Here is a 57,671-nt window from a genome sequence, read left to right as displayed (position 1 = left end):
CTTCCGGTTCACCGCCGGCTTCGGCAAGACGCTGTCCCGGCTGGTCCGGCACGGCATCGGCGTGCACCACGCCGGCATGCTCCCCAAGTACCGCCGGCTGGTGGAGACCCTCGCCCAGGCCGGCCTACTCAAGGTCATCTGTGGCACCGACACCCTCGGCGTCGGCATCAACGTGCCGATCCGCACCGTGCTGTTCACCGGCCTGTCCAAGTACGACGGGGTACGCACCCGGCTGCTCAAGAACCGGGAGTTCCACCAGATCGCCGGGCGGGCCGGTCGCGCCGGTTACGACACCATCGGCCGGGTCGTGGTGCAGGCCCCCGAGCACGTCATCGACAACGAGAAGGCGCTCGCCAAAGCCGGGGACGACCCGAAGAAGCGGCGCAAGGTGGTCCGCAAGAAGCCACCGGAGGGTTCCATCGGCTGGGGCCAGCCCACCTTCGACCGGCTCGTCGACGCCGAGCCGGAGCCGCTGACGTCGAGCTTCCAGGTCAGCCACTCGATGCTGCTCAACGTCATCGGCCGCCCCGGGGACGCGTTCAGCGCGATGCGGCACCTGCTCACCGACAACCACGAGGACGCCGCCGCGCAGCGCCGGCACATCCGCCGGGCGATCGCCATCTACCGGGCGCTGCGGGCCGGCGGTGTCGTCGAGGAGTTGCCCGAGCCGGACGAGACGGGCCGGCGGATCCGGCTCACCGTCGACCTCCAGCTCGACTTCGCCCTCAACCAGCCGCTCTCCCCGCTCGCCCTGGCCACCATCGAACTGCTCGACGCCGAGTCCCCGTCGTACGCCCTCGACGTGCTGAGCGTGATCGAGTCGATCCTCGACGACCCCCGGCAGATCCTGTCCGCGCAGCAGTTCAAGGCGCGCGGTGAGGCGGTCGCCGCGATGAAGGCCGAAGGCATCGAGTACGAGGCCCGCCTCGAACTGCTCGAGGAGGTGACCCACCCGAAGCCCCTCGCGGAGCTGTTGGAGGCCGCCTACGAGATGTACCGGCAGGGCCACCCGTGGGTCGCCGACCACCAGCTCTCCCCCAAGGCCGTCGTCCGGGACATGTACGAGCGGGCCATGACCTTCACCGAGTACGTGCAGTTCTACGGGCTGACCCGTTCGGAGGGCCTGGTCCTGCGCTACCTGGCCGACGCGTACAAGACGCTGCGGCAGACCGTGCCCGAGGACGCCAAGACCGAGGAGCTGATCGACCTCATCGAGTGGCTGGGCGAGCTGGTCCGCCAGGTCGACTCCAGCCTGATCGACGAGTGGGAACGGCTGCGCAACCCGTCCGACGTGGCCGAGGTCGCCCAGGCGCACGCCGCGCTCACCGACCGGCCTCCGGCGGTCACCCGCAACGCCCGGGCGTTCCGGGTGCTGGTGCGCAACGCGTTGTTCCGTCGGGTCGAGCTGGCCGCGCTTCGCCGCTGGGACCTGCTCGCCGAGTTGGACGCCGAGGACGGCTGGGACTACGACGCGTGGTCCGACGCGTTGGGGCCGTACTTCGAGGCGTACGACTCGATCGGGGTCGGTCCGGACGCCCGGGGGCCGGCGCTGCTGATGATCGAGCAGGGTCGGGAGCGGTGGACCGTGCGGCAGATCTTCGACGACCCGGACGGCGACCACGACTGGGGCATCAGCGCCGAGGTCGACCTGGCGGCCTCGGACGAGGTCGGTGCCGCCGTCGTCCGGATCACCGACGTCGGTCAACTCTGAGGCGGCTGCCCCGACGGCCCCTCGGGGGCGGCCCAGCCGGGACGGCAGCGGCCTACCGCCGAGGTGGTGCCGTCGAGGCGCGGACGACGACCTCGGTCGGCAGGATCAGGGCCTGACGGGTCGGCGCGGGCCGCAGGAGCATGCGTACCGCCTCCGCGCCCTTGCGGGCGTGCGGTTGCCGCACGGTGGTCAGCGCCGGGTCGGCCGCTGCCGCCGCCGGTACGTCGTCGAAGCCGACGACGGAGAGGTCACCGGGGACGTCGATGCCGCGACGGGTGGCTTCGGCGATCGCACCGAGCGCGAGCCGGTCGCTCATCGCCAGGATCGCGGTGGGCGGCTCGGCGTGGTCGAGCAGGGGCACCGCGGCGGCGGCCCCGTCGGCCTCCTCGACCCCGCGCGCCGCGACGACGACGATCCGGCCGTCGCCGTCGGAGAGCGCGGGGCCGAGCGCGTCCCGGTAGCCGTCGAGGCGGGCCCGGTTGGCGACGTACCCGGTGGGCGCGTCGAGCCCGGCGGGCACCACCGTGGTCTCCGCGTGGCGGGCCAGCGCGAAGCTGATCACGCCGATCCGGCGGTGACCGAGGTCGACCAGGTGCGCCGCCGCCGCGCGGGCCGCCGCGCGGTCGTCGATGCCGACGTACGGCTCTCCCGGCGTCACCGGGGCGTCGAGCCCGACGACCGGCAACCGCCGGGCCCGCAGCAGCTCCCGCCGCTCGGGTTCCAGGGGGTCGCAGAAGGCGACGAACCCGTCCACGAGCGCGGTGGGAACGACGTCCGGCAGGCCCGGCTCGGCGCGGGGCACCAGCACCAGTGAGGAGCCGTGTTCACCGCAGACGCGGGCGACGCCGGCCATGGTCAGGCGGGCTGCGGGGTCCTCGAAGAGGTACTGCAGGGGCTCGTGGATGATCAGCCCGATCGCGCCGGTGCGGCCTCGGCGAAAGGTGTTGGCGATCGGATCGGGGCCGGGATAGCCGAGGTCGCGTGCCGCGGCCAGGATGCGGTCGCGCAGCTCGCGGCTGAGCTGGTCGGGCCGGTTGAAGGCGTTGCTCACCGTGGCCTGACTGACGCCGAGCGCTCGCGCGACGTCTCGCATCCGTGGGGGTGGATCGCTGGGCACTGGAGAACCTCCCTGCGTTGTGCCGGTCCTCTGATACGTATAAGTTAGCCACATGAGCGTCGATGTCGCGGACGGCCTGGACGGCCGCACCAGCAGCGACTGGCGCATACCGGCGGTCGCCTTCGCGGTCAACGGCGCACTTTACGGCAGCCTGCTCACCCGCTTCCCCGAGATCGCCGACCGGGTGTCCGCCAGCGAAACCCAGTTCGGTGTGGTGCTCTTCGCGGCGGCGATCGGCGGGCTGCTCGGTTCCCTCGTCGCTCCCCTGCTCGCCCGCGCCGTCGGCGAGCGGTCGGCCACGCTGCTCGCCGGGGCGGGCTACGCGCTGCTGGCCGTGGGCGTGGCGTGGGCACCGCAGTTGATCCTGCTGGGCGGGGCCCTGCTGCTACTCGGCGTCCTCGACGGCGCACACGACGTGGCGATGAACGCCTTCGCGGTCCGGGTGCAGCAGCACCGCGCCACGACCCTGATGGGCCGGATGCACGCCACCTGGTCACTCTCGCTGGCCGGGGCGGGTGTGCTCGGAACGGTCGCCGCCGGGCTCCGGGTGCCGGTGGCCCTGCACGTCGGCCTCGCCGCCACGGTTGCGTTGGCCGCCCAGCTCGCGATCGCCCTCGGCCGCAAGGGGATGGTGGCCGAGGGCACGCCCGCGCCGACCCCGCCGGTGGACGGCCCGCCCGCCTCCGCCCCGACGGGCCGACGCCCGTCCACACCGGCCACGACGGGCGACAGCCCGTCCACACCGGCCACGACGGGCGTCGGCCCGTCCACGCCGGTCCGGACGGGCGTCGGCCCGTCCACGCCGGTCCGGACGGGCGACAGCCCGGCGCGACCGGCGCGTACCCTTCGTCGGCTGCGGTACGTGCTGCCGGTGTTGGGGCTCGCGGCGGTGGCCGCCAGCTATGTGGAGAGCCCGGGGCAGGAGTGGACCGGGCTTCTGCTGAGCCGCGGCTTCGACGCGACACCGCAGGTCGCGGCCGCGGCACCGGTGCTCTTCGGAGCCGGACTGCTGGCCTCGCGCCTGCTACTGGACGCGGCGGTGTCCCGGGTCGGCCAGGCCCGAGTCGCGGCGGTCAGCGGCGCCACGATGATGACGGCCGTGGTGGTGGGTCTGCTGTGCACACTCCTCGCCGCTCCGGTGTGGTGGGCGCTGGTCGCGGTCGCCGTGGCCGGCTTCGGGGCCGGGCCGGCCTTCCCGCTGCTCTTCGGCTCGGCAGACCAGCTCAGCGTGCGGCACGGCATTCCCCCGGCCCGGACGGCATCCATGGTCTCGGCGCTGTCCCGGGTCGGTGCCATCTCGGCGCCGATCGTGGTGGGGCCGCTGACCGACGCGTTCGGAATGGGGATGGTTTTCGCGATCATGGCAGTCGGCGCCGCGCTGGTGCTGGGCGCGCTGCCACGGGCGGTCCGGTGACCCGGCCGCCCGCACGACACGGTCTCCGGGCACGGTGACAGGAGGTTCGGCGATGCGGTATGCGCGGCTCGGCTCGACGGGGCTCACCGTCTCCCGACTCTGCCTGGGTGGGATGAGCTTCGGCGAACCACACCGTGGGGCCGACTCGTGGACGCTGCCCGAGCAGGAGAGCCGGCGGGTGATCCGCAGTGCGCTCGACGCCGGCATCACCTTCTTCGACACCGCCAACGTCTACTCCGACGGCTCCAGTGAGGAGATCCTCGGCCGCGCCCTCGGCGAGTACGCGCGGCGCGACGACGTGGTCATCGCCACCAAGGTCTTCGGCCCGATGGGGCCGGGGCCCAACCAGCGGGGGCTGTCCCGCAAGGCGATCCTCGCCGAGTTGGACAACAGCCTGCGCCGGCTCCGCACCGACTACGTCGACCTGTACCAGATCCACCGCTGGGATCCGACGACGCCGATCGAGGAGACGTTGGAGACCCTGCACGACGTCGTACGGGCCGGGAAGGTCCGTTATCTCGGGGCGTCCTCGATGTACGCGTGGCAGTTCGCCACCGCGTTGCAGGTCGCCGAGCAGCACGGCTGGTCCCGGTTCGTCAGCATGCAGAACTACCACAACCTGATCTACCGCGAGGAGGAGCGGGAGATGCTCCCGCTCTGCCGGGCCCGGGGCATCGGCACTCTGCCGTGGAGTCCGTTGGCTCGGGGCAAGCTGGCCCGCGAATGGACGGCGAGCACCCGGCGCACCGCCGACGACGCGTTCGGGCACAGCCTGTACGCCCGGACCGAGGATTCGGACCGGGCGGTCGCGGCCCGACTCGGCGATGTCGCCCGGACGCGAGGGGCACCTCGGGCGCAGATCGCGCTGGCCTGGCTGCTGCGGCAGCCGGCGGTGACCGCCCCGATCATCGGCGTGACGGACGTGCGGCAGCTCGACGACGCACTGGGCGCCCTCGACATCGAGTTGTCACCCGACGAGGTCGACCAGCTCGAGGAGCGCTACGAGCCGCACGCCGTGGTGGCGCTGGACTGATCACGACGGGCCGCCGTGGCACCTGACGGCGGCTACCCCGAAAAGGGACATCCGCCAACCGCCCCGGCGTCTTTTTGACTTTCGCCGAACACCGCCGCATTGCCGAGCCGACTGATCTCGACGGCGTGATCCGTGTTTCCGATAAATGACGTCTCTGTAGCCCTCGAAAGACATCTTCAAGGTCCATGGGAATTGCGCCAATGCGGGTGTGACCCGGATCACTGTTTAAAGAGAAAATAGCCGATCGGGCGATGTTTCTGCGACCGGGCGCTTGACGCCTATGGCGCCCTGTGGAAATCTCGTGACAGGAAGATACTCAACAATGTCTATGCCGGGGGTGTTATTAGATTTCGCACTGCGAGGCACTGCTTCGTCTCCCTCTAGAGCCTTGGCGGCGCGAATTTCCCGCCTGGCGAGCCACACAGATAATACGCGACCGACAAAGCCGCACCTTATTCGCGCGGCTGATCTGGTGTGCATTCTGGCGACACTTTTCCAGCAACGGAAAGCGCGTTGAATGCTGCCCGAATTCCGAAACATCGGGAGGCTCGAATGACCTCACCTCACTTCGTTGCGAAGGGCGGAATCCGTTGACTGCCAGCATGACGTATCTCGACGCTCTACCACCGGACCGTCACCCGAACCTGGTGGACGACGAATTCGAATTGCCGTATCGACTTTCCCGGCTCGCGCAGTTGTCCAACGACGTGCGGACGCATCTGCTCAAGATGATCCACCTCGCCGGTTCCGGCCATGTGGGGTCGTCGCTCTCCTGCGTGGACCTGGTCAGCACGCTGAAGTTCGACCAGATGGACACCGCCGGCGACGACGTCTTCATCCTCTCCAAGGGTCACGCGGCGCCGGCCTGGTACGCGGCCCTGATGGTCGCCGGGGACCTCGACGTCGCCGAGATCGGCACCCTGCGCCGAATCGACAGCCGGCTCCAGGGGCACCCCGACCGCACCCGGCTCGACCTGGTGGCGGTGAGCACCGGCGCGCTCGGCCAGGGCCTGTCGGTCGGCATCGGGCGAGCCCAGGCACGACGCCTGCGGGGCGAGGGCTCCACCGTGTACTGCCTCGTCGGTGACGGCGAGTTGCAGGAAGGGCAGATGTGGGAGGCCATCATGTACGCCGGGGCCCGCGGCCTGGGCAACGTGGTGCTGCTCGTCGACTACAACCGAAGCCAGAACGACGGGACGCTCGAAGAGATCCTGCCGTCGCATCCCCTGCCGGAGAAGCTGCGGTCGTTCCACTGGCACGTGCAGGAGGTCAACGGCCACTCCCATCTGGCGATCCGGGACGCCGTCGCCAACGCGCGGGAGAACTGGATGCAGCCGTCCGTGATCATCGCGCACACCCGCAAGGGCTATCTCGGCCCCGGGCAGATCCTGCTCAACGGCTCGCACAGCGGCACCATGACCCCCGAGGTGTACGAGGACGCCATCGCATACCTGGGGCGGGTGAGCGTGTGAAGGCGACCCGCGACTGGTTCGGCGACGCGTTGGTGGACGTCGCCGCGGACCACGAGAACGTCCTGGTCGTCAACTGCGACCTCGCCTCGGCGACCAAGACGACGCAGTTCAAGAAGACCTTCCCCGACCGGTTCTTCGAGATCGGCATCGCCGAGGCCAACGCCATCGGCGTCGCGGCGGGCCTGGCCCAGGAGGGGTACCGGCCGTTCGTCGCCAGCTTCGGCCACTTCCTGACCGGCAAGTTCCTGGAGATTTTCCAGTCGGTGGGGCTCAACAACGCCGGTGTCGTCCTGGTCGGCACGCACGCGGGGCTCGCCATCGGCAAGGACGGCCCCACCCAGATGGGCCTTCGCGATCTGGCGGTGATCCGCAGCCTGCCGAACGTGGAGGTGCTGCAACCGGCCGACGGGGTGGAGACGCGCGCCATGCTGGCCTACGCCGTGACCCATGACCGGCCCATCTACCTGCGGCTGTGCCGGCAGCCCCAGCGTGAGGTGCACGACCCTGACTACCGGTTCCGCTCCGGCCACCCGGACGTCGTCAGCCACGGTACGGACGTCGCCGTCGTGACGATGGGCGGAATGGTGCCCGTGGTGCTCGACGCCGTCGAACTGCTCGCCCCGACCGGTCTGCGACCCACCGTGGTGAACGCCTCGTCCCTCCCCCTGGACGTGCCCGCCACCACCGAGCTGCTGCGGCGACACCGGCACGTCCTGGTCTTCGAGGACCACTTCATCCGCGGCGGTCTCATCGACGAGGTCGGCCGGATCGTGCTGGGCCTCGACCGGCATGTCCGGTTCCACGCCTGGGGCGTCGACGACTACGGCCAGGCCGGTTCCCCGGAGGAACTCTACGAACGCTACGAACTCGACGCGCCCGGTGTGGCGAGCCGGATCCGGGCCGCGACCACCCCCTCCCCAGAGATCGGAGACAGCCGGCGATGACGCGAATCGACCCGCCGAAGAACCTCGCCCACGACCTCGCCCAGGCCCCCTACCTCTTCGTCGAGCACGAGCTGGTCCTCGGCGCCGGCTCGCCGTACCGGTGCCACCCCGCAGACCACCGCAGCTTCATCGTGATCGGCGGCCGGGTCCGCGTCGAGTCACGGCACGCCGACGGCAGCGGCCACCGCGAGTACGGCTACCTACAGGGCTGGCACGCGGAGCCGGGTGCGACCTACCGCTTCACCCAGGTCGGCGTCGAGCCGGCCGTGGTGGTGGAGGCCGGATCCACCACCGGTCCCGTCCACGAGTCCTGGGACGTCCCGGTCACCCCGACCACAGCAGCGCACTGCCGCGACGTCGACTCCTACCGCGTCGACAAGCCGTGGGGGCACGAGGTCTGGTACACGAACAACCTCGGCGGCATCCCGTACGCCCTCAAGCAGATCCACATGACCGCCGGGCACCAGTCGTCGTTGCAGTCGCACCAGCAGAAGGTGGAGACGAACTACGTCGTCGACGGTCAGGCGACCGTCCTCAACGGCACGCCGGCCCCCGGCGACACCGACGCCGTCATCGACACCGACGCGCTGCCGCGCGCCGTGCACGGCCGCCGGTCGGGCTGGTCCTCGGCCGCGAACGTGCTGCACCGGGTGATCGCCGAATCGGACTACACCTCCGTCGAGGTCTCCACCCCCGAACTGGACGACGTGATCCGTTGGGCGGACGACACCAACCGCGGCAACGGTCGCATCGAGGTCGAGCACATGGGGGCACGGGTATGAGCACCGTCGACGACATCCAGCTCTACCTGACGGAGAAGCGCGCCATCATCGACCACTTCCCGGTCGACGCCGTCGTGGCCGCGGCGGAGATGCTGTTCCGCACCTACGACGAGGGCGGCACGGTGTACGCGATGGGCAACGGCGGCAACGCCGGCACCCTCGACCACGCCTACTGCGACTTCAAGCACCACCCGTTCGTCTCGGAGGACAAGAGCCGACCGGTGTCGGCGTCGGTGCGGCGGCTCACCTTCGTCAACCTGTGCGGCTCCTCCGCGGAGCTCAGCGGGCTGGTCAACGACCTCGGCCCGGACACCATGTTCTCCGCCTCGCTCGAACCGTTCGCCACCGAGCGCGACCTGGTCATGGCGTACAGCGGAAGTGGCAACTCGCCGAACGTGGTGCGGGCGCTGCAGGCCGCGACGAAGGCCGGGGCGCGCACCTTCGCGATGACCAAGGGCGACGGCGGTCGCTGCCGGGAACTGGCCGACGTGTGCCTCGTCGTGCCGGGCACCTCCCGGTTCCCGGGGCAGACCGGGCGCAACGACAACAACTTCCACTTCGAGGACCTGATGCTCTCGGTCAACCACATGCTGGTCGGCCTGCTCAAGCAACGCGTCGGGCAGGCGGCCCGACCGGTCCAGCCGACCGCGTAGCCGCAGGAGGTGGCCCGATGTTGACGATCAATCCAGTCCGGTCGAGGCCGGTGCTCGCCTCCCTCGAACGGCTCATCGGCCCGCAGCGGACCGACCGGCTCCGGGGGGCCGCCGCGGAGATCCAGGACAGGCTCGACGGCGGCACACTGTGGCACGTCAACTCCACACCCACCGGCGGTGGGGTGGCCGAGATGCTGCGGACACTGCTGCCCCTCTACGGTGAACTGGGCGTGCGAGCCCGGTGGGCGGTGGTCAGCGGAGACGACGCCTTCTTCCGGATCACCAAGCGCCTCGGCGTGGCGCTCTACGGCAGCGACGGCGACGGGGGCCCGCTCGGTGCGGCCGAACGTGCGGCGTACCTCGACGCCCTCAAGCCCGCCGCGGACCGCCTCGTCCAGGCCGTCGACGGTCGCGACGTGGTCATCCTGCACGACCACCAGACCGCCGGGCTGGTCCCGGCGCTGGCGGGCCGGGTCGCGTCGGTGCACTGGCGCTGTCACGTCGGCGTGGACGAGCCCACCGACGCCTCCGAGCGCGGGTGGGACTTCCTGACCGAACTGCTGGACGAGGTCGACTCGCTGATCTTCTCGGTGGCCGACCACGTCCCGGTCCGGCTGCGCGACCGGACCGTACGGATCCAACCGCCGTTCATCTCCCCGTTCGACGCCAAGAACGTCGACCTCCCGGCCGACACCGTCCGCGCCTGCCTGGCGCAGTGCGGTCTCGACCCGGCCGGGGCACCGGCGAGGTCGCCGGTGCCGGTACGGACCGCGGCGGGGGACGTCCGACTCCAGTCCACGCCGACCGTGATCTCCGACGGCGGCCGTCGGCTCGGCGAGCCGCTGATCACCCAGGTCTCGCGGTGGGACCGGCTCAAGGACATGGCCGGTGTGCTCACCGCGGTCACCGACCACGTACCCGTCGGGCACCTCGCCCTGGTCGGCCCGGATCCGGCCGCGATCGCCGACGACGTCGAGCAGGGTTTCTGGTACGCGGACTGCCTCGACCACTGGCGGCGGCTGCCGCCGGCGCAGCGGCGACGGGTGAGCCTGGTCAGCCTGCCGATGGCCGACCCGACGGAGAACGCGGTGCTGGTCAACGCGGTTCAGCGGGCGTCCGACGTGGTCGTGCAGAAGAGCCTCGCCGAGGGCTTCGGCCTCACCGTGGCGGAGGCCATGTGGAAGTCACGGCTGGTGGTGGGCAGTGCCGTGGGCGGTATCCGCGCGCAGATCACCGACGGGGTCGACGGTTTCCTGCTGGCCGACCCGGCGGACCTGCGCGGCCTGGGCCGGATCGTCGCCGCCGCCCTGAGCGACGCGACGGATCGCCAGGAGATCGGGGAACGCGCGCACCGACGGGTGCGCGACGACTTCCTCCCGGACCGGGAGGTGACGACGACGGCGTCGATGCTGGCGCCAGAGAGGATGGCAACGCGATGAGCACCAGCAAGCGAGGGCTCAACCCGGAACAGGTGGCGGCGTACCGCACCGACGGATACGTCATCGGCGACGGACTGCTCAAGCCGGACACCTTTCTCGGCCTGAAGAACCACTTCGAACGCAAGCTCGCCGCTCTGCCCGAGGGGGAGCGACCGGAGGACATGGACGTCCCCCACTTCACCGACCCGGAGCTGTTCCGGTGGTTGCTCGACCCGGACGTGCTCGACGTGGTCGAGAGCGTGGTGGGCCCGGACATCGCCCTGTTCACGTCGCACTTCTTCTGCAAGCCGGCGGGCGACGGCAAGAGCGTTCCGTGGCACACCGACGGCTACTTCTGGCGGGAGATGATCGAACCCGCCGGCCAGGCCATGACGATCTGGCTGGCGATCGACCCGTCCACACTGGAGAACGGCTGCATGAAGGTCATCCCCGGCAGCCACGTCGACGGCACGGGCAGCTACCGGCGCGTCACCGACGACACCAGCGTCTTCGACGAGGAACTGGACCAGAGCCGCGTCGACGCCGGCCGGGCCGTCCCGGTGCAGTTGCAACCCAACCAGTTCAGCATCCACTCCGGGGGCCTCGTGCACAGCAGCGAGGTCAACCGCAGCGCGCTGCGACGGTGTGGGTTCACCATGCGCTACATCAGCACGAGTGTCCGGTTCAACCACGAGGGGGTGGGGCACAAGCACCAGATCTTCCTGGCCCGGGGCGAGGACCGCGCCGGCAACACGTACGGCGACCCGAGCCGGGCGTACCCCGAGCTGGTCCAGACCCGGGGAATGGGTCAACGGTTCGTCGGCGCCGAGCGCTGACCGCCGGATCGACACGACGGTGCAGCTCAGCATCACCACGGCCGGCCGGACGGCGACCATCGCCTGCGGCGCCCTGCTGCTGGACATGGACGGCACGCTCGTCGACTCCCAGGTCTGCGTGGAGCGCAAGTGGCGCGACTGGTGCCACCGGCACGGGCTGGATGCCGACGAGTTGCTGCGCGTCTCCCACGGCCTCCAGTTGGCCGACACCGTCCGGTTGACGGCTCCCCACCTCGACCTTGCGGCGGAGGTGGCGGACCTGATCCGGCGCGAGGAGCAGGACACCGACGGCCTCCGGCCGGTCGCCGGGGCAGCGCGGCTGTTGGCCGCGCTGCCCCCGCGACGGTGGGCGGTGGTGACGTCGGCCTGGCAGCGGATGGCCGAGATCCGGATGCGGCATCTGGGCCTGCCGGTCCCCCAGGTGCTGATCACCGCCGACGACACGGCCCACGGCAAGCCCGCCCCGGACGGCTACCTGCTGGCGGCGGCACGCCTGGGCTGTCCGCCGGCCGACTGCGTCGTGGTCGAGGACAGCCCGGCGGGCATCGAGTCGGGTCGCCGGGCGGGCATGCGGGTCGTCGCGGTGGCCACGACCTTCGCCCCGGACGCGCTGGACACCCTCGACGCCGACTGGGTCGTGGACGACCTGACGGGCGTCGCCGTGCTCGATCCGACCCCCGCCCGCTGATCCCTCCGAGAGACGACTTCCGGCGTCCGGAATCGCTGGGCGATGTCAGGGGTGTCGATTAGAATGTATGTACTAATCGAGTTCTTGACCTGGGAGGACGCCCATGACCGCGCCCACCTCCGCCCCCCTCACTCCTTACGCCACCCTGCTCGGTTTCACCCGCTACGTCGACCGCACCGGCCCCACCAAGGCGACCTTCGTGGGAGGGCTGCGCAAGCAGCGCGCGAGCCGGTCCGGCTTCAACCCGCACGGCCAGTTCGTCAAGGCGCTCAAGGCCGACATCGCCTTCCACACCGGCGGCACCCACCTGACCGGGGTGGTCGACGTGGTCAAGCCCCGGTGGCGCCCGCTCTACCAGGCGCTCGTCCCCGGCGCCACGGCCTGGCTGCACTCGCTCGGCGAGCCGGCCGCCATCGACCTGGCCCAGACCCGCGACGCCCTGGCCATGCTGGGCGACCTCCCCGTCAAGATCAACCCCCATTTCGGGGTACGCCACTCCGACGGCCGCGCCGAAGCCGTCCGCCTGCACTTCGACGAGGCCCCACCGAGCGAGGAGTCGGTGCTCGCCACCCTGCACCTGATGGCCCGCCACATGGACGCGGTGCTCCCACACGCCGAGCCCGTCCTGGTCGACGTCCGTCGCGGCCGGGCCCACCACATGCCCGCCGACGCCAAGCCCGACCAGATCGAACGATGGCTGTCCGGCGAAGCCGCCGCCTTCCGAGCCATCTGGTCCACCGCCGCCTGACAGCCCACCCGCCACCAACCCCGCCCGCACCAACCACCCGCCTCTCCACCCCCCAAGATCCGCGCAACTTCGGTGATACTGCTGTCTCGCGTCGCCGGGAGGCAGCAAGAACACCGAAGGTGCGCGGATCATGGCGTTCCGGCACCCCGTCGGGGTTATCCACAGGGGCTGCGCGCGAGCACCTCCGCCGGTCAAGGTTTCGTCATGCCTGTTCCCCCTCGACGGCCGGCGAGTTTGCAGGGACGCGTGTTTCGCGGTTCCGACGTCGTCACCGAAGGCCTGCTGACTCGGACGGAGTTGCGAAGCGCGGCGTGGCGTCCCCTGTTCCGGGACGTCTACGCGGATGCCCGGCTTGCGGTCACCCATCGCGTTCGCTGCGCCGCCGTGGCGCAGTGGGTCCTCCCAGCGGGTGTGGTGATCGCCGGTCGCAGCGCGGCGGCACTCTACGACGCGGCATCGATCGCCAGTCACGAGCCACTCGACGTGCTCGTGCCCACCGGTCAGCGGTTCGGTCCGGTCAAGGGGCTCATCGTGCACCGCGGCGAGTTGGCCGCGACCGACACCGTTCTGCGTAACGGCATTCCACTGACCACACCAACGCGCACATGCTGGGATGTGGCCCAATGGCTACCGACCGAGGAGGCCGTCGCGATCGTGGATCGCCTCGCCCACCACCGACTGGTGGCGGTCCCTGACCTGCGCGAATCGAGTAAGGCGCGGGTCGGCAAGCGGGGTTGGAAACGGATGAGGCAGGTCGCCGAGCTGGCCGACGCGGGCGCGGAATCCGCCCCGGAGTCGCGGTTGCGGGTGCGGATCGTGCTCGCCGGAGTGCCCGTTCCCGTGACCCAGTTCGTGGTCGAACGCGACGGGAGGTTCGTGGCCCGCCTCGATCTCGCGTGGCCACGCCTCAAGGTCGCCGTCGAGTACGACGGCCTGTGGCACGACGACCCCGAGCAGTTCCACCGGGACCGACGCCGCCTCAACCGCCTGCTGGGTGAGGACTGGCTGGTCCTTCACGTCACCGCGAAGCGGTTCCGGGAGGATTTCGACGGCTTCCTGGCCGAACTCCGTCAAGCCTTACGGTCCCGCTCCCACTGACCACCCCCGGACAAGCCGAGATCCGCGCAACTTCAGGGATCCTGCTGCCTCGGGAGCAGATGAGGCAGCAGTTTCCCCGAACTTGCGCGGATCTTGGAACCCACGGGGTGCGCAGGGGCGCCCGGGAGGGGCACGGCCGGGGTGACCCGGAGGGGCGATGGGCGGGTTAGGCGGCGGGGAGGTACTTGGCCAGGTCGTCGAGGATCTTGTTGGCGGCGCCGACGCCGATGCCGGTCATCCAGACCTCGTCGGAGACGGGGTACGCCTTGCCGGCCTTGACGGCGTTGAGGCCCTTCCAGAGGGTCCCGCCGGTGACCTTGCTCTGCTCGGCCGCGGCCTTGTCGCCGTACGCGGTCACGAAGATGACGTCACCGTCGACCTCGTTGACCCGCTCGGGGCTGACCAGGTCGAAGCGCTTGTCCTCCTTGTCGGCGAGCAGCTGCCGGTCGGGGCGGCCCAGGCCGGTGTCGCCGATGACGATGCCGGAGAACGAGTCCGGGCCGTACACCCGGATGTTGCCGGGCAGGAACCGCACGATCGACACCTTGCGGGCGGCGGCGTCGCCGAGGGTCGCGCCGAAGTCCTTGGCCCGCTTCTCGTACGCGCTGAGCAGGTCCTTGGCCTGCTGCTCGCGGCCGAGCGCCTTGCCGTCCAGGAGGAGGTTCTCCTTCCAGGTGATGCCCACCTTGTCGGTGAACACGGTCGGCGCGATGGCGGCCAACTCGTCGTAGAACTTCTCCTGGCGGAACTTGCTGCCGAGGATGAGGTCCGGCTTCAGCGCGTTGATCGCCTCCAGGTCGGGCTCGGCGAGCACCCCGACCTCCTTGATGCCGGCGAGCTTGTCCGCGCCGAAGTACGTCGGCCAGCTCTTGGCCTCACCGGCCGTGGCGGCCCCGACCGGTGTGATGCCCAACGAGAGCGCCGTGTCGATCTTGTCAGTGTCGAGCACGACGACACGCTTGGGCTCGGCCGGGACCTTGGTGGTGCCCATGGCGTGGGTGATCTCCCGGGTCTCCCCGGCGGTGGAGCCGGCGACCGGGTCGCTCTCACCGCAGGCGGTGAGTCCGACGCCGAGGGCGGCGGCCGCGGCGAGAGCGGCGACGAGACGACGCATCAGAGTCCTTTCGAGGGGTACGAGTCGGCGAGCGGGGTGGCCGCGTCACCGATTGCGGGTCGGGCGTCCGGCACGGACGCCGTCGACGAATCAGGGTCTCCCGCGCCAGCGGCGGCAGCACCGCCCACGCCAGCAGCGCCAGCGCCACCAGCGGCAGCGCCAGCGCCAGCGCCAGCGGCCCCGGCGGCAGCGGCCCCGGCGGCAGCGGCCCCGGCGGCAGCGCTGCCCGCGCCAGCGGCCCCGGCGACGGAACCGGCAGCGGCGGGGAGCACCGGGCCGCCGGTGTAGGCGGGCACGACGAGCGGTGCGCCGGTCACCGGGCAGGGCACGACGACGCAGGCCAGCCCGAAGACGTCACGGACCAGGTCGGCGGTGAGGATCTCGCGGGGAGGTCCGGCGGCGACCACGGCTCCGGCGCGCATCGCGACGAGGTGGTCGGCGTAGCGGGCGGCCTGGTTGAGGTCGTGCAGCACGGCGACCACGGTGCGGCCCCGCTCGACGCGCAGCCGGTGCAGGAGGTCGAGTACCTCCACCTGGTGGGCCAGGTCGAGGAAGGTGGTCGGTTCGTCCAGCAGCAGGGCGTCGGTGTCCTGGGCGAGCGTCATGGCGATCCAGACGCGTTGCCGCTGACCGCCGGAGAGGCTGTCCACCGGCCGGTCGGCCAGGTCGGTCACGTCGGCCAGGGCCATCGCCTGGTCGACGGCCGCGCCGTCCTCCGACGACCACTGCCGCCACCAGCGCTGGTAGGGCTGCCGACCGCGCCCGACCAGGTCCGCCACCGTGACGCCCTCGGGCACCAGCGGGCTCTGCGGCAGGACACCGAGGCGGCGGGCCACCTCCCGGGTCGGCAGGTCGCGGATCGCGGTGCCGTCCAGCAGCACAGTGCCCCGGCGCGGGTTGAGCAGCCGGGCCATGGTGCGCAGCAGGGTGGACTTGCCGCACGCGTTCGGGCCGACGATCACGGTGAACGCGTCGGTCGGCAGGTCCAGGTCGAGCCCGTCGAGCACGGTCCGCTCGTCGTAGCCGGCGACCAGGTCGCGGGTGGACAGCATCACACGACTCCTTGAGGCGTCACGACGACCGCCGCCGGCCGCGCAGCAACAGGAAGATCAGGTACGGGCCGCCGATCGCGGCGGTCAGTACTCCGGCGGGCAGTTGGGTGGGCGCGAACAGGCGTCGGCCGGCCAGGTCGGCCAGCACCAGCAGCAACGCGCCGAGCAGCGCGGCGCAGACCAGCGGTGGCCGTTCGGCGCGTACCAGCCGGCGGGCCACCTGGGGTGCGACCAGCGCCACGAAGTCGACGGCGCCGACCTGGGCGGTGACCATCGCGGCGACGAGCACGCCGGTGCCGGCCAGGCCGATCCGGCGGGCCACCGGGCGCAGCCCGACGCCCCGGGCGGTGTCGTCGTCCAGGGCGGTGCTGTTCAACGCCCAGCCGGCCCAGGCGAGCACCGGCAGCAGCACCAGCAGTGTGCCGGCGATCCAGGCCGCCTCGGTCCAGCCCTTGCCGGCCAGGGTGCCGATCAGCCAGATCTGCGCGCGCAGACCGTCGATCGGGTCGGCGGTGAGCATGACGACTTCGGTGAGCGCCCGGAACGCGAACGCGACAGCCACCCCGGCGAGCACGAACCGCTGCGCGGCCAGCCCGTGCCGGGCACCCAGCGCGAACAGCAGCACCGCCGCGAGCAACCCGCCCACCAGCGCGGTGGGCGCCACCAGCACCGCGGCCATTCCGCTGGTCAGGGCCACCGTCGCGGCGAGGCCGGCACCCTGGGTGATGCCGATGACGTCCGGGCTGGCCAGCGGGTTACGGGCCACGCTCTGGATGAGCGTGCCGGCCACGCCGAAGGCCGCTCCGGCCGCCGCCGCCAGCACGACCCGGGGCAGCCGAAGATCGAAGACCACGAGGTCGTACGGCGTGCCGGCCCCGGAGAGGGCACGCAGCACGTCGGCCGGGGCGACGTACGGGGTGCCCAGTGAGAGGCTGAGCACGACGGCCAGCAGGAGCAGCACGGTCAGCACGGCGGCCACCAGCACCGCGCGGCGGCGGATCAGCAGACTGACCGGGCCGATCCGCAGCAGCGACCGCCCGGCCAGCCGGGCGTACCCGTCGGCGGGGCCGCTCGAGGCGGAGGGGTGCGACGGACCGGCGGTGGCGGACGGGCGCTGGGTGGCGGTCACGCGGTCACCACCCGGGCGCGGCGGACCAGCACCGCCAGCAGCGGCGCGCCGATCAGGGCGGTGACGATCCCGGCCGGTATCTCGCCGGGTGGGGCGACGACCCGGCCGACGATGTCGGCGCCGAGCAGCAGCGCGGGCCCGAGCAGGGCGGAGACGGCGAGGGTCCAGCGGTGGTCCGCGCCGACCAGGGCACGGGCGAGGTGCGGCACGGCCAGCCCGACGAAGGCGACCGGCCCGGCGGCGGCCACCGCTGCTCCGGTCAACAGCACGGCGGCGATGCCACCGCCGAGGCGGACCAGGCCGATCCGATGGCCGAGACCTCGGGCGACGTCGTCGCCGAGGGCCAGCGCGTCCAGACCTCGGGCCACCAGGGCGGCCAGCCCCAGCCCGGCGAGGACGAAGGGCAGCACCTGCGCGCTGACCGACAGGTCCCGGCCGGAGAGCCCGCCGACCACCCAGAACCGGTACTCCTCGAAGGTGCGGGCGTCGATGCTGAGCAGCGCGTACACCCCGGAGGCGAGACTGGCGTCGAGCGCCGCGCCGACGAGCGCGAGGGTGACCGGGCTGGCGCCGTCGCGGGCCTGGGTGGCGATGGCGAAGACCAGCAGCCCGGCGACGAGCGCGCCGGCGATGCCGAACCAGACGTACCCGGCGAGCGTGCTGATGCCGAAGACGGAGATGGCGAGGACCACCCCGAACGACGCGCCGGCGCTGATACCGAGGATGCGCGGCTCGGCGAGGGGGTTGCGGGTGAGCGCCTGGAACAGCACGCCGGCGACGGCGAGCGCGAGCCCGACGGCGAGGCCGAGGGCGGTACGCGGCATCCGCAGCTCCCGGACGATGGTGCTGGCGTCTCCGCCGTCGGGTGCGACGAGGGCGTGCCAGACCTGGTCGACGCCGAGTTGCCGACTGCCGAACGCGAAACTGGCCAGCACGGTGAGCAGCAGGACCAGCGCTGCCCCGGCGGTGACGGCCACCCGACGCCCGGTACGAGTGCTGGCCCGACTCCGGGTCGGCCGGCTGGCGAGGGCGGTCACGAATCTCCTGCACGATCGGGCTTAGGTTCGCCTAACCTTAGCCGACCTGCGGAAAGGGACCTAACCGGTAGGCGTCGATGCCGCACCGGGGTCCACCGGCACGCTCGGCGAGGCGGACGCACAAGAGGGACATTCGAGTCATAGGGTGTGACCATGCGATTCGACCAGCACACGGTCGTGCTCCTGGCCCGACCGTCGGATCCACCGGAGCTGCCGCAGGACGCGATCGATCGGATTCAGGACGCGCACCTGGCCCACCAGGCGGGCCTCGTGGAGCAGGGGTTGGTGCTCGCCGCCGGTCCGTTCCTGCACGGCGACGACGAGCACCTCCGAGGCTTCGTCGTGCTGTCCATCGCGCCGGACGAGGCCCGCGCCCTCTACGCCGACGACCCGGCGGTGCGTGCCGGCCGCCTGGTCGCCCGGGTCACGACGTGGCTGCTTCCGGAGGGCAACCTGCGGTTCGAGAGCGTGCCGGTGCCCCGATCGATGATGGAGGCGGCCTCCGGCGACTGACGCGGCAGCGGTCAGCCGGCCGTGCCGTTCCCGGCCGCTGTCGTCAGGTCCGTCAGCGGTACCACCCGCAGGTCGTCCACCGGGCCGATGATCACCCGTAGGGCCGGGAAGTGGTCCCGCAGCACCCGGACACACCTGTCACACGGCGCGGTCACCTCGCGGCCCCGGTCGGCGACCGTGACGATCGTCTCCAGCTCGGTGACGCCCTGCGTGGCGGCCGTGCCGATCACGACCAGCTCGGCGCAGACGTCTCCGGTCGCGTGCTGGACGTTCACTCCCGTGAACACCCGCCCGTCGGCATTACGGGCGGCCGAGGCGACGGTGTGCCGCGGGCTGCGGCAGCGCAGCTTGGCGACCGCCGTGGCGGCCTGCACCAACGCACGGTCGGTGTCCCGCATGTCCATCCGGCTCCCCCAGGGCTCGACGTCGGCCGCCAACTCTAGGGCCCGCTCCTGGCCGTCCGAGGACGGGAGGTGACGGTCGGAGAGCCGGTAGCGCGGTAACCCAGGGGCGGTGCGCCGACGGGCTGCCTATCCTTGGGCACGACATGCAGAATCCAACCGCCTCCGTCGCGACCGATCCGGTCCGCGAGCTGCACCGCCGCCTCACTCCTCTGATGTTCCGCGACCAGCGCCGGCTCCAGCGGCGCCTCGACGGTGCCCGGAAGCTGCGCGACCCGCAGCGCCGGGACGCGGCCCTCGCGGAGATCACCGCCGAGGTCGCCCGGGCCGAACAGCGACTCGCCACCCGGCGAGCGGCGGTGCCGGTGATCACGTACCCGGCGGGGTTGCCGGTCAGTGAGCGCAAGGACGACATCGCCGCCGCCATCCGCGATCACCAGGTGGTGATCGTGGCCGGTGAGACGGGCTCCGGCAAGACCACCCAGCTACCGAAGATCTGCCTGGAGCTGGGCCGCGGGGTGCACGGCCTGATCGGGCACACCCAACCCCGGCGGTTGGCCGCCCGGACGGTGGCCGACCGGATCGCCGACGAGCTGGGCACCGAGCTGGGTGACGTGGTCGGCTACAAGGTGCGCTTCACCGACCAGGTCAGCGAACGCAGCCTGGTGAAGCTGATGACCGACGGCATCCTGCTGGCCGAGTTGCAGACCGACCGGATGTTGCGCCAGTACGACACGCTGATCATCGACGAGGCGCACGAGCGCAGCCTCAACATCGACTTCATCCTCGGGTACCTGCGGGAGCTGCTCCCCCGGCGACCCGACCTCAAGGTGATCATCACCTCGGCGACGATCGAGACCGACCGGTTCGCGCGGCACTTCGCCGGGCCGCCCACCGCCGACGAGCCGGACGGGGTGCCGGCGCCGGTGGTCGAGGTCTCCGGGCGCACCTATCCGGTGGAGGTGCGCTACCGCCCGCTGCTGGAGATCGCCGAGGGCGAGGAGGACGGCGACGGCGACGAGGAGAACGTCCGCGACCAGATCCAGGCGATCGGCGACGCCGTCGAGGAGTTGGCCGCCGAGGGCCCCGGCGACATCCTGGTGTTCCTCAGCGGTGAGCGGGAGATCCGGGACACCGCCGACGCGCTGGGCAAGCTGGTGCAGAAGAAACGCTCGCTGCTCGGCACCGAGATCCTGCCGCTGTACGCCCGGCTGTCCGCCGCCGAGCAGCACCGCGTCTTCGCCGCGCACAGCTCACGCCGGGTGGTGCTCGCCACCAACGTCGCGGAGACGTCGCTGACGGTGCCCGGCATCAAGTACGTGGTCGACCCGGGCACCGCCCGCATCTCCCGCTACTCCAGCCGGCTCAAGGTGCAGCGGCTGCCCATCGAGCCGATCTCGCAGGCGTCGGCCAACCAGCGCAAGGGCCGCTGCGGCCGTACGTCGGACGGCATCTGCATCCGCCTCTACGACGAGCAGGACTTCCTGTCCCGACCCGAGTTCACCGACCCGGAGATCCTGCGGACCAATCTGGCGTCGGTCATCCTCCAGATGACCGCGATCGGGCTCGGCGACCTCGCCGCGTTCCCGTTCATCGACCCACCGGACAAGCGCAACATCACCGACGGCGTCAACCTGCTGCACGAGCTGGGCGCGTTGAACCCGACCGAGGCCGACCCGGCGAAGCGGCTCACCGCGTTGGGCCGTCGCCTCGCCCAACTCCCGGTCGACCCGCGTCTGGCCCGGATGGTGGTCGAGGGTGAACGCAACGGCTGCGCCACCGAGGTGTTGGTGATCGCCGCCGCGCTCTCCATTCAGGACCCACGCGAACGGCCGGCGGAGAAGCAGGCCCAGGCCGACCAGGCGCACGCCCGGTTCGCCGACAAGGAGTCCGACTTCGTCGCGTACCTGAACCTGTGGCGCTACCTGCGCGAGCAGCAGCGCGAGCTGTCCTCCAGCGCGTTCCGCCGGATGTGCAAGGCGGAGTACCTGAACTACCTGCGGGTGCGCGAGTGGCAGGACATCGTCGGTCAACTGCGGCAGGTGCTGCGTACCCCGGCCGAGGGTGACCGGCGCGGCGGGCGGCCGGCGCGGGACACCTCCGACGGCGCGGACGCCGGCCGGGGTGCGGGCCGGCGCGGCGGCGCCGACCTGCCGGAGGAGATCGACACCCCGAAGGTGCACCAGTCGCTGCTGCCCGGCCTGCTGTCGCACATCGGCCTCAAGGACGCCCAGAAGCACGAGTACCTGGGCGCGCGCGGCGCGAAGTTCGCCGTCTTCCCCGGGTCGGCGCTGTTCAAGAAGCCGCCGCGCTGGGTGATGGCCGCCGAACTGGTGGAGACCTCCCGCCTGTGGGCCCGCATCGCCGGCCGGGTCGAGCCGGAGTGGGTCGAACCGCTGGCGCAGCACCTGGTCAAGCGCAGCTACAGCGAGCCGCACTGGGAGAAGAAGCAGGCCGCGGTGATGGCCTACGAGAAGGTCACCCTGTACGGCGTTCCGCTGGTCAGCTCCCGCAAGGTCAACTTCGGGCGGATCGACCCGACGTTGAGCCGTGAGCTGTTCATCAGGCACGCCCTCGTCGAGGGCGACTGGCAGACCCACCACCAGTTCTGGGCGGACAACAAGCGGCTCCTCGCCGAGATCGAGGAGCTGGAGAGCCGGGCTCGACGCCGCGACATCCTGGTCGACGACGAGACCATCTTCGGCTTCTACGACCAGCGGATCCCGGCCGACGTGTCCTCCGGCCGGCACTTCGACAGCTGGTGGAAGAAGGCCCGCCGGGAGCAGCCCGACCTGCTCACCTTCACCCGCGACCTGCTGGTCAACGACGGCCGCTCCGGGGTGGACGAGGGCGACTACCCGGACGAGTGGCAGACCCAGGGGGTGAGCCTGCCGCTGACGTACCGCTTCGAGCCGGGCACACCGACCGACGGCGTCACCGTCGACATCCCCCTGCCGCTGCTCAACCAGGTGCCGGCGGAGAGCTTCGACTGGCAGGTGCCGGGGCTGCGCGAGGAGACGGTCATCGCGCTGATCCGTACGCTGCCCAAGGCGATCCGCCGCAACTTCGTCCCGGTGCCGGACTACGCCCGCGCCGCCCTCGCGGCGATCACCCCGGGCGAGGAGCCGCTGCTGGACGCGCTCACCCGGCAACTGCGCCGGATGACCGGCGTCACCGTCCCCCGCGACGCCTGGGAGCCGGGCAAGCTCCCCGCGCACCTGCGGGTCACCTTCCGGGTGCTCGACGCCGACGAGAAGCCGGTCGCCGAGGGCAAGGACCTGCCGGCCCTGCAACGTCAACTCCGCCAGGAGGTACGCCAGGTGGTGGCGGCCGCCGCCCCTGAGGTGGCCCGGACCGGGCTGCGCGAGTGGAGCATCGGCACCCTGCCCCGGACCATCGAGCAGGTCCGCGCGGGCTACGCGGTGACCGCGTACCCGGCGCTCGTCGACGAGGGCGCCACGGTCGGGGTGAAGGTGTTCGACTCCCCCGCCGAGGCCGAGGCGGCGCACTGGGCCGGCACCCGCCGGCTGCTGCGGCTCACCGTGCCGTCCCCGGCGCGCTTCCTTCAGGGCCGGCTCGACAACGCGGCGAAGCTGGCGCTGAGCCGTAACCCGCACGGCGGCGTGCAGGAGCTGATCGAGGACGCGGCGGGCGCGGCGATCGACCGGCTGATCGAGGCGGCCGGTGGCCCGGCCTGGGACGCCGACGGCTTCGCGGCGCTGCGCGAGAAGGTCCGCGCCGACCTGGTCGACACGGTCGTCGAGGTGATGGACCGGGTCCGCCGGGTCCTCGCCGCCTGGTACGCCGTCGAGCAGCGCCTCGGCGCCACCCGCAACCTCGCCGTGGTCGCCGCGCTGGCCGACATCCGCAACCAACTCGCCGGGCTGGTGCACGCCGGGTTCGTCACCGAGACCGGGTACGCGCGCCTGCCCGACCTGCTGCGCTACCTCACCGCGATCGAGCGCCGGCTGGACCGCCTGGGTGGCAACCCGCAGCGCGACCGCCAGCAGCAGGAGCGGATCGCGGTGGTGCAGAAGGAGTACGCGGACCTGCTCGCCGCGCTGCCACCGGCCCGTCGGCAGGAGACCGCCGTCCGGCAGATCCGCTGGATGATCGAGGAGTTGCGGGTGAACGTGTTCGCCCAGGCGCTCGGCACCCCGTACCCCGTCTCGGAGCAGCGGATCTACCGCGCGATGGACGACGCCGAGGCCCGCTGACCAGGTCGGCCGACCGTCCGCCGCGTCGGACGGTCGGGCTTTTGCCGCAGCGGGCCGGGCTCGGGTCGCGGCCGTTCGGTCGCGGCGGCGGCCTGCGGCGGTCGGGCCGTGTCAGGTCAGTGGCTCGACGCCGGGCGGCAGCTCGCCCCGGTCGATCGCGGACTGGATGTAGTCCAGCAGGATGCGCCGGAGTTCCCGTCCGGCGTGGGTGGGCACGATGTCGCGACGGCGGGCGACCGCGATGGTCCGCCGCACCCCGGGCGGGGCGAGCGGGGTGATCCGCACGCCCGGGCGGCGGGCCAGCACGATGCCCGGCACCAGCGCGATGCCCAGCCCCGCCTCGACGAAGCTGAGCACGGCGTCCATCTCGCCGCCGTCCACCGCGAAACTCGGTTCGAACCCCGCCTCCCGGCACGCCTGGATGGTGGCGTCGCGCAGGTCGTAGCCCTCCCGGAACATGACCATCGGCTGGTCGCGCAGATCGGTGATGCGCAGCTCGCCGGTCGCCGCGGCGGTCGGCACCTCGTCCACGGACGCCACCACCAGGCTCTCCCGCAGGATCGGGTCGACCCGCAGCCCGGGGTCGGGCCCCTGCGCGGGCATGATGATCAGCGCCAGGTCGAGGTCGCCGCGGAGCAGGTCCCGCACCAGGTCCTGGGAGCCGCCCTCCTCCACCCGGAGGTCGATGGTGGGGTGGGCGTCGCGGAACCGGCGCAGCACCGGCGGGGCGAGCGAGGTCGCCAGACTCGGGGTGGCCCCGAGGCGCACCCGACCCCGACGCAACCCGGCCAACTCCTGCACCTCCCGGGTCGCCGTCTCCACGTCGGCGAGGATCCGGGTCGCCAAGGGCAACAGCACCTCGCCCGCCGCGGTGAGCGCGATGTTGCCCCTTACCCGCTCGAACAGCGGCGCCCCGAGGTCGGCCTCCAGAGCGTGAATTTGCTTACTGAGAGAAGGCTGGGTGATGCCCACGATGTCGGCGGCTTGGGTGAAATGTCGTACTTCGGCCACCGCAACGAAGTACCGAAGCTGATGGAGCTGCATCTACATAGCTTACGGCTATCAACACTACGAGTTTGATGCATTGGACGACTGATCGAAGTGCTCCTAGCGTCGGTCTCGTGGTAATCACGAAAACTCGGTCGCCCATCCGCTCCAACGTCGGCCTCAAGGCCGTCATGGCGGTGACGGGCATCCTGCTGGCGCTGTTCCTGATCGCCCACATGCTCGGGAACCTCAAGGTGTTCACGGGGGAGACCTCGTTCGACCACTACGCCCACTGGCTGCGCGACATCGGCAAGCCACTGCTGCCCGGGGTCTGGTTCCTCTGGATCCTGCGCACCGTACTGGTGGTCGCGGTGGTCGCCCACATCGTCGCCGCCACCGTGTTGGCCCGTCGCGCCCGCGCCGCCCGCCCGGTCAGGTACGCCCACCGCAAGAAGGTCAACGGCAGCTACGCGGCCCGCACGATGCGCTGGGGTGGAGTGATCATCCTGCTCTTCGTGATCTACCACATCCTGGACCTGACCACCGGCACGCTCAACCCGGTCGGCGACGAGAGTAAGCCCTACGGCAACGTCGTCGCCGACTTCGCACCGGAACGCTGGTACGTCACGCTCTTCTACACGCTCGCCATCGTCACGGTCGGCTTCCACCTGCGCCACGGCGCGTTCAGCGCGTTCCGCAGCCTCGGCCAGCAGACGCCGCGCGGCGAGCGTCGGGCCCGCGCCGCGGCACTCGTCTTCGCCGTGGCGCTCTGCGCCGGATACCTGGTGGTCCCGTTCGCCGTACTCACCGGATTGGTGTCCTGACATGGAACTCTTCACCGAGGGCGACCCGATCGCCGACACCAAGGCTCCCGCCGGCCCGGTCGAGAAGCGCTGGGAGACCCGGCGCTTCGAGGCCAAGCTGGTCAACCCGGCCAACCGCCGCAAGATGACGGTGATCGTGGTCGGCACCGGCCTGGCCGGCGGCTCCGCCGCGGCGACCCTGGCCGAGCAGGGCTACCACGTCAAGTCCTACTGCTACCAGGACAGCCCGCGCCGCGCGCACTCCATCGCGGCACAGGGCGGCATCAACGCGGCGAAGAACTACCGCAACGACGGCGACTCCGTGCACCGGCTGTTCTACGACACCGTCAAGGGCGGCGACTTCCGCTCCCGGGAGTCGAACGTGCACCGGCTGGCCGAGGTCTCGGTCAACATCATCGACCAGTGCGTCGCCCAGGGCGTGCCGTTCGCCCGCGAGTACGGCGGATTGCTGGACACCCGCTCCTTCGGTGGCGCGCAGGTACAGCGCACCTTCTACGCCCGGGGCCAGACGGGCCAGCAGTTGCTCCTCGGCGCGTACCAGGCGCTGGAGCGCCAGATCGGCCTGGGCAACGTGGAGATGAACGCCCGGCACGAGATGCTGGAGCTGGTCCTGGTCGACGGCAAGGCCCGCGGCATCGTCGTCCGGGACCTGGTCACCGGCGAGATCAGCACCGAGATGGCGGACGCCGTGGTGCTCGCCTCCGGCGGATACGGCAACGTCTTCTACCTCTCCACCAACGCCAAGGGCTGCAACGTCACCGCCACCTGGCGGGCACACCGCAAGGGCGCGTACTTCGCCAACCCCTGCTACACGCAGATCCACCCGACCTGCATCCCGGTCTCCGGCGACCACCAGTCGAAGCTGACCCTGATGAGCGAGTCGCTGCGCAACGACGGCCGGGTGTGGGTGCCCAAGACCAAGGGCGACGACCGCAACCCGCGCGACATCCCCGAGGACGAGCGGGACTACTACCTGGAGCGGATCTACCCCTCCTTCGGCAACCTGGTCCCCCGCGACATCGCCTCCCGCGCCGCGAAGAACGTCTGCGACGAGGGCCGCGGCGTCGGTCCGACCAAGCTCGGCGTCTACCTCGACTTCGCCGACGCGATCAACCGGCTGGGCCGCAAGGCCATCGAGGCCAAGTACGGCAACCTCTTCGAGATGTACGAGCGCATCACCGGCGAGGACCCGTACGAGGTGCCGATGCGCATCTACCCCGCCGTGCACTACACGATGGGCGGCCTCTGGGTCGACTACGACCTCCAGTCGAACATCCCCGGCCTGTTCGTGATCGGTGAGGCCAACTTCTCCGACCACGGCGCGAACCGGCTCGGCGCCTCGGCGCTGATGCAGGGTCTCGCCGACGGGTACTTCGTGCTGCCCACCACCATCGCCAACTACCTGGCCTCCGGCCCTCTCGAGAAGGTCGACGCCAGCCACCCGGCGGCGATCGAGGCACGCACCGACGTCGAGGACCGCGTCCGGCGACTGTTGGCCGTCAACGGCGACCGGACCGTGGACTCGTTCCACCGTGAGCTGGGCCAGATCATGTGGGAGCACTGCGGCATGGAGCGCAGCGAGGCCGGGCTGCGCAAGGCGATCGGCGAGATCCGCGACCTGCGCGAACAGTTCTGGCAGCGGGTCAAGGTGTCCGGCACCGGCGAGGAACTCAACCAGTCGCTGGAGAAGGCCGGCCGGGTGGCCGACTTCTTCGAGCTGGCCGAGCTGATGTGCATCGACGCCCTGCACCGCGAGGAGTCCTGCGGCGGCCACTTCCGGGCCGAGCACCAGACGCCCGACGGTGAGGCGCAGCGCGACGACGACCGGTTCGCGTACGTGGCGGCCTGGGAGTTCACCGCCGACGGTGCTCCCTCGGTGCTGCACAAGGAAGACCTGAAGTTCGAATACGTCCACCCCACGCAGCGGAGCTACAAGTGAACCTGACCCTGCGCATCTGGCGCCAGAAGGGCCCTGAGGACAAGGGTCGGATGGTGACCTACCCGGTCGACGACGTGTCCCCGGACATGTCGTTCCTGGAGATGCTCGACGTGCTCAACGAGCGGCTGATCCTCGCCGGCGAGGACCCGGTGGCGTTCGACCACGACTGCCGCGAAGGCATCTGCGGCATGTGCGGCCTGATGATCAACGGTGACGCGCACGGACCGCAGCGCGGCACCACGGCGTGCCAACTGCACATGCGGCAGTTCAAGGACGGCGAGACGATCGACATCGAGCCGTGGCGGGCGAGCGCCTTCCCGGTCGTGAAGGACCTGGTCGTCAACCGCAGCGCCTTCGACAAGATCATCGCGGCCGGTGGTTACGTCACCGCGCCGACCGGCAGCGCGCCCGAGGCCCACTCCACCCCGGTGGCCAAGGCCAACGCCGACGCCGCCTTCGAGTCGGCCGCCTGCATCGGCTGCGGCGCCTGCGTCGCGGCCTGCCCGAACGGCTCCGGCATGCTGTTCACCGCCGCCAAGCTCACCCAGCTCTCGCTGCTCCCGCAGGGCCAGCCGGAGCGCTACACCCGGGTGATCGGCATGGTCGACGCGCACGACGAGGCCGGCTTCGGCGGCTGCACCAACGCGGGCGAATGCACCCCGGCCTGCCCGAAGGGCATCCCGCTGAACACCATCGGTCGGCTCAACCGTGACTACCTCACGGCCACCGCCAAGGGAGCCAACAACACCCCCGGCTCCTGAACCGCACCTCCCGCCGGACCGCCGTACCCCGAGCCCGGGGTGCGGCGGTCCGCTGTTCCGGCCCTTCACGGGTCGACCTCCTTCTGATCGACTCCACTCCGCCGATGTGGCGGTGTCCCGGCGGCGACGGTGGCGCCATATCGGCGACCCGGAGTCGATCACGCGGACAGTCCCCGCAGTCCGGTTCAAGCGCCCGACGCCGGGTAGCAGTCCCTTGAGACGGCGCTGACGAGGGGACGAGGGACATGAAGGCACTGACCTGGCAGGGCAAGCGGGACGTACGGGTCGAGGAGGTGCCGGATCCTCGGATCGAGGCCCCGACCGACGCGATCGTGAAGATCACCTCGACCGCGATCTGCGGTTCCGACCTGCACCTGTACGAGGTTCTCGGGCCGTACCTGAAGCCCGGTGACGTGCTGGGCCACGAGCCGATGGGCATCGTCGAGGAGGTCGGGTCGGAGGTGACCGGGCTCAAGCCGGGCGACCGGGTGGTGGTGCCGTTCAACATCGCCTGCGGCAGTTGCTGGATGTGTTCGCGCCAGCTCTACGCGCAGTGCGAGACCACCCAGGTCACCAGCGAGGGCAAGGGTGCGGCCCTGTTCGGTTACACCTCGCTCTACGGTTCGGTGCCGGGCGGGCAGGCCGAGTACCTGCGCGTCCCGCAGGCCCACTTCGGGCCGATCAAGATCCCTGAGACCGGCGCCGACGAGCGCTACCTGTACCTGTCCGACATCCTGCCGACCGCCTGGCAGGCGGTGAAGTACGCCGACACCCCGCCCGGCGGCACCCTGGCCGTCTTCGGGTTGGGCCCGGTGGGGCAGTTCTGCGCGCGGATCGGTCGTCACCTGGGCGCGGGCCGGGTGATCGGGTTGGACCTGGTGCCGGAGCGGCTGGAGTTGGCCCGTCGGCACGGCATCGAGGTGCTCGACGTGCGTGAGCTGTCCGACGTGCCGGGCGCGCTGATCGACCTGGTGGACGGGCGGGGCCCGGACGCGGTGATCGACGCGGTCGGAATGGAGGCGCACGGTTCGCCGGTGGGCAAGCTGGCCCACGCCGCCGTCGGTCTGCTGCCGGACAAGGTGGCGCAGACGATGACCGACCGGGCGGGCATGGACCGGCTGTCCGTCCTGCACGCGGCGGTCAAGGGGGTGCGGCGCGGCGGCACCGTGTCGGTCTCCGGGGTGTACGGCGGGGAGGCGGACCCGATGCCGCTGATGGAGATGTTCGACCGGGGCGTCCAACTGCGAATGGGGCAGTGCCACGTGCGCCGCTGGACCGACGAGATCCTGCCGCTGCTCGCCCGCGACGACGACCCGCTGGGCGTCGAGGACCTGCGTACCCATCGGGTGCCGCTGTCGCGGGCGCCGCAGGCGTACGAGATGTTCCAGAAGAAGGAGGACGGCTGCATCAAGGTCGTGCTCGAACCGTGAGTGCGAGGAGTGAGCCGGGGTTGCGAGCCCCGCAGTCACGAACGCAGCCGGTGCCGTGAGCCGGGTGGTGGTGGTCGTCGGCGCGACCAGCGGGATCGGCCGGGCGACGGCCCGGGCGTTCGCCGAGCGCGGCGACCGCCTCGTCCTGGCCGCCCGCGCCACCACGACCCTGACGGAGGTACGCGCGGAGTGCGCGGCCGTCGACGTGCTGACCGTGCCGACCGACGTCACCGAGCCGGGCGCCCTGGACGCTCTCGCGGACGCGGCACTGGACCGCTTCGGTCGCGTCGACGTGTGGGTGCACACGGCCGCGGTGATGGCGTACGGGCGCTTCGACGAGCTGCCCGGGCGGGTCTTCGACCAGGTGGTGCGGACCGACCTGCTCGGCGCCGCCGAATCGGTGCGGGTGGCGCTGCGGCACTTCCGGGCGGTCGGGGCGGGCACCGTGGTCGTCACCGGTTCGGTGCTCGGGCACATCACCGCGCCGTACATGAGCGCGTACGTGGCGAGCAAGTGGGGGTTGCAGGGCCTGCTTCGGACGGTGCAGCAGGAGTTGCGGGACAGCCCCCGCATCCGGCTCAGTCTGGTCAACCCCGGCAGCGTGGACACCCCCGTGTACCAGCAGGCGGCGAACTATCTGGGCCGGATCGGGCGACCGCCCCCGCCGGTGGCGAGCCCGCAGCGGGTGGCCCGGGCCATCGTGCACTGTGTGGACCGGCCCCGCCGGGAGGTCTCCGTGGGCCGGCTCAACGTGCTGCTGCGAGCCGGTTTCACCGTACTCCCGGGGGTTTACGACGTTCTGGTCGGGCCGTTGATGCGGGCGACGGGCCTGAGTGGACGGCCGGTCGCCGCGCACGACGGCTCGGTCTTCGCGCCGAACGCGGACGGCGAGGCGGTACGCGGCGGTCACCTGCCTGACCTGCGGCAGTTCGCCCGCCACCTGCCCGGCCCGGTCGGCGCGGTGCTACGGAGACGGTTCAGCTGACCTGTTCGGGACTGTTCGGGACCACGATCGGGGGCATCATGCATCGATCAACTCGCCTAGTGTGGTGGGCCAGCAAGCGCTCTGGCGCACCACGATGGGGGAGACGATCGACCATGCGACTGAACCGCAGGACCGCACTCGGCCTGGGCACGGTGGCCACCGCCGGCACGGTGTTGGGCGCCGCCGCCCCGGCCGGCGCCGCCGAGAGCACCGAGGTCTCCCCGACCACTCCCGCCCGGGCCGCCCGCCGGGTGGCCGCCGTCTTCGCCAAGCACAGCGTCGAGGCCGGTGGTAACTGGCAGGCGTACGTCAGCGTGGCCGACCCGGCCGGGTCGCCGGTGGTGGCGGTGCAGGCCGACGCGGACCGGCGGATCGAGGCGTACAGCGTCAACAAGATCGCGGTCGCCACGGCGGTGCTGGACAAGGTCGACCGAGGGCTGCTCACCCTGGACCAGCAGGTCGAGGTGTCCGCGGCGATCGTCGTGCCGGGCGGTGACGGCATCTTCAGCCTGGACGGCGCGTACCCGAGCCTGGTCACCCTCGGGCACGTGCTGGCCAACCTGTTGACCGTCTCGGACGACACGGCGGTGCGGCTGTGCGGTCTGGTCGCCCCGGCCGCCGAGATCAACTCCATCCTGGTCGCCAAGGGTTTCCCGAACACCCAGGTCCAGCCGGTGGCCAACCCGAACCGGTTCTTCCTCGGCACCAGCACCCCGCGCGAGACGCACGACCTGCTGCGCGCCCTGGTCGCCGGCACGCTGCTCTCCCCCGCCTCGACGACCTACCTGTTGGGGCTCCTGCGTTCCCCGGTGGCGTTCACCGACGGCATCCGGCGCACCATGTCGTCGGACGACCGGGCGCGGATCGCCACCAAGGCCGGCTGGTTCGCCGACGCCCGCCACGAGGCCGGAGTGATCTTCGACCGCTCCGGGGCGGCGGTGCTCACCTACGCGCTCTTCGCCGACGGGCAGGCCGACCCGGAGGACTTCGGCGCCACCCACCCGGCGGTGCAGGCCCGGGCCGCGATGGGCCCCAAGTTCCTGGCCGCGGTGGACCGGATCGCGGGCGTGGGCACGACGTTCCGGATCACCGCCCGGCAGCCCAGCAACGGCGGCTGACCGGGGTTACGGGTCGGTCGCCACTGACGGTGACCGACCCGGCCCGGCGACCGCCGGGGCACGGGCCCGTTCGGGTGGCTACCGTGTAGGGCGGACACGTCGGAGGGACGGCAATGGCACGAACGCAGAGCACTGACGTCGAACGGTCGCTCGGACGGCGGATGCGGGGCGCGGCCGGCCTCGCCGCGCTGGCCGGCCTGGCCTGGGTGGCCCGGGATGTGCCGGCCGCGCTCGGCGGCCGGCTCAGCGGGGCCCGAGCCGAACGCGCGGCCCGCTCGCCCCAGTTCCGCGACGGCACCTTCCACAACCAGGCCGGCACCCGCACGATGGTCGCCGAGCCGGGCCGCAACCTGGTCCGCGAGCTGATCTTCGGCAAGCAGAAGCGGCGCCCGACCGCACCCGTGCCGCTGCTGCGCCCGAGCGCCCCGCCCGGGCCCGTCGACGCCGCCGACGAGCTGAACATCGTCTGGTACGGGCACGCCTCGACGCTGATCGAGATCGAGGGCCGACGGGTGCTGCTCGACCCGGTGTGGAGCGAACGATGCTCCCCCTCCGGTCTGGTCGGCCCCCGCCGTCTGCACGAGCCACCGGTGGGCATCGACGAGCTGCCCCCGCTGGACGCCATCCTGATCTCGCACGACCACTACGACCACCTCGACATGGCCACCGTGCGGGCGCTGCTCGCCGGGCAGTCCGCGCCGTTCCTGGTGCCGCTCGGGGTGGGAGCGCACCTGGACCGTTGGGGCGTACCCGCCGAACGGATCATCGAACTGGACTGGTCCGAGTCGCACCGGGTCGCCGGGCTGGAGATCACCGCGACCGCCGCCCAGCACTTCTCCGGTCGGGGGCTGCGCCGCGACGGCACGCTCTGGAGTTCCTGGGTGGTGGCCGGGGCACGCCGCAAGGTCTTCTACACCGGCGACTCGGGCTACTTCGACGGGTACGCGGCGATCGGCGCCGCACACGGGCCGTTCGACGTGACGCTGATGCAGATCGGCGCGTACGACCGGGCCTGGCCGACCATCCACATGTTCCCCGAGGAGGCGGTCGACGCCCACCTCGACCTGCGCGGCGGGCTGTTCGTCCCGGTGCACTGGGCGACGTTCAACCTGGCCCTGCACGACTGGTCCGAGCCGGTCGACCGGCTGTGGGCCGAGGCGAAGGCCCGCGACGTACGGCTGGCCGTGCCCCGCCCCGGCGAGCGGGTGGTGGTCGACGAGCCGCCCGCCGTCGACGGCTGGTGGCAGGCCGTCGCCTGACGGTCCCGGCCCGCGGTGCGGCCCTCCGGCCTGGTCTGGTCAGAGCAGTACGGCCTGAGCCCGTCGGGTCAGAGCACGAAGGCGTCGGTCCAGAGGGCGCCGGAGCGGCCGGAGAGCGCGTCCAGCATGGCCACCGCCTGCCCGTCGGTGAGCTGCGCGACGAAGTCCACGATGGCCCGCCCCCGGGCGCGACCGATCCGGTCCGGGATGCGCGGGTGCAGCTCGGCCTCGGCCAACTCGACCAGGTCGTGCAGTCGGCGGGGCAGCCGGGACTCCTCCTCCGGGTCGAGCAGCCACTCCCAGAGCGCCTCGACCAGGGTGCCCAGCAGCCGGGCCTGGCCGCGCTGGTGCAGGGCGAGATCCGGGCGGGCCAGCACGAACCGGTGGTGGACGAACTTGAGCACCTGCACCTCGTGCCACTGCGCGCAGCCCAGCAGCACGTACCCGGAGCGCACCGACGGCTGGTGGGTCACCGTGATGGCCTCGACGAAACGGGTGGACCAGCGGGCGGAGAACCGCGCCACGTACTGCTCGGCCTCGATCGAGCCGTCGAACGGCATCGCCAGCAGCCCGTCGACCAACTCCTCGCGGACGTGCTCGACGGCGGCGGCGAACGCGTCGTCGTCGGCGATCCAGGCGTCCTTGCGGTGCAGTTGCCGCCGCAACCGCTCGATCGCCGCCCCGGGCCGCCGCGCCGACGTGGCCAGCGCCGCGTCGGTGATCGCCCGGAAGTGCCCACTCTCGCGCTGCCACGCCATCAGCTCGGCGGAGACCGAGCCCTGTTGGAGCACACCGACCCGGTAGAAGTCCTCCACGTCGTGGATGGCGTACGCGATGTCGTCGGCGGTGTCCATCACCGAAGCCTCGACGGTCTGCTGCCAGTCCGGGATGCGGCCGGCGAACGGCTCCCGGGCCTGGCGCAGGTCGTCGAGTTCCGTCCGGTACGCGCCGAACTTCGACGAGCCGCTCTCCGGGTCGTCCGGTGGCGGTGTGGCCCCGCGTGGCGGCGGGTCCATCGTGCGCGGGTGCGGGTCCGGGTGGTCCAGCCGGGTCCACGGGTACTTCAGCATCGCCGCGCGGACGGCGGCGGTCAGGTCCAGCCCGGTGGTGGCCGCGCCGCGGATCTCGGTGCTGGTGACGATCCGGTACGACTGGGCGTTGCCCTCGAAACCGTCGGCCAGGCCGAGCCGCTGGCGGGCCAGCCGGTCCAGCACCCGCTCCCCCAGGTGCCCGAACGGCGGGTGGCCGAGGTCGTGGGCGAGGGCGGCGGCCTCCACCACGTCCGGGTCGAGGCCACCGAGCTTGTCCAGCAGGTCACACCACCGGTCGTCGGCCGTCAACCGCTCGGCGATCGCACGGGCCACCTGGGCGACCTTGAGGCTGTGGGTGAGCCGGTTGTGCACCAGCAGCCCGGAGCCGACCGGGCTGATCACCTGGGTGACACCGCCGAGGCGGGCGAAGAACGGTGAGCCGACGATCCGGTCCCGGTCGGCGCGGAACGGGTTGGCCGTCAGGTCGCCGAGGGCCCGGGCGCTGCCGCCGAAGAGCCGCCGGGCGCGCGGCTCCGCAGGTGTTTCCATGATCGCCACGCTAGCGCAGGCCGGGCGGGACCGCCGCCGGGTCACCCGGCCGGGCGCGGCGGTTCGGTCTGCCGCCCCGGCCGGGCGCGGCGACAGCGGCCGGGGCCGCCCGGCAGAATGCAGGCCGTACCCACTCCCGAAGGCGGATCGAGATCGTGACCCAGTCTGTTCATCAGCGGATCGCCGACGAGCTCGGCGTGGCCGAGCGTCAGGTGCGGGCGGCCGTCGAGCTGCTCGACGGCGGCGCCACCGTGCCGTTCATCGCCCGCTACCGCAAGGAGGCCACCGGCCTGCTCGACGACACCCAGCTGCGCACCCTCGAGGAGCGGCTGCGCTACCTGCGCGAGCTGGACGAGCGGCGGGCCGCCGTGCTGGAGTCGATCCGCACCCAGGGCAAGCTCGACGAGGCCCTGGAAGCCCAGATCATGGCCGCCGACTCGAAGTCCCGGCTGGAGGACATCTACCTGCCGTACAAGCCCAAGCGGCGGACGCGGGCGCAGATCGCCCGCGAGGCCGGGTTGGCCCCGCTGGCCGAGTCGCTGCTGGCCGACCCCAGCCAGGACCCGAGGGCCACCGCCGCCGGGTTCGTCGACGAGGACAAGGGCGTCGCGGACGCCGCCGCCGCGCTGGAGGGCGCGCGGGCGATCCTCATCGAGACCTTCGCGGAGGACGCCGACCTCATCGGCACGCTGCGTGAGCAGATGTGGTCGCGGGGCCGTCTGGTGTCCCGGGTACGCGACGGCCAGGAGACCGCCGGCGCCAAGTTCGCCGACTACTTCGACTTCTCCGAGCCGTACCCGAAGTTGCCCTCGCACCGGATCCTGGCCATGTTCCGGGGCGAGAAGGAGGGTGTGCTCGACCTGACCATGGATCCGGAGGAGGCCGGCGACGCGGACGCCGTACCGACCGGACCCAGCCGGTACGAGGCGGCCATCGCCGGACGGTTCGGGGTGTCCGACGCCGGGCGACCGGCCGACCGCTGGTTGACCGACACCGTGCGGTGGGCGTGGCGCACCCGGATCCTCATCCACCTCGGCGCGGACCTGCGGTTGCGGTTGTGGCAGGCGGCCGAGGAGGAGGCGGTTCGGGTCTTCGCGACGAACCTGCGGGACCTGCTGCTGGCCGCGCCGGCCGGCACCCGGCCCACGATGGGTCTGGACCCGGGCCTGCGGACCGGTGTGAAGGTGGCCGTGGTGGACGCCACCGGCAAGGTGCTCGCCACCGACACCATCTACCCGCACGAGCCCCGTCGGCAGTGGGACGCGTCGCTCGAGACCCTGGCCCGGCTGGCCGGCACGCACGGGGTGGAGCTGGTGGCGATCGGCAACGGCACCGCCTCGCGGGAGACCGACAAGCTGGCCGGCGACCTGATCAAGAAGTATCCGCAGCTGAACCTGACCAAGGTGATGGTCTCCGAGGCGGGCGCGTCGGTCTACTCCGCGTCCGCGTACGCCTCGCAGGAGCTGCCCGGCATGGACGTGTCGCTGCGCGGCGCGGTCTCCATCGCCCGGCGGCTCCAGGACCCGCTCGCCGAGCTGGTGAAGATCGACCCACGGTCGATCGGGGTGGGGCAGTACCAGCACGACCTGTCCGAGGTGAAGCTGTCCCGGTCGCTGGACGCGGTCGTGGAGGACTGCGTGAACGCCGTCGGCGTGGACGTCAACACCGCGTCCGCGCCGCTGTTGACCCGGGTCTCCGGGATCGGGGCCGGGCTCGCGGAGAACATCGTCCTGCACCGGGACGCCAACGGGCCGTTCCGGTCGCGTTCCGAGCTGAAGAAGGTGGCACGGCTCGGCCCGAAGGCGTTCGAGCAGTGCGCCGGCTTCCTGCGCATCCCCGACGGCGACGACCCGCTGGATTCGTCGAGCGTGCACCCGGAGGCGTACCCGGTGGTGCGCCGGATCCTCGCCAGCACCGGTCAGGACCTCCGCTCGGTGATCGGCAAGAGCGGGATCCTGCGCGGGCTGCGGGCCACCGACTTCGTCGACGAGCGGTTCGGTCTGCCCACCGTCACCGACATCCTCGCCGAGTTGGAGAAGCCGGGCCGCGACCCTCGGCCCGAGTTCCGCACCGCCACCTTCGTCGAGGGCGTGGAGAAGATCAGCGACCTGACGCCGGGCATGGTGCTCGAGGGCGTCGTCACCAACGTGGCCGCGTTCGGCGCGTTCGTCGACGTCGGGGTGCACCAGGACGGGCTGGTGCACGTCTCGGCCATGTCCCGGACCTTCGTGAAGGACCCCCGTGAGGTGGTGAAGTCCGGTGACGTGGTCAAGGTCCGGGTGCTCGACGTGGACGTACCCCGCAAGCGCATCTCGTTGACCCTGCGCCTGGAGGACGAGCCCGGCGTCGCCGGTGGTGGCCGGACGAGCCAGGAGGGTCGCGGCGGCCCGGCGCAGCGCGGACCGCAGGGCGGTCGTGGCGGTCAGCAGGGCGGACGTGGCCCGCAGGACCAGCGCGGCGGCCAGGGTCGACGCGGCGGTCAGCAGCAGGGGCGCGGCGGCGGTCAGCAGCAGGGTCGCGGCGGCGGTCCGGCGCCGGCCAACGACGCGATGGCAGAGGCCCTACGCCGTGCCGGGCTGGCCTGACTGGTCAGCCCTCTCCGACGCCTCGGCCCTCCGACGCCTCGCCCCTCGATCACGTGGTTGCGTGATCGAGGGGCCGCGTGGCCGGGGCCGAGTGGTCCACGGGGGTGGCGGGCCCTTTGGAGCTGATGTCGTAAACGAATCGCAGTGTGTTCGCCGGTTTGGTCGCGGTTCATCCCGGGGTGATCGCCGGTTGGTCGCCGCTGTGATCGCCGGTTGGTCGCCGGTTGGTCGCCGCTTTGATCGCCGGTTGGTCGCCGGTTTGATCGCCGCTTTGATCGCCGGTTGGTCGCGGTTGGTCGCCGGGGTGATCGCCGGTTGGTCGCGGGTTGATGTCGCAGACGATTCAGCTCCACAGGGCGGCCGCAGCGAACCCGGGGGCGAGAGCGACCAGTGCAGCGGGCGGGTGAAATCGGCTCGCGTGCGCGCGGGGCTCGGGGCGATGATCTGGCGGTGAAGATGCACGCGGATCAGGTCGACGTGGCGGTGGACGTGGTCGCCGCGCTGGTGGCCGAGCAATTTCCCCGGTGGCGGGGCCTGCCGGTGCGTCCACTTCCCTCGACCGGCACGGTGAACGCCCTGTTCCGCCTCGGCCCGGAGGTCGTGCTGCGGTTTCCGCTACAGCCGAGCGCCTCTCCGGAAATGCGCGACGAGCTACGACAGGAGCAGGAGCACGCGCGGATGCTCGCCGCGCACCTACCGGTCGCGGTGCCCGGACCGCTCGGGCTCGGTGAGCCGGGCGACGGATATCCGGGGTCGTGGGCGGCGTACCGGTTCATCCCCGGGGAGTCGGCCGAGCAGGGCCGGGTCGGCGACCTGGACGGCTTCGCCCGTGACCTGGCCGGCGTCGTGACCGCCCTGCGTGCCATCGACACCGACGGTCGGGTGTGGTCCGGGTGGGGTCGGGGCGGACCCCTGGCCGACCAGGATGCCGGTGTGCGGGCCGCGCTGGCCGCCAGCGGCGCACTCACCGACACCGCCGCGCTCGGCGCGGTGTGGGACCGGTGCCGGCACGCGCGCCGGGACGATCCCGCCGACACATGGATCCACGCCGACCTGATGCCCGGCAACCTGCTGGTCCGCGACGGTCGTCTGGCCGCGGTCATCGACCTGGGTACGCTCTGCGTGGGTGACCCGGCGGTGGACCTCATGCCGGCGTGGAACCTGTTCGACGCGGGGTCTCGGGAGACGTACCGGCGGGCGCTGGACGTGGACGACGCGACGTGGGAGCGGGGGCGCGGCTGGGCCCTGATGCAGGCGATCAAGGCGCTGCCGTACTACGTCGAGACCAACCCGGTGATGGCCGACACCGCGCGGCGTACCCTGCGGGCCGTCCTCGACTGATCGGTTCGCGTACCGTCGGCGTCGTGGGTGAGGGCGACGGCCGGGAGTGGCGGGATCGGCAGCGGCAGGCGGTGCTGGCGCACGCGGCGGCCGACGCCCGCCGACGGGAGGCCGAGCACGCCGAGGCTGCGAAGATCGTCGCCTGGTTCGTGGCCGAGGCGACCCGGCGCGGGCTGCGCCCGACCCGGCTCGTCGCGCGCTCCTACGACGGTCGCGGCTGGTACCGGACCGGGTTGTCCGGGTGGTACGTGGACCAGGCCCGCAGTCGAGCGGTCGACGTGGACGGCCGGTTCCACCTGCTGACCGTGCCGGGAGGTCTACGAGCCCGGCTGTTCGGCGCACAGACCGAGCCGAGCCCGGCGCCGTTGATCGTCGGCGAGGGCGGTCGGGACGGGGAGTCGATCCCGCTGCGCACCCTGCTCGCCCGCCGGCTGGACGCCGGTTCCGGCGGCTGACACCCGCGTCAGGTCACCACTGCCGGCTGTCTGACGACGGGCTCGGCGTGCCACCGCTCCACGGACGGGACAGCCCCGCGCTGACCCGGGTCGCCTGCTGAGCGCACCCTCGCGCGGCCCGCCTCGTTTATCCGCAGCGGAACCATACCGGACGTTGGCCTCGATTCGACGTCAAAAAGGAATAACACTCTATTTTCGGGTGGGACGATGACGCAGACACGAAGCCGACCGACGGCCCCGGCACGGGCGGCGTCCTTCCGGGGGGACATCGAAGGGCTACGGGCTCTCGCCGTCATCCTGGTCCTGGCCGGGCACGCGGGCAGTCAGTTCGTTCCCGCCGGCTTCATCGGCGTGGACGTCTTCTTCGTGATCTCCGGATTCCTGATCACCGGTCTGCTCGTCGCCGAACTCGACGACACCGGGCGCATCTCGCTGCTCGGCTTCTACGCGCGACGCGCGAAGCGGCTTCTGCCCGCCGCCGGTCTGGTGCTGCTGGTCACCCTGCTGCTCACGTACCTGCTCCTGCCGAAGGTGCGTTACTCGAACACCGCGTGGGACGTGGTGAGCAGCGCCCTGTACGTCATGAACTGGCGGCTCGCCGAGCAGTCGGTCGACTACATGTTCGTCGACCAGGCCCCGAGCGTCCTGCAACACTACTGGTCACTCAGTGTCGAGGAGCAGTTCTACCTCTTCTGGCCGCTGCTGCTGCTCGGCTTGGCCGTCCTCGGCGGCCGACGACGGCTACGCCGGGGCGTGCTGATGCTCGGGTTCGCCCTCGTGGCCGTGCCGTCCTTCGCCTGGTCGATCCACCTGACGTCGACCGACTCCGCGCCGGCGTACTTCGTGACCACGACTCGGCTCTGGGAGCTCGCGCTCGGCGGCGCGGTGGCCATCGCCGGCGGACTGCTGCATCGCACCCCGCGCGTGCTGGCGGTCCTGCTCGCCTGGTCCGGCCTCGCCGCCGTGGTCGCATCGGCGTTCCTCCTGGACACCACGTCGGCGTTCCCCGGGTACATCGCGTTGCTGCCCACCGGCGGCACGGCGGCGATCATCGCGTTCGCGGTGGCGGCCGGCCGCGCCGGGCCGGCGGGGCTGCTCAGCCTGCCGCCGATGCGCGTGGTCGGCGCGCTGTCCTACTCGCTGTATCTGTGGCACTGGCCGCTGCTGGTCATCGCCGACTACCGGTTCGGCGAGTTGAGCCCGACCGCACGCCTGGCCGTGGTGGCGGCCTCGGTCGTGCCGGCGGTCCTCACCTACCACTTCGTCGAGAACCCGATCCGTCGGTCGCCGACGCTGCAGTGGCAACCGGCGCAGGCGCTGGGGGTCGGGGCCGTGTGCACGGGCGCGGCCGTGATCGCCGGGCTCCTCTTCCAACTCACCGTCTGGCCGGCGGCACAGCCGCCCCCGCCCATCTCGGCGCTGCCACCGGTGGCCGGGTCCAGCCCGTCGGCGAGCGCGACGCCCGTCGGGGCGCCCGGTGCCGCGGCCCTCGGCCAGTCACCGCGAGGCGACAAGGCGGGCACGCCCGTCGACCGGGTCGCGTCCATCGTTCCGGACCCGTTGGTCGCGCCGAAAGACCTTCCGACCACCGGGCGGACGGGCTGCCACGTCCAGCAGAACAGCAGCACCCCGCTGACGTGCGTCTATGGTGTCCGGGACGCGGCCTTCACCGTCGTGCTCGCCGGGGACTCCCATGCCGCGCAGTGGCTGCCCGCTCTCGAGGAGGTCGCCGCCAAGCAGAAATGGCGGGTGGTCTCGCACACCAAGTCCTCGTGTCCGTTCCTCAAGGCAGAGGTGGCACTGGCCGGGCGGCCGTACGAGAGCTGCACCGAGTGGAACCGAAGAGTCCGCGACCAGCTCCGCGCCGACCCACCCGACCTGCTGCTGGTCAGCAACTCGCTCTACCTCCGGGTGCGCGACGGCGAACCGGTCACACAGCGGGTCAACGAGACGTTGGCGGACGGTCTCCGCGAGACCTGGCGGGAGATGACCGAGGTCAAGATCCCGGTGGTGGTGCTGCGCGACACCCCGTACCACCGTCGTGACCCGGTCGAGTGCGTCTCGGCCAACCCCGACAAGCTCACCCGGTGCGCCCCGTCTCGGGACGAGGTGCTGGCGGCCGGCGGAGGCGTTGCCCAGGAGCAGGCGGCCGAGGGTCAGCAGGGCGTACATCTCGTCGATCTCAATGACGCGATCTGCCCCACCGACCGCTGCGCGCCCGTCATCGGCGGCGTGTTGGTCTACCGGGACGGCAACCACCTCACCGCCACCTACTCCAGGACGTTGGCCCCTCGGCTCGACAGCGCGCTCGCCGCCGTCCTCAAGCGCGGGACCTGACCCGCCGCTGGTCGGCAGCGTCGTGCCCGATCGCCGTTCCAGCTGGTCACCAGCTCACACACCCGTGTCCTCCCGTCCCGGTCCGCGTTGTTCCGACGGGATCAGCACCGACTGTGCTCGTTTGCGCTGTATAGGACTCACATCGCTGCTAGACCCATAAGAGCAATTTGTCCGAGCAGGAGGTGGAAGGTGCCGGTTCCTGGCGTCAGTACCGTCGAAGATCCTCGGCGAACGGCTCGACCCGATCGCGGCAAGCGCGTGATCGACGTCGTCGCGGCCGTCATCCTGCTCGCACTGCTGGCGCCGGTCATCGTCACGGTGGCGCTGCTGGTCGCCGTCGGGTTGGGGCGTCCCGTGCTGTTCCGCCAGCTCCGCACGGGCCGGCACGGCGATCCGTTCGAGCTGATCAAGTTCCGCACGATGCGTGCGCCCGACCCGCGCCTCGGCCTGGTCGAGGACGGCGACCGACTGACGCCGCTCGGACGGTGGCTGCGCGCCACCAGCCTGGACGAGCTGCCCACGCTCTGGAACGTGCTGCGCGGCGAGATGAGCCTCGTCGGCCCCCGCCCGCTGCTGCCGGAGTATCTGCCCCGCTACTCGCCTCACCAGGCCCGCCGACACGAGGTACGGCCGGGTGTGACCGGCCTGGCCCAGGTGCGCGGCCGCAACGGGCTGAGCTGGGAGACGAAGTTCGACCTCGATGTCGAGTACGTCGACACCCGCAGTCTCGGACTCGACCTGACGATCCTGGCGGCGACGGTCCGCACCGTGCTGCGTCGAGAGGGGATCTCGGCAGCCGGCGTGGCCACCGCTCCGACCTTCCTCGGCACCCCGGCCGGGGCCTCCGCACCGCTGGGGACCGTCCCGACGGGGCGGCGCACCGCGGTGACGGTACGGCAGGGCGAAGGCCGATGACGGATCGAGTGCATCTCTCCCGTCCGGACGTCGGCCCACTGGAGGAGTCGTACCTCGTCGCGGCCCTGCGGTCCGGCTGGGTCGCACCCGTCGGCCCCGATCTGGACGCCTTCGAGAACGAGGTCGCCGCCCGGGTCGGCACCCGCGGCGCGGTCGCGGTCAGCTCCGGCACGGCAGCGCTGCACCTGGCGCTGCTCGGGGTGGGCGTCCAGCCGGGTGACGCCGTCGTCGTCCCGACGCTGACGTTCGTGGCCACCGCGAACGCCGTGCGCTACACCGGCGCCCGGCCGGTCTTCGTCGACTGCGACGCGCGCACCGGCAACATCGACGTGCCACTGCTGACCGAGCTGCTGCACCGGCTGCGCTCCCGCGGCGAGCGGGTCGGCGCGGTCGTGCCGGTCGACATGTTCGGCAGCTGCGCCGACTACACGACGTTGCTGCCGGTCTGCGGGGATGCGGGCGTGCCGGTCGTCGAGGACGCGGCGGAGGCGCTCGGGGCAGCAGACCACGGCCGGGCGGCCGGCTCATTCGGCCAGGTCGGCGCGCTCTCGTTCAACGGCAACAAGATCATAACGACGTCCAGTGGTGGGATGCTCGTCTCCGACGACCTGCCGCTGCTGGCCCGCGCCCGCCATCTGGCCAGCCAGGCCCGGGAGCCCGTGCCGCACTACGAGCACCGGGAGACCGGCTACAACTACCGGCTCAGCAATCTGCTGGCCGCACTGGGCCGGGCCCAGTTGGCACGGCTCGACGGGATGATCAGCCGCCGCCGCCTGCTGCGAGACCGGTACGCGAAGCTCTTCGCCTCGGTGCCGGGGGTGGAACTGGTCGGCGCCGAGGACGTCGAGTCCAACTGCTGGCTCACCGTCATCCGGGTGCGGTCGGAGCGCTCGGGTTGGCGGGCCGCTGATCTCGCCGCACACCTCGCCGCCCAGAACATCGAGACGCGGCCGGTGTGGAAGCCGATGCACCGGCAGCCCGCGTACGCCGACTTCGAGAGCCTGCTCACCGGGGCGGCCGACGATCTCTTCGCCGAGGGGCTGACCCTGCCCAGCGGCAGCGGCCTCACCGAGCGGCAGATCGCGACCGTGTTCGGCGCGATCGAAGGGTTCCTGGCCGTCCGAACGGGAGCGGTCTCCGGGTGACGCCACTGGTCATCGTGGGGTGCGGCGGCCATGGCCGGGAGGTACTGGCCATCGCACGGGCGGCCGCGGTCGCCGGCGGGCGACAGTGGGATCTGGTCGGTTTCGTCGACGACCGGCCGTCGGAGGAGAACCTCAAGCGGGTGCAGCGCCTGGAGGTGCCCTACCTGGGTGGGCTCGCGTGGCTGCGGGACGCGCCGACGGATCTCCACCACGTCATCGGGATCGGCGACCCGAAGGTGCGACGAGCCGTGGCCGCACGGGTCGACGCGTACGGCAGTCCAGCCGGAAGCCTCATCCACCCGGACGCGACGGTCGGGCCGGACACGCGCCACGGGCCCGGCCTGGTCGTCTTCGCGGGCGCCCGGATCACCACCAACGTGACGGTGGGGCGGCACGTCCATCTCAACCAGAACGCCACCGTCGGGCACGACTCGGTGCTCGCCGACTTCGTCTCGGTCAATCCGCTCGCTGCCGTCTCCGGTGAATGCCACCTGGCGGAGGGCGTGCTGGTGGGGACCACGGCGGCGGTGCTGCAGGGCCTTCGGATAGGTCGGGACAGCACCGTCGGCGCCGGCGCCTGCGTGGTGCGGGACGTGCCGGACGGCGTGGTGGTCAAGGGCGTCCCGGCGCGCTGACCTGACCGTCCGCAGTTTCCGTCACCAGCCCAGTTACTCCACGAATCATTCGATAAAAGTGTAAAAAGGATGAAGCGTCTTAAACCCCTGCTTAAGGGTGCTAATCGGTCGGAGACGGGAGCAGACATGCCGCAAGACACCGATAGGACCGAGCCTGCCGAACAACGGGTCCGTCGGGCCCGGGCGCGCCGCCGCGCCCTGGGTTTCCTCGCCACCGACACCGCGGCCTGGGTGGGCGGCTTCGTCGCCGCCGTCTGGACCCGCTACGAGTTCCACCCGCCGGCCGGACAGCTGAGCCGCGCCGCAGGCGTCGGCGGCATCGCCGCGCTGATGTACGTGGCTGTCGCCGCGGTGCGCCGGCTCCACTCGGGCCGGCACCCACTCGGCAGCCTCCAGGAGGTGCGCGGGCTCGCCGGGAACGTCGCCACCCCCATCGCCGTCCTCCTGATCGGGCTGCTGCCGTCGGCCGACCGACCGGTGCCGGCCAGCACCCCACTGATCGGCGGCTCGCTGACGCTGCTGTTGATGCTCGCCGCCCGCTCCGCGTACCGGCACCGGCACGACCTCGCGATGCGGCCCGACGTGCGCTCCGCCACGCCGGTGCTGCTGTTCGGCCTCGGCGACGCCGGTCAGGGGCTACTGCGCGCGATGCTCGGCGACCCACGCGGCCGGTACCTGCCGGTCGGCGCGCTGGACGACGACCCCGACAAGCGCAACCTGCGCTTCGGCGGCGTCCGCGTGCTGGGCGGCCGGGCGGACCTCGCCGAAGCGGTCCGCCGCACCGGCGCCACCACTGTCATCTTCTCCGTGGCCAGCGCCGACGCCGCGCTGATCCGCCAGATCCGCGAGGCCACCCTGCAGACCGGCGCCGCCTTCAAGGTGCTGCCCCCGGTCCGCGAGCTGGTCGACCATCGCATCACCGTCACCGACGTACGGGACGTGCAGATCAGTGACCTGCTGGGGCGTCGGCAGGTGGTCGGCGACCTGCCGCTGAGCGGGGACGGCCTCGCCGGTCTGCGGGTGCTGGTCACCGGCGCCGGTGGCTCGATCGGTTCGGAACTGTGCCGTCAGGTCCTGAAGGCCGACCCCGGCGAGCTGATGATGCTCGACCGCGACGAGTCCGCCCTACACGCCCTGCAGATGTCGCTGAACGGGCGGGCCATGCTCGACGGCCCCGAGCTGATCCTCGCCGACCTGCGCGACGACGAGCGTGTCCGGCGCATCATCCGGGAACGACGGCCGGACGTCATCTTCCACGCCGCGGCGCTGAAGCACCTCACGCTCCTGCAACGCAACCCCGGCGAAGCGGTGATGACGAACGTGTGGGGCACCCTCTCGGTGCTGGACGCCTGCCGCGACGTCGCCAAGTTCGTCAACATCAGCACCGACAAGGCCGCCGACCCGATCAGCGTGCTCGGCTATTCCAAGCGCATCACCGAACGGCTCACCGCGCACGCCGCGCGCCGGTTTCCCGGCACGTTCCTCAGTGTCCGCTTCGGCAACGTGCTCAGCAGCCGTGGCTCGGTGATCACCGCCTTCCAACGCCAGATCGAGGCGGGCAATCCGTTGACGGTGACCCATCCGGACGTCACCCGCTATCTGATGACGCTGGAGGAGGCGGTACGGCTGGTGCTCCAGGCCGCCGAGATCGGCCGGGACGGAGAGGCCCTCGTGCTGGACATGGGCGCGCCGGTACGCATCGCCGACCTGGCGAAGCAGATGGCCGAGCAGGCCGACAGCCGGGTGCCGATCGTCTACACCGGGCTGCGTCCCGGCGAGAAGCTCCACGAGGACCTGCTCGGCACCGGCGAGGTCGACGACCGTCCGCTGCACCCGCTCATCTCACACGTCACAGTGCCGGCGCTCGACCCGCTCGACGTGGGCGGACTCGACCCGTACGACGACGCGGAGAAGCTGATCGCCCACCTGGCGGCGCTGTGCACACCGGCGAGCACCAGGCCGGGAACGATCCACGTGCCGCTGGCCCGTTAGGGCCCACGAACTCAGCGGGCCCGGCGACCGTGGTCGCCGGGCCCGCTGCCGTCGCTCCGCTCAGCGGCGGATGCCGGCCCAGTCGTGGTGCCGGCGGACGGTGGAGAGGATGAAGTCGACCACCCGGCGGGAGGTGTCCCGAACCTGGTAGTCGACCGGGCAGGGCACCCCCTCGGCGCGGACCTGGTCGACGGTCACCCGGATCGCCTCCACCACGCCGTGCGGGTCGAGACCGGTCATGATGATGCCGCCGGCGTCCAACGCCTCCGGGCGTTCGATCGACTCCCGCAGCGTCACCGCGGCGAAGTTGAGGATCGCCGACTCCTCGCTGATCGTGCCGCTGTCTGACAGCGTGCAGAATGCCTTCGTCTGCAGGTGCACGTAGTCGAGCAGGCCGAACGGCTCGTGGAAGGCGATCCCGTCCAGCGCCTCCGCGCCGGGCGCCAACGACTCCAGCCGCTTGCGGGTCCGGGGGTGGGTGGACACGAGCACCGGGAACTGCCAGCGGTCGCGAACCGCGCGCAGGCATTCCAGCAACCGGGCCAACCGGTCCGGGCTGTCCACGTTCTCCTCGCGGTGTGCGCTGACCAGGAAGTACCGGCCCGGCGTCAGCTCCAGCTGACGCAGGATCGTCGACGCCTCGATGTCCGTCCGGTAGTGCTCGAGCACCTCGCGCATGGGGGAACCGGTGTGCAGGATCCGGCGCGGGTGCAGCCCTTCGGCCAGCAGGTTGCGCCGGGCGTGCTCGGTGTAGACGAGATTGAAGTCGGCGACGTGGTCCACCAGACGTCGGTTCGTCTCCTCCGGGACGTTCAGGTCGAAACAGCGGTTGCCGGCCTCCATGTGGTAGACCGGCACCCGCAGCCGGCGGGCCATCAGCGCGCCGATGCAGCTGTTGGTGTCGCCGAGCACGAGCAGCGCGTCCGGCCGCACCTCGGCGATGGCCTCCTCCACACCGACCAGTACGCCACCGAGCACCCGACCCAGCGTCGAGGTGTCCACCCGCAGGAACCGGTCCGGTTCCCGGATCCGCAACTCCTTGAAGAAGATCTCGGACAACGAGCTGTCCCAGTTCTGGCCGGTGTGGACCAACACGTGCTCCACCACGTCGTCCAGCCTCGCCATCACGCGCGAGAGCCGGATGATCTCCGGCCGGGTACCGACCAGCGTCATCACACGGGTCATGGCCGTCCTTTCCCTGCTGCCACCTTCGTCAGAATGTCCTCGAACTGGTCGACGCCGACCCGCACGCACATGCGCTCCTGGTAGGCCCGGCGGGCCCGCTGCCCCATGGCGACGCGGTCGGCCGCGGCCGTGTCGGCCGCCTGCCGCAGGCGATCCGCGAGCACCGCCCAGTCCCCCGGTGCGCACACCAGGCCGGCTCCGGTCGACTCCACGAGCGCGGCCGCGTCCCCGCCCAGGGCGGCGATCACCGGAGCGCCGCAGGCGAAGGCGGCCTGCAGCTTCGACGGGACGGTGCCGCGGAGCGCCGGCAGATCCCGCAGGCACACCAGCTGCCAGTCGGCCGCCGCGTACAGGTCGGCCATCTCCGTCGGCGGGCGGCGACCGACGAAACGGACGTTGTCCGCGTTCAGGTCGGTGGCGAGCCGGCGGGCCTCGTCCTCGTAGGCGCCCGACCCGACCAGCACCAGGTCCACGCGGTCCCGGACGGCGGCCGCCGCGCGGATCGCCGTGTCGACGCCCTGGAGCAGACCGAGGTTGCCGGTGAACATCACCGTGCACCGGTCGCGCCGTCCGAGCGTCGCGCGGGCCGCGTCCGTCGGTGCCACGGGCCGGAACAAATCGTCGTCGGTCCAGTTCCACACCACCCGCACCCGGCTCGGATCGGCGCCGCGTTCCACCACGAGGGCTGCCATCGCCGGTGAGATCACCACGATCGCGGCCGCCAACCGGTACGCCGTGCGCATGAGGACGTCCACACCGCCCGCCACCGCTCTTCCGGCCAGACCGGTCGGCGTCATCCCGGAGTGCAGGACCGAGTCAGGCCACATGTCCTGCACGTGCAGGACGATCGGCGTACGCCGGGCGGCCCGGACGAGCGCGGCGGCGGCGACCGCCGTGGGCGGCGGGTGGTAGACGTACGTGACGTCGACGCCACCGAGCCAGTTCGGGCCGGCGAGCGCGCTGCTCAGACCGAACGTGAGGTGGCTGGCCGCCCGGCGTAGCGCCGACGTGTCGTGGCTCGGGTACGCGGGAACCCGTCGCACCGCCACGGCCCCCTGCATCTCGACATGCCGCCAGCGTTGCCGCCAGCCCGGGTAGAGCCGCCCGTGCGGGTAGCTCGGGTAGGTGGTGAGCACCCGGACGTGGTGGCCGCGCGCGGCCAGGTGCTGCGCCAGGTTGCCCGGGATGAACACACCCTCCGGCGGATACCACTGGCTGACCAGGCCGACCCTCACGCGGCGACCACCGCGGGCTTCGGAATGCGCGTCTCCACCGGTTCCGGCCAGGTGTCCGGACGCGCCGGGTCGAACAACTCGTTGGTCCAGAACAGGGTGACCAGTTCGTCGTCACCGGTGTTGACCAGCTTGTGCACCCACATGGTGGGCATGTCGACGGCGACCGGCTCGCTCCCGGAGACCGGAAAGCGCACCACGTCGGTGTCACCGACCCGCCGCAAGCTGATCTCCGCGGTGCCACGCAACACGACGAACCGCTCCACCTTCGCCAGGTGGAAGTGCTCGCCCCGGGTCACGCCCGGGTGGCTGGTGGAGCTGAACGTCTGCCCGGCGCCACCGTGCACCTTGACCGTCTCCACCAGCTCGCCGCGAACGTCGGCGCGGCGGGGAAGTGCCAGCGGGTAGTGCGTCGGGAAACAGTGCGAACGGTAGGTGTTGAACAACCGCACGAGGTGCCGGTCGGTCAGGACCGGGATCTCGCCGGTGCGGTAGGCGGCGGCCAGCCCGGCCAGACGCTCGGCGAGCTCACGGACGCCCAGCCGGAAGGCGGGCATGGCCGGATCCCAGGAACCACCCGCCGGCACGCCGACGAGCCGGGCCGCGGCGTCGGTCACGTGTACCAGGTCGATCTCACGATCGGTGTGGACCTCCGGCTGCCCACCCTCGGCGAGCAGGCGGCAGAACGTCGCCACCGCTGAGTTGTAGTGCGGGCGGCCGTGCTCGCCGTAGAGGTTGGACAGCAGCACGTCGTCCAGCGGCAGGCGGGTGTCGGCGAGGATCCGCGCGGCGTCCGCCTTGGCGTCGCCGTACGGGGTGCCGTTGCCGGCCTGCACCGAGTTCGCGTACACGACGCAGGCCGGCGGGTCCGCGGCGACCCGCAGGCCGGCGGCGAGGTGCGCGGCGAGGCGGCGGTTGCCTTCGGCGACCTCCGTCGGATCGCCGCGGTTCACGCCGGCCAGGTGCAGCACCCGGTCGACACCGCTGACCTTGCCGCCGACGACACGAGGGTCGGCCAGGTCCGCACGCGTGATGATCACCGGCTCCGGCCAGCCGAGCGCCCGCAGGAGCACCCGCACGTGCCAACCGAGGAATCCACCGCCGCCGGTCAACGCCAGCTTCAGCACGCCAGCACCGGGTCCCGCAGGGCCAGCTCCGCGCGGACCTCGGGCAGCCGCTTCAGCAGCTCGATGATCTGCGGTACGCCCATCCGTGGCGCATTGGACGAGTTGAAGTCCTCGACGGGCGCCCCGTCCAGCTCACCCTCGGAGACGTAGAGTGCGTAGTTCAGGTCGCGGGCGTCCAGCGGCACCCGGAGGAACTCGCCGAAGTCCTCCGCCTGCGTCAGCTCCTCGCGGCTGGCCAACGTCTCGTCGAGCTTCTCGCCGTGCCGGACGCCGATGACGTCCAGCTTCGCCGGCACGTTGAACAGTTCGCAGACGGCTTCGGCCAGGTCACCGATGGTGCAGGCGGCCGCCTTGCGAATGAAGATGTCACCCGGGCGGGCGTGCTGGAAGGCATGCTCCACCAGCTCGACGGACTCGTCGAGGGACATCAGGAAGCGGGTCATCGTCGGGTCGGTGACGGTCGGCGCCCGCCCGGCCTTGATCTGCTCGATGAACAGCGGGATCACCGAGCCACGCGAATACATGACGTTGCCGTACCGGACGCAGGAGACGGTGGTGACGCTGTTCGGGTTGTTGCGGGCGTGCGCCTGCGCGACCTTCTCCATCATCGCCTTGCTCATGCCCATCGCGTTGACCGGGTAGACGGCCTTGTCCGTGCTCAGCACCACCACCGAGCCGACACCGTTGCGCTCGGCTGCCTCGACGACGTTCGCGCTGCCGAGGATGTTCGTCCGCACCGCCTCGAGCGGGAAGAACTCGCACGAGGGCACCTGCTTGAGGGCGGCCGCGTGGAACACGTGGTCGATGCCGCGGCTGGCCCGCAGCACCGAGTCGTAGTCCCGCACGTCCCCGACGTGGTAACGGACCCGTTCGTCGCCGAGGAGTCGGCGCATCTCGTCCTGCTTGGCCTCGTCCCGGCTGAACACCCTGATCTCAGCGACGTCCCGATCGAGAAGTCGGCGGACCATGGTCCGGCCGAACGAACCCGTTCCGCCGGTGATCAGGACCCGCCGTCCAGTGGTCAAAAAAGTCACTGCCGCTCCGTTCGTTACTGGTGGCTCGCGTCCAGCCGGCCGCTGCCGGCGGCGTCAATGGCCGCACTCGGCCCAACGAGCGAGCAGGATGCTTTGAAACGTCATCAAAGGGGCTAATGTCGACACACCAGGCGGGGTCAGGTGCCGGCGCCCCGAGCATCCGCGGCCAGCACGGGCTCACGCACGCCCGGGGTGGACGCGTCGGCGCCGTTGCGCCGATGCCGCCGGACCAGCAGCGCCGCGTACGCGCCGAGCAGGACGGTCAGCGCGAGTTGACCCACCCCGTACGACCAGGCGGCACCCTGTGCGCCGAACGGGCCGGCTGTCACACAGACCCCGACCAACTGCAGCGACACCGTGCCGACCGTGCAGATCCCCACCACGTTCTCGTGACCCCGGGCCTGGAGGAACGTCGCGAGCGGCTGGTTCACCACCACCACCGCGGCACCGATCGACAGCACCACCAACACGTCGGCGGACTGCCGGTAGGTGTCACCGAGCACCAGGGCGACCGCGGTGGGTGCGAGCAGGACGAGAACGGCACAGGTGACGACCGCTCCGCAGAGCAGCCAGAGGGATCTGCGTACCGCCCGCAACGCGACCCGGGAGGAGGACGCCTGCGCGATGGCCGGTGCCGCTGCGGACGAGTACGCCTGGGCGAAGAACTGGACGGGTTGGGTCCACCGGGACACCGCGCTGTAGATGCCCGCCTGCGCGCTGCCACCGGTCGCCGCGAGCAACGTGACATCCAGCGAGGTGGCGCTGACGGCCAACGAGAACCTGCCGTACCCCGCCGTCGCCCGCCAGGGTGCGGTCAGGCCGGTGGGCACCCAGCGAGGTCGGGGCGGACCGCCGAGCAGGATGCCGGCCGCGATGGCGGCGAACGCACCGCCGACCAGTGACCACCACAGCGTCGGCAGCGCGCCGACCGCGGTGGTCGTCAGGAGCACGACCGCCAGGACGAGCGCCACCAGGCGCTCCAGCAGGAGGACCGTCGCGACCTTCACCACCCGACGGGCAGCCCGCAGCGGCACCACCACGCCGTTGATCGCCGTCCGGCTGAGCAGGACCAGGCCGACCACCAAGCCGAGGCCCGGCCACGGGGTCGCCAGTGCCGCCGCCGCGATGACGAGTGCGCCGACGACGGCCACGGCGAACAGCACCCGCAGCCGGTTCCAGTAGCTCTCCTCGGTGATCCGACCGGCGGCCAGCTCCCGCACGGAGAAGGCGTTGAAGCCGAAGTCCACCACTCCGACCAACATCCCACCGACACCCATCGCCCCGGCCGCCAGGCCGAACGCTGCCGGTCCCGCCCGACTCGCCACCAGGGCGACGAGAACCGCGTACAGCGCCTGGGAGGCGGCTCCCGCGACGACCAGGATCACGGTCTGCGCCGCGAGGCCGCCACGACCGATCACGACAGGAAAGCCTCGACGAACGCGTCGCTGCCCAGATCAACCCGGGGAGCGGGCGCGGGCGTGGCGATCGCCTTCTCCATCAGCCCGGTCACAGACTCCTCGGTCAGTGGTCCGCAGAGGCTCAGCCCGAGAGGCTCAGCCCAGGCCACCAACCGGTCGGATCCCGCGACGACCACCTGCCGCCCGGCTCGGATGCCCTTGACCATCATCGAATTGGGCTGATCGCTGGAGTACGCCACCATGACACAGTCGCTCGCCTGCACCGCCCAGTTGATGGCGTGATCGGTCTGCACCCGGTCGTCCAGGATCACCGGCAGCCCCGCGGCCCGGGCCCTGCCGAGCAGCGGTTGCACCTCCGCGCGCACCGACGGATCGAGCTGCCCACACACGAACAGCGCCACCGGCCGGTCCGCCAGTCGCAGCAGGCAGCGCAGCACCAGGGGCAGGTTCTTGCGGGCCGACACCTTACCCGCCACGAGGAAGACGAACCGGTCCTCGGGGACGCCGAGCACGCCGCGCAGGGCGGTCGGGTCCTGGTCCTCCGCGTCGAAGAACACCGGGTCGGGCGCGACGGCCCGGCGGGCCTGTCGGCCCGCCACCGAGTGGTCCGACAGGTACAGCAGCCGGACCCCGGGGAGCCGTTCGGTGCGCCGCAGGATGAGATCCTTCGTCGCCAACCGGGCCCGTACCGACGGCCGGTTGTCGGTGTTCCAGCGGGGATCCTGGGTGACCAGCACGACGACCGGCGGGCCCGGCGGCCAGCCCCGCACCCCGAGCCGGATCGCGAACCGGTCGCCGTCGGGAACCAGGATCCGGGTGCAGCCGTGCTGCATCGCCTCCCGACGTACACCGCTGACGGTCAGTGACGGATCCGCCAGCGTCACCTGTCGACAGCGGTCGGCCACCTCGGCGAGATGCAGCCGATGCTCGGTGGACCGAAGGCCGGACGGGGTGAGGGCGAGCACCACGCTGTCGCCGCGGGCCAGGGCAGCGGCCGCCAGGAGGCGGACGTACATCAACCGGTGCCCCTCGTGATCCTGCGACACGATCAGTACCCGTTCAGCCATTCCCGGTGCCTCCTTCCACCCGAACGGTCAGCACTGGCGGACGGCGTCCGTCGCCGGCACCATCCACGCGTTGAAGTCGCGGCTGAACACCGTGGTGCAGGCGTCGACACCCAACCCGGGCTTGAAGCCCCAGAAGTCCAGCCGGCCGAAACCCTGCGCGGTGAGCGCGTCGTCGGCGGGACGTGTGGTCGGTCGGTCGGTGTCGTCGAGCACCACCAGCCCCGAGGGCGTCAGGTACTCCTGGGCCAGGCGGGCGCAGGTCGTCCGCGCCATCCCGTCGATGATGATCACGTCCCAGGGCGCGCCCTCCTCGACGGCCCGTACGTAGGGCGCGGCCCCGTCCGCCTCCCACCAGGTCCCGTCGCAGGGCACGTGCATGACCCGACCGTGGCGGGGTTGTGGGACGCGGCGGAACCAGTCGGCGTCGTGTTCGACGGCCACGATCTCCCGCACCCCCAGCGCGTCGGCGAACCAGGCGGTCGACGAGCCGGCACCGTACTCGAACACGCGGCGATCGGCTCCGACGTGCGTGGCGAGCCAGTGCATCGCCGCGTAGGTCAACCAGGGCCGCGGACCGCCGTCCGAGCCGCTCGGCGCCCCGCCCGAGACCGACCGGTGCCAACCCTTCGACCGCAGCGTCGACAGCACCTGCAGCGAGGTGAGCACCTCCCGCCCGCTGCGTGGTACGCCGGGGACACGCGCGCGAACCCTGTCCAGCACCGACGGACGTCTCATCGAACTCAACACCTCTCGTTCTCGTGCTCCGGCACCGGACGTGCCTCTCTCGATGTCACCCGGGCACCCATCGCCACGAGCTCGGCGGCCATGGCGGGGCCGGCGTTGAAGGCCGGGGTCGCCGGTACGCGGAGCCGGCCCAGGCTGCGCAGGTCGCGTGCCTCGACGAACACAGCAGCGAGGCGGTCGGCGTCGTCGGTGGGGAACACCCAACCGTTGTCCGTGGTGACGCGATCGGCGTGACATCCGACGACGTCGCTGACCGCGACCCGTACGCCGTTGGCCTGCGCCTCCGCGACGACGAGACCCCACGGCTCGTAACGCGACGGCAGGACGAAGAGGTCGGCCGCCGCGAAGACGGGACCGAGTTCGTCCTGCGGCAGCGCGCCCAGGACGCGGATCCGCGGATCGGCGGCAGCGGCGCGGTCGACCAGGGCCCGTTGCGGCCCCTGCCCCACGATCACCAGCCGTGCGGCGGGATCGTCGAACGCGGCGAAGGCGGACAGCAGGGTGTCCAGTCCCTTGGCCGGCGCGAGTCGCCCCACGAACAGGATGACGAGCCCGTCGCCGAGGGCGTGTCGGGTCCGCAGCGCCACGCCCTGCTCCGGGCTCGCGACGGGCGGCCTGGGCAGACCGAACGGGATCAGGTGCCGGTTGCCGAAGCCGTACTCCGCCCAGTACCTGTCGTTCTGCGCGCCGACGGTCCACACCCGGGCCCGCCGCCCGAGGATCGCCCGCAGCAGCAGCCGCTTCCCCCATCGCCGCGCGGCGGGCCGTCGGCGCTCGTCGAGCCAGTTGCTGTCGGACCGGAGCACCACCCGGGCGCCGCGCAGCCGGGCGGTGAGCACGGCGAGGACGTTCGCGAGCCGGGCGTACCCGAAGCAGCAGACGACCTTCAGGTCGGGGCGGAGCGCGGCGCGCACCAGTGTCACGCATCTCGACACCGCCCCGCCGACGACCACCTCGTGCGGATGGGCCGGCACGGCCGCACCCCAGCCACGACCAGCGTCGTCCCGGTGATAGAGAGCGTGCACATCGAGACCCGCGAGGTGCAGGTGGTCGAGCACCGGATTCCGGTACGGGGTGGGCACCTCGACGAGGAAGAGCACCTCCGCCACGACGCGTCAGCCCCTCTCCCGGACGGCGGTCCTGCCGCTCGGTACGCGGACGGCGCCCCCCTGCGACGGCGGACCGGCCACGTCGGCGAACGTGTCGGTGCGGACGAGATCGATCACACTGTGCGTGGCCTGCCGGGCCCGCCAGGCGCGGTACGCCTCGCCGGCCGCGACCCGCCTCGCGTACCGCTCGGCGACGCCGTCGGCCGCCATGCGCTCGACGACCCGGCTCAGCTCCGTGGGGGACAGCGCAGGGAGGACGACACCGCCGCCCCCGTCGAGGACGTCGGTCCACGGTGTCTCCGCCGAGCAGACCACCGGGCACGAGGCGGACAGGCTCTCGGCGATGACGTGGCCGAAGTTCTCCCCGCGGGTGGGCAGCACGAAGGCGTCGTAGCGCGTGAAGGTGGCGCGGACCTCCGTCGGAGGCACCGGACCGCGGTACCGGACCGTCACGGTGGCGGGGAGCTCGTCACACAGCCGTTGGCACTCCCGCCAGTACGACTGGTCGTCCACCGGCCCGTGGATGTCGAGACTCAGCGGCCGGCTGACAGTCGTCAGGGCCCGCAGCACCAGATCGAGATTCTTCATCGGCGTGATGCGGCTGAGGAAGACGAGTCGTAGGTGATCGTCGTCGTGCTCCACCGGCGGTGCGGGGTCCACCGGTAGCAGCGTCTGGTTCTCCCGTAACACGATCCGCGCGCCGGGCACGAGGGCGCGGATGTGCGTGACCTCGCGATCGTTCGTCGCGTGCCAGATGACGTCCCGCCGGCTGAGGAGCCGACGCCAGAGGGCCAGGAACAGCCGCTTCTTGTGCGACCGGATGTCGAGCGCCCCCGGCGAGAACTCTCCGCGCGGTGCGATGAGGATCCGCTTCGCGGAGATCAGCCCCAGGATGGTCGCCAACACCGGCAGCAACGAGAAGGTCGGCTGCCAGACGCTGTTGACGTAGAGGAGGTCGAACGGGCCGGCCGACCGCTGAGCCCGCCAGATCCGCCACCAGTGCCGTGGGCTCCGGCGGTTCAGATAGAAGACCCGGGACCGGGACCGGGTGGCCCACCGTCCGGACAGGCCCGGATACGGCGTCCGGCAACCGAGATCACGATCATTGGTGACCAGTGTCAGGCGCACGTCCGACGGCACCCCGTCGACCATGCAGACCATGGATCGCACCGGACCGCCGGCACGATAACCCGGTTCGAAGTACGCCGACGTGGCCAGCACCCGGTAGCCGTGCTCAGAGGGCACTGGACTTGAGGGCGATCGCACGGCCGGCATCTTCCCAGGTGAAGTCCGCCAGCTCACGGCCGAAGTGTCCGTACGCCGCGGTCTGCCGGTAGATCGGGCGGAGCAGGTCCAGGTCACGGACGATGGCCGCCGGCCGCAGGTCGAAGACCTCGGTGATGCTCCTGGTGATCGTCGACACGGGCACGTTCTCCGTGCCGAAGGTCTCCACCGAGAGGCTGACGGGGTGGGCCTTGCCGATGGCGTACGCGACCTGCACCTCGCAGCGCTCGGCCAGACCCGCGGCCACCACGTTCTTGGCCACCCACCGCATGGCGTAGGCCGCGGACCGGTCCACCTTGGACGGGTCCTTCCCGGAGAACGCGCCACCGCCGTGCCGGGCGTACCCGCCGTAGGTGTCGACGATGATCTTTCGCCCGGTGAGACCGGCATCGCCCATCGGACCGCCGACCTCGAACCGGCCGGTCGGGTTGACCAGCAGCCGGTATCCGTCCGTGTCCAGGTCGAGACCCTCGAGTTCCGGGGCGATGACCTGTTCCCGGATGTCCGGCGTGAGCAGCGAGTCCAACGCGATGTTCGGGGCGTGCTGGGTGGAGACGACCACCGTGTGCAGGCGGACCGGACGCATTCCCTCGTACTCGACGGTGACCTGCGTCTTGCCGTCGGGACGAAGGTAGGGGATGGCGCCGTTCTTGCGTACGGCGGCGAGTCGGCGTGCCAGTCGATGCGCGAGTGCGATCGGCAGCGGCATCAACTCGGGGGTCTCCGAGCAGGCGAAGCCGAACATCATGCCCTGGTCACCGGCACCCTGGGTGTCCAACGCGCTGGACGAACCGGACCGCACCTCGATCGCGCTGTCGACGCCCTGGGCGATGTCCGGGGACTGCTTACCGATGGAGACGCTGACCCCACAGGAGGCGCCGTCGAATCCCTTCGCCGAGGAGTCGTATCCGATATCGACGATCAGCCTGCGAACGATCTCCGGGATGTCCACCTGCGCCGTCGTCGCCACTTCGCCGGCGACGTGCACCTGGCCGGTGGTGAGAAGAGTTTCCACGGCGACCCGACTACGAGGGTCGATGGTGAGCAACGCGTCCAGGATGCCGTCGCTGATCTGGTCAGCGACCTTGTCAGGATGCCCCTCAGTGACTGACTCGGACGTGAAAAGGCGGCCTGACACAATTACTCTCCTGGGTAAGAATGTGCATTACGGCTAGCGTTGGCGCAATGGAACAAACGAGTTCCCGTACGATCAGTTACTTGGTCGGGCGGTCGATGTCGGCGCGTCACCGGCGGTGGCGGGCGATCGCCTCGAACATCGATTCCGGCTCGGTGGGACGACGGGCGAGCCACGCCGTCGCGATTACCAACATGGCCAGTACCACCAAGCGGGGCCCGGTACGGGTCATGTAGGTGAAGCCACCCACCCAGACCAGATCGAAGAGGCCGACAGCCAGGAGAACTCCGGCGACGTACCCGCCGAGCGCCCTGGGCGTGGTCAACGGCCGCGCCGATGCACGAGCCAGGAACCGGTCGATGGCGGACACCCCGAGACCGGTTACCGGAATCATCGCCGCCATGCCGACGACACCGAAATTGAACAGCCACTCGCCGTACCAGAGGGCCGCCACCGAATGGCCGGTGCCGGCCAGTCCCGGGGCGAGATAAGGCACCAGTTCGTAACCGAAGCCGACCGGCTTCTCCGGCCAGAACGCCCGGGGCACCAGGGCGACCACGGCGGCGAAGAAGGTCTCGCCCCATCCCCGGGGCAACAACCCGATGGTGTTCATCTGCCAGAGTTCGGCGAACGCCGACATCGGACTGACGGCCGAGCCGAAGCCGTCACTG

At 71.5% G+C, this 57,671-nt stretch carries 47 protein-coding genes and 1 pseudogene (2 of these 48 cut by a window edge); 29 read left to right on the top strand and 19 right to left on the bottom strand.

What is annotated here, in order from left to right; translation table 11 throughout:
* Positions 1 to 1,711, top strand: partial view of a DEAD/DEAH box helicase gene (locus O7616_RS15335; RefSeq protein ID WP_282307428.1) — the 3' portion only. Its footprint begins 803 nt before the window's first position; 1,711 of the gene's 2,514 nt are visible here — the last part of the coding sequence; its start codon lies off the left edge, out of view; its stop codon occupies positions 1,709 to 1,711.
* A 52-nt stretch (positions 1,712 to 1,763) separates the two neighbouring features.
* Here O7616_RS15335 and O7616_RS15330 read toward each other — a convergent pair whose 3' ends face one another.
* Positions 1,764 to 2,804: a LacI family DNA-binding transcriptional regulator gene (locus tag O7616_RS15330; RefSeq protein WP_282307427.1), complete on the bottom strand. Its 1,041-nt coding sequence runs from the start codon at positions 2,802 to 2,804 to the stop codon at positions 1,764 to 1,766.
* Positions 2,805 to 2,880: 76 nt separating this feature from the next.
* Here O7616_RS15330 and O7616_RS15325 point away from each other — a divergent pair, with 76 nt between their 5' ends.
* From O7616_RS15325 to O7616_RS15275, 11 genes are all read left to right on the top strand, one after another.
* Positions 2,881 to 4,242, top strand: a complete 1,362-nt coding sequence (locus O7616_RS15325) for an MFS transporter (protein ID WP_282307426.1) — start codon at positions 2,881 to 2,883, stop codon at positions 4,240 to 4,242.
* 52 nt (positions 4,243 to 4,294) lie between these two features.
* Positions 4,295 to 5,275, top strand: a complete 981-nt coding sequence (locus O7616_RS15320) for an aldo/keto reductase (RefSeq protein WP_282307425.1) — start codon at positions 4,295 to 4,297, stop codon at positions 5,273 to 5,275.
* 602 nt (positions 5,276 to 5,877) lie between these two features.
* Entirely contained in the window at positions 5,878 to 6,747 is an 870-nt protein-coding gene (locus O7616_RS15315; protein ID WP_282307424.1) for a transketolase, read from the top strand.
* Positions 6,744 to 7,691, top strand: a complete 948-nt coding sequence (locus tag O7616_RS15310) for a transketolase C-terminal domain-containing protein (protein WP_282307423.1) — start codon at positions 6,744 to 6,746, stop codon at positions 7,689 to 7,691. The genes O7616_RS15315 and O7616_RS15310 overlap by 4 nt, the downstream gene beginning before the upstream one ends.
* Positions 7,688 to 8,473 (top strand): hypothetical protein, encoded by a 786-nt coding sequence (locus tag O7616_RS15305; protein WP_282307421.1) that lies wholly within the window; start codon positions 7,688 to 7,690, stop codon positions 8,471 to 8,473. The genes O7616_RS15310 and O7616_RS15305 overlap by 4 nt, the downstream gene beginning before the upstream one ends.
* Complete coding sequence (locus tag O7616_RS15300; protein ID WP_282307420.1) at positions 8,470 to 9,126, top strand: SIS domain-containing protein; 657 nt, start codon at positions 8,470 to 8,472, stop codon at positions 9,124 to 9,126. The genes O7616_RS15305 and O7616_RS15300 overlap by 4 nt, the downstream gene beginning before the upstream one ends.
* A 20-nt stretch (positions 9,127 to 9,146) precedes the next feature.
* A complete protein-coding gene (locus O7616_RS15295) occupies positions 9,147 to 10,565 on the top strand; it encodes a glycosyltransferase (protein ID WP_282307418.1) in 1,419 nt (472 codons plus the stop codon).
* Positions 10,562 to 11,380: a phytanoyl-CoA dioxygenase family protein gene (locus O7616_RS15290; RefSeq protein WP_282261096.1), complete on the top strand. Its 819-nt coding sequence runs from the start codon at positions 10,562 to 10,564 to the stop codon at positions 11,378 to 11,380. The genes O7616_RS15295 and O7616_RS15290 overlap by 4 nt, the downstream gene beginning before the upstream one ends.
* Positions 11,381 to 11,399: 19 nt before the next feature.
* Positions 11,400 to 12,068: an HAD-IA family hydrolase gene (locus tag O7616_RS15285; protein ID WP_282307417.1), complete on the top strand. Its 669-nt coding sequence runs from the start codon at positions 11,400 to 11,402 to the stop codon at positions 12,066 to 12,068.
* Positions 12,069 to 12,171: 103 nt separating this feature from the next.
* Positions 12,172 to 12,816, top strand: a complete 645-nt coding sequence (locus tag O7616_RS15280; RefSeq protein WP_282307416.1) for a hypothetical protein — start codon at positions 12,172 to 12,174, stop codon at positions 12,814 to 12,816.
* A gap of 384 nt (positions 12,817 to 13,200) precedes the next feature.
* Positions 13,201 to 13,914, top strand: a complete 714-nt coding sequence (locus O7616_RS15275; protein ID WP_282307415.1) for a hypothetical protein — start codon at positions 13,201 to 13,203, stop codon at positions 13,912 to 13,914.
* Positions 13,915 to 14,080: 166 nt separating this feature from the next.
* Here the strand turns inward: O7616_RS15275 and O7616_RS15270 are convergent, their stop codons facing one another.
* The 4 genes and pseudogenes from O7616_RS15270 to O7616_RS15255 all read right to left on the bottom strand — a co-directional run bounded on the left by O7616_RS15270 (position 14,081) and on the right by O7616_RS15255 (position 18,246).
* The gene (locus O7616_RS15270) at positions 14,081 to 15,028 is read right to left on the bottom strand and encodes an iron-siderophore ABC transporter substrate-binding protein (protein WP_282307413.1); all 948 of its coding nucleotides are present in this window, start codon (positions 15,026 to 15,028) and stop codon (positions 14,081 to 14,083) included.
* Positions 15,029 to 15,315: 287 nt separating this feature from the next.
* A pseudogene (locus O7616_RS15265) lies at positions 15,316 to 16,080 on the bottom strand (ABC transporter ATP-binding protein); the annotation flags it as partial.
* Between the two features lie 19 nt (positions 16,081 to 16,099).
* The gene (locus O7616_RS15260) at positions 16,100 to 17,209 is read right to left on the bottom strand and encodes an iron ABC transporter permease (RefSeq protein WP_282307411.1); all 1,110 of its coding nucleotides are present in this window, start codon (positions 17,207 to 17,209) and stop codon (positions 16,100 to 16,102) included.
* The gene (locus O7616_RS15255; protein WP_282307410.1) at positions 17,206 to 18,246 is read right to left on the bottom strand and encodes an iron ABC transporter permease; all 1,041 of its coding nucleotides are present in this window, start codon (positions 18,244 to 18,246) and stop codon (positions 17,206 to 17,208) included. Before O7616_RS15255 ends, O7616_RS15260 begins: the two co-directional genes overlap by 4 nt.
* Before the next feature lie 153 nt (positions 18,247 to 18,399).
* Here O7616_RS15255 and O7616_RS15250 point away from each other — a divergent pair, with 153 nt between their 5' ends.
* Entirely contained in the window at positions 18,400 to 18,759 is a 360-nt protein-coding gene (locus tag O7616_RS15250; protein ID WP_282307409.1) for a YciI family protein, read from the top strand.
* A gap of 11 nt (positions 18,760 to 18,770) precedes the next feature.
* Here the strand turns inward: O7616_RS15250 and O7616_RS15245 are convergent, their stop codons facing one another.
* On the bottom strand, positions 18,771 to 19,163 hold the full coding sequence (locus tag O7616_RS15245; protein ID WP_282307408.1) for a cytidine deaminase: 393 nt from the start codon (positions 19,161 to 19,163) through the stop codon (positions 18,771 to 18,773).
* Positions 19,164 to 19,306: 143 nt separating this feature from the next.
* On the opposite strand from O7616_RS15245, the gene hrpA reads away from it, so the two are divergent.
* Positions 19,307 to 23,377, top strand: coding sequence for an ATP-dependent RNA helicase HrpA (gene hrpA / locus O7616_RS15240; RefSeq protein ID WP_282307406.1), 4,071 nt, complete (start codon positions 19,307 to 19,309; stop codon positions 23,375 to 23,377).
* A 111-nt stretch (positions 23,378 to 23,488) separates the two neighbouring features.
* On the opposite strand, the gene O7616_RS15235 is transcribed toward hrpA, so the two are convergent.
* Complete coding sequence (locus tag O7616_RS15235; protein WP_282261111.1) at positions 23,489 to 24,421, bottom strand: LysR family transcriptional regulator; 933 nt, start codon at positions 24,419 to 24,421, stop codon at positions 23,489 to 23,491.
* A gap of 35 nt (positions 24,422 to 24,456) precedes the next feature.
* Here O7616_RS15235 and O7616_RS15230 point away from each other — a divergent pair, with 35 nt between their 5' ends.
* The 7 genes from O7616_RS15230 (at position 24,457) to O7616_RS15200 (ending at position 32,680) form a co-directional block, all read left to right on the top strand.
* Complete coding sequence (locus tag O7616_RS15230; protein ID WP_282307404.1) at positions 24,457 to 25,188, top strand: succinate dehydrogenase cytochrome b subunit; 732 nt, start codon at positions 24,457 to 24,459, stop codon at positions 25,186 to 25,188.
* Position 25,189: 1 nt separating this feature from the next.
* Positions 25,190 to 27,127, top strand: coding sequence for a fumarate reductase/succinate dehydrogenase flavoprotein subunit (locus tag O7616_RS15225; protein ID WP_282307402.1), 1,938 nt, complete (start codon positions 25,190 to 25,192; stop codon positions 27,125 to 27,127).
* The gene (locus O7616_RS15220) at positions 27,124 to 27,888 is read left to right on the top strand and encodes a succinate dehydrogenase/fumarate reductase iron-sulfur subunit (protein ID WP_282307401.1); all 765 of its coding nucleotides are present in this window, start codon (positions 27,124 to 27,126) and stop codon (positions 27,886 to 27,888) included. The genes O7616_RS15225 and O7616_RS15220 overlap by 4 nt, the downstream gene beginning before the upstream one ends.
* Positions 27,889 to 28,133: 245 nt before the next feature.
* Positions 28,134 to 29,318, top strand: coding sequence for a zinc-dependent alcohol dehydrogenase (locus O7616_RS15215; RefSeq protein WP_282307400.1), 1,185 nt, complete (start codon positions 28,134 to 28,136; stop codon positions 29,316 to 29,318).
* A gap of 55 nt (positions 29,319 to 29,373) precedes the next feature.
* Positions 29,374 to 30,303, top strand: coding sequence for an SDR family NAD(P)-dependent oxidoreductase (locus O7616_RS15210; protein ID WP_282307399.1), 930 nt, complete (start codon positions 29,374 to 29,376; stop codon positions 30,301 to 30,303).
* Positions 30,304 to 30,416: 113 nt separating this feature from the next.
* On the top strand, positions 30,417 to 31,421 hold the full coding sequence (locus O7616_RS15205; protein ID WP_282307398.1) for a serine hydrolase: 1,005 nt from the start codon (positions 30,417 to 30,419) through the stop codon (positions 31,419 to 31,421).
* A 113-nt stretch (positions 31,422 to 31,534) separates the two neighbouring features.
* The gene (locus O7616_RS15200; RefSeq protein WP_282307397.1) at positions 31,535 to 32,680 is read left to right on the top strand and encodes an MBL fold metallo-hydrolase; all 1,146 of its coding nucleotides are present in this window, start codon (positions 31,535 to 31,537) and stop codon (positions 32,678 to 32,680) included.
* 68 nt (positions 32,681 to 32,748) lie between these two features.
* Here O7616_RS15200 and dgt read toward each other — a convergent pair whose 3' ends face one another.
* On the bottom strand, positions 32,749 to 34,260 hold the full coding sequence (gene dgt / locus O7616_RS15195; protein WP_282307396.1) for a dGTP triphosphohydrolase: 1,512 nt from the start codon (positions 34,258 to 34,260) through the stop codon (positions 32,749 to 32,751).
* A 155-nt stretch (positions 34,261 to 34,415) separates the two neighbouring features.
* Here dgt and O7616_RS15190 point away from each other — a divergent pair, with 155 nt between their 5' ends.
* From O7616_RS15190 to O7616_RS15155, 8 genes are all read left to right on the top strand, one after another.
* Positions 34,416 to 36,845 (top strand): Tex family protein, encoded by a 2,430-nt coding sequence (locus tag O7616_RS15190; protein ID WP_282307395.1) that lies wholly within the window; start codon positions 34,416 to 34,418, stop codon positions 36,843 to 36,845.
* A gap of 456 nt (positions 36,846 to 37,301) precedes the next feature.
* On the top strand, positions 37,302 to 38,186 hold the full coding sequence (locus O7616_RS15185; protein ID WP_282307636.1) for an aminoglycoside phosphotransferase family protein: 885 nt from the start codon (positions 37,302 to 37,304) through the stop codon (positions 38,184 to 38,186).
* A gap of 23 nt (positions 38,187 to 38,209) precedes the next feature.
* Positions 38,210 to 38,641, top strand: coding sequence for a hypothetical protein (locus O7616_RS15180; protein WP_282307393.1), 432 nt, complete (start codon positions 38,210 to 38,212; stop codon positions 38,639 to 38,641).
* Positions 38,642 to 38,848: 207 nt separating this feature from the next.
* Positions 38,849 to 40,978 (top strand): acyltransferase family protein, encoded by a 2,130-nt coding sequence (locus tag O7616_RS15175; RefSeq protein ID WP_282307392.1) that lies wholly within the window; start codon positions 38,849 to 38,851, stop codon positions 40,976 to 40,978.
* Positions 40,979 to 41,236: 258 nt separating this feature from the next.
* Complete coding sequence (locus O7616_RS15170; RefSeq protein WP_282307390.1) at positions 41,237 to 41,893, top strand: sugar transferase; 657 nt, start codon at positions 41,237 to 41,239, stop codon at positions 41,891 to 41,893.
* Positions 41,890 to 43,038 (top strand): aminotransferase class I/II-fold pyridoxal phosphate-dependent enzyme, encoded by a 1,149-nt coding sequence (locus tag O7616_RS15165; RefSeq protein WP_282307388.1) that lies wholly within the window; start codon positions 41,890 to 41,892, stop codon positions 43,036 to 43,038. The genes O7616_RS15170 and O7616_RS15165 overlap by 4 nt, the downstream gene beginning before the upstream one ends.
* Entirely contained in the window at positions 43,035 to 43,673 is a 639-nt protein-coding gene (locus tag O7616_RS15160) for an acetyltransferase (protein ID WP_282307387.1), read from the top strand. Before O7616_RS15165 ends, O7616_RS15160 begins: the two co-directional genes overlap by 4 nt.
* Positions 43,674 to 43,799: 126 nt before the next feature.
* Positions 43,800 to 45,665, top strand: coding sequence for a nucleoside-diphosphate sugar epimerase/dehydratase (locus O7616_RS15155; RefSeq protein WP_282307385.1), 1,866 nt, complete (start codon positions 43,800 to 43,802; stop codon positions 45,663 to 45,665).
* 60 nt (positions 45,666 to 45,725) lie between these two features.
* Here the strand turns inward: O7616_RS15155 and wecB are convergent, their stop codons facing one another.
* From wecB to O7616_RS15100, 11 genes are all read right to left on the bottom strand, one after another.
* Entirely contained in the window at positions 45,726 to 46,850 is a 1,125-nt protein-coding gene (wecB, locus tag O7616_RS15150; RefSeq protein WP_282307384.1) for a UDP-N-acetylglucosamine 2-epimerase (non-hydrolyzing), read from the bottom strand.
* On the bottom strand, positions 46,847 to 48,085 hold the full coding sequence (locus O7616_RS15145) for a glycosyltransferase family 4 protein (RefSeq protein WP_282307383.1): 1,239 nt from the start codon (positions 48,083 to 48,085) through the stop codon (positions 46,847 to 46,849). Before O7616_RS15145 ends, wecB begins: the two co-directional genes overlap by 4 nt.
* On the bottom strand, positions 48,082 to 49,209 hold the full coding sequence (locus O7616_RS15140) for a capsular biosynthesis protein (protein ID WP_282307382.1): 1,128 nt from the start codon (positions 49,207 to 49,209) through the stop codon (positions 48,082 to 48,084). Before O7616_RS15140 ends, O7616_RS15145 begins: the two co-directional genes overlap by 4 nt.
* Positions 49,203 to 50,243: a polysaccharide biosynthesis protein gene (locus tag O7616_RS15135; protein ID WP_282307381.1), complete on the bottom strand. Its 1,041-nt coding sequence runs from the start codon at positions 50,241 to 50,243 to the stop codon at positions 49,203 to 49,205. The genes O7616_RS15140 and O7616_RS15135 overlap by 7 nt, the downstream gene beginning before the upstream one ends.
* A gap of 137 nt (positions 50,244 to 50,380) precedes the next feature.
* Positions 50,381 to 51,661, bottom strand: a complete 1,281-nt coding sequence (locus O7616_RS15130) for an oligosaccharide flippase family protein (protein WP_282307380.1) — start codon at positions 51,659 to 51,661, stop codon at positions 50,381 to 50,383.
* On the bottom strand, positions 51,658 to 52,728 hold the full coding sequence (locus tag O7616_RS15125) for a hypothetical protein (RefSeq protein ID WP_282307378.1): 1,071 nt from the start codon (positions 52,726 to 52,728) through the stop codon (positions 51,658 to 51,660). The genes O7616_RS15130 and O7616_RS15125 overlap by 4 nt, the downstream gene beginning before the upstream one ends.
* A gap of 27 nt (positions 52,729 to 52,755) precedes the next feature.
* Entirely contained in the window at positions 52,756 to 53,463 is a 708-nt protein-coding gene (locus O7616_RS15120) for a class I SAM-dependent methyltransferase (RefSeq protein WP_282307377.1), read from the bottom strand.
* Between the two features lie 5 nt (positions 53,464 to 53,468).
* Positions 53,469 to 54,581 (bottom strand): glycosyltransferase family 4 protein, encoded by a 1,113-nt coding sequence (locus O7616_RS15115; RefSeq protein ID WP_282307376.1) that lies wholly within the window; start codon positions 54,579 to 54,581, stop codon positions 53,469 to 53,471.
* Positions 54,582 to 54,587: 6 nt separating this feature from the next.
* Positions 54,588 to 55,826, bottom strand: coding sequence for a glycosyltransferase (locus O7616_RS15110; RefSeq protein ID WP_282307374.1), 1,239 nt, complete (start codon positions 55,824 to 55,826; stop codon positions 54,588 to 54,590).
* Positions 55,816 to 57,003 (bottom strand): methionine adenosyltransferase, encoded by a 1,188-nt coding sequence (metK, locus tag O7616_RS15105; RefSeq protein ID WP_282307373.1) that lies wholly within the window; start codon positions 57,001 to 57,003, stop codon positions 55,816 to 55,818. The genes O7616_RS15110 and metK overlap by 11 nt, the downstream gene beginning before the upstream one ends.
* A 106-nt stretch (positions 57,004 to 57,109) precedes the next feature.
* Positions 57,110 to 57,671 carry the 3' end of a hypothetical protein gene (locus O7616_RS15100; RefSeq protein ID WP_282307372.1) on the bottom strand. 842 nt of this gene lie beyond the right edge of the window, so only the last 562 of its 1,404 coding nucleotides appear in the window; its start codon lies beyond the right edge, outside the window; the stop codon is at positions 57,110 to 57,112.

The organism is Micromonospora sp. WMMD964 (genome assembly GCF_029581455.1).
Lineage (GTDB): Bacteria > Actinomycetota > Actinomycetes > Mycobacteriales > Micromonosporaceae > Micromonospora.
Note: the sequence above shows the minus strand (reverse complement) of the source record. Positions and strands in the feature narration are given on the sequence as shown.

Bases quoted from the DNA above. Each gene is read 5' to 3' on its own strand.
- O7616_RS15330 (WP_282307427.1), bottom strand. From the start codon at position 2,804: ATGCGAGACGTCGCGCGAGCGCTCGGCGTCAGTCAGGCCACGGTGAGC.
- O7616_RS15325 (WP_282307426.1), top strand. From the start codon at position 2,881: ATGAGCGTCGATGTCGCGGACGGCCTGGACGGCCGCACCAGCAGCGAC.
- O7616_RS15320 (WP_282307425.1), top strand. From the start codon at position 4,295: ATGCGGTATGCGCGGCTCGGCTCGACGGGGCTCACCGTCTCCCGACTC.
- O7616_RS15315 (WP_282307424.1), top strand. From the start codon at position 5,878: ATGACGTATCTCGACGCTCTACCACCGGACCGTCACCCGAACCTGGTG.
- O7616_RS15305 (WP_282307421.1), top strand. From the start codon at position 7,688: ATGACGCGAATCGACCCGCCGAAGAACCTCGCCCACGACCTCGCCCAG.
- O7616_RS15300 (WP_282307420.1), top strand. From the start codon at position 8,470: ATGAGCACCGTCGACGACATCCAGCTCTACCTGACGGAGAAGCGCGCC.
- O7616_RS15290 (WP_282261096.1), top strand. From the start codon at position 10,562: ATGAGCACCAGCAAGCGAGGGCTCAACCCGGAACAGGTGGCGGCGTAC.
- O7616_RS15280 (WP_282307416.1), top strand. From the start codon at position 12,172: ATGACCGCGCCCACCTCCGCCCCCCTCACTCCTTACGCCACCCTGCTC.
- O7616_RS15270 (WP_282307413.1), bottom strand. From the start codon at position 15,028: ATGCGTCGTCTCGTCGCCGCTCTCGCCGCGGCCGCCGCCCTCGGCGTC.
- O7616_RS15250 (WP_282307409.1), top strand. From the start codon at position 18,400: ATGCGATTCGACCAGCACACGGTCGTGCTCCTGGCCCGACCGTCGGAT.
- O7616_RS15245 (WP_282307408.1), bottom strand. From the start codon at position 19,163: ATGGACATGCGGGACACCGACCGTGCGTTGGTGCAGGCCGCCACGGCG.
- hrpA (WP_282307406.1), top strand. From the start codon at position 19,307: ATGCAGAATCCAACCGCCTCCGTCGCGACCGATCCGGTCCGCGAGCTG.
- O7616_RS15235 (WP_282261111.1), bottom strand. From the start codon at position 24,421: ATGCAGCTCCATCAGCTTCGGTACTTCGTTGCGGTGGCCGAAGTACGA.
- O7616_RS15230 (WP_282307404.1), top strand. From the start codon at position 24,457: ATGCATTGGACGACTGATCGAAGTGCTCCTAGCGTCGGTCTCGTGGTA.
- O7616_RS15225 (WP_282307402.1), top strand. From the start codon at position 25,190: ATGGAACTCTTCACCGAGGGCGACCCGATCGCCGACACCAAGGCTCCC.
- O7616_RS15215 (WP_282307400.1), top strand. From the start codon at position 28,134: ATGAAGGCACTGACCTGGCAGGGCAAGCGGGACGTACGGGTCGAGGAG.
- O7616_RS15205 (WP_282307398.1), top strand. From the start codon at position 30,417: ATGCGACTGAACCGCAGGACCGCACTCGGCCTGGGCACGGTGGCCACC.
- O7616_RS15200 (WP_282307397.1), top strand. From the start codon at position 31,535: ATGGCACGAACGCAGAGCACTGACGTCGAACGGTCGCTCGGACGGCGG.
- dgt (WP_282307396.1), bottom strand. From the start codon at position 34,260: ATGGAAACACCTGCGGAGCCGCGCGCCCGGCGGCTCTTCGGCGGCAGC.
- O7616_RS15185 (WP_282307636.1), top strand. From the start codon at position 37,302: ATGCACGCGGATCAGGTCGACGTGGCGGTGGACGTGGTCGCCGCGCTG.
- O7616_RS15175 (WP_282307392.1), top strand. From the start codon at position 38,849: ATGACGCAGACACGAAGCCGACCGACGGCCCCGGCACGGGCGGCGTCC.
- O7616_RS15165 (WP_282307388.1), top strand. From the start codon at position 41,890: ATGACGGATCGAGTGCATCTCTCCCGTCCGGACGTCGGCCCACTGGAG.
- O7616_RS15155 (WP_282307385.1), top strand. From the start codon at position 43,800: ATGCCGCAAGACACCGATAGGACCGAGCCTGCCGAACAACGGGTCCGT.
- wecB (WP_282307384.1), bottom strand. From the start codon at position 46,850: ATGACCCGTGTGATGACGCTGGTCGGTACCCGGCCGGAGATCATCCGG.
- O7616_RS15125 (WP_282307378.1), bottom strand. From the start codon at position 52,728: ATGGCTGAACGGGTACTGATCGTGTCGCAGGATCACGAGGGGCACCGG.
- O7616_RS15120 (WP_282307377.1), bottom strand. From the start codon at position 53,463: ATGAGACGTCCGTCGGTGCTGGACAGGGTTCGCGCGCGTGTCCCCGGC.